This is a genomic window from Saccharothrix coeruleofusca (genome assembly GCF_017876325.1).
Taxonomy (GTDB): domain Bacteria; phylum Actinomycetota; class Actinomycetes; order Mycobacteriales; family Pseudonocardiaceae; genus Actinosynnema; species Actinosynnema coeruleofuscum.
The window spans coordinates 3,705,343-3,762,459 of record NZ_JAGINV010000001.1 but is presented as its reverse complement, the minus strand read 5'-3'; the positions used below and the strand labels follow the sequence as shown (position 1 = coordinate 3,762,459).

The window sequence follows — 57,117 nt, the reverse complement described above, 5'->3', positions numbered from 1 at the left end:
CGGCTCGGGCAAGTCCACCGTGCTGCGCTGCGTCTACCGGGCGCTGCGCCCCCGGTCGGGGGTGGTGCGGGTGGGTGGTGCCGACATCGGCGCGATGTCGCCGCGCGAGAGCGCCCGCCTGGTGGCGGCGCTGACCCAGAACAGCTCGGGCGAGCTGGACTTCACCGTGGCGGAGGTCGTCGCGCTGGGGCGTGCGCCGCACCTGAAGGGCAACGCGCCGCTGAGCGCGCGGGAGGCCGCGCTGTGCGAACGCGCCATGCGCCAGGTCGGCGTGGACCACCTGGCGCACCGCGGCGTGCTGTCGCTGTCGGGCGGCGAGCGGCAGCGCGTGCTCATCGCCCGCGCCCTGGCGCAGGAACCCGAGGTGCTGGTGCTGGACGAGCCCACCAACCACCTCGACCTGCGCCACCAGGTCGACCTGCTGCGCCTGCTGCGCGACTCGGGGCTCACGGTCCTGGTGGTCCTGCACGACCTGAACCTGGCCGCGGCGGCCTGCGACCGGCTGTGCGTGCTCTCGGAGGGCGCGCTGGTGGCCTCGGGAACACCGGCCGAGGTGTTGACCGAGCAGCTGCTGCGCGAGGTGTTCAGCGTCCGCGCCTCGGTCGTCGAGCACCCGCTGGACGGGGTGCCCCAGATCTTGTACACGCTCGCCAACCACGTCGAAGAGGGAAGCGCACCATGAGATCACCCACCTCCGGCCGACGGCTCGCGATCACCGCGGCAGCGGCAGCGCTGTTGTCCGGCTGCGGCGCCCAGGTCCAAGGCGCCGGGGAGCAGAACGCCGCCGTGGTGGTCAACCGCTGCGGCGAGCAGGTCGAGTACCGCGTGCCCCAGCGGGCCGTGGTCTACGAGGGCGGCAGCGCCGACAAGCTGTTCTCCCTGGGACTGACCGAGCACGTCCACGGCTACGTCATGCCGCCCGCCAACCCGCCGGTCACCGAGTCGCCGTGGGCGGCCGAGTACGCCGAGGTCGAGTTCCTCAGCGACGACCTGCTCAACCGCGAACTCGTCGTCGACGCCAAGGCCGACTTCGTGGTGGCGGGCTGGAACTCCGGTTTCAGCGACCAGCGCGGCATCACGCCGGAGATCCTCGACGGCTTGGGCGTGCAGAGCTTCATGCACACCGAGTCCTGCTTCAACTACCCGAACTTCCCCGAGCGCAAGCCCCCCTTCGAAGCGCTCTACACCGACCTGGAGCGGCTGGGGAAGATCTTCCGCGTGGAGGACAAGGCCCGCGAGGTGGTCGACGGCCTCAGGACCAGGGTGGAGGCGGTGAAGTCGCGGGTGCCGCAGGGGGAACCGGTGCCGGTCTTCCTCTACGACTCCGGCACCGATCAGCCCTTCACCGCGGGCAGCCAGGTGCCGCCCACCGAGATCATCGCCTTCGCGGGCGGGCGCAACATCTTCGCCGACCTCGACGCGCGCTGGACCAAGGTCGGCTGGGAGCAGGTCGTGGAGCGGGAGCCGGAGGTGATCGTGATCCTCGACTACGGCGACAAGCCGGCCCAGGAGAAGATCGACTTCCTCAAGTCCTCGCCCACCACCGCGAAACTGCCCGCCGTGGTCAACGACCGGTTCTACGTGCTGGACTACAACGAGGGCATCAGCGGTCCCCGCAACGTCGACGGCCTGGAGGGCTTCGCCGAGTACATGCGGGGCCTGCCGCGCTGAGGTGACGGGGAGATCCGCGTGCGCGAGCACGGGGAGGTGGGCGCACGCGGATCTCCCGCCCACCCCGCCGTCAGCGGTGGCCGGTGGGCGCGGGAGCGCGTTTCCAGTCCATCCGACACCACGGCAGGGCGAGCTCATCGGTGGTGGAGACCTGCGTCGGGGCCAGCGAGTCCAGCGGCGCGGCCCGCTCGTGCCGGGCGAAGACCGACTCCGCGTAGCGGTGGCCGGTGTCGGCCGCGATGAACACCACCGTCCGGGTCGGCGCGAGCCCGCGCTCCCACCGGGCGCACGCGTAGGCCGCGCCGGTGGACAGGCCCGCGAACACGGCGTGGCGGCGCAGCAGATCGACGCTGCCCGACATGGCGGTGTCGAAGGACGTCCAGTGGATCGTGTCGTACATCCGGTGGGAGACGTTGTCGAAGACGATGGAGCTGCCGATGCCCGCGATGATGATCTCCGGGTCGTGCACGTGCTCGGCGCCGAAGGTGATGCTGCCGAAGGGCTGCACCCCGACCAGCGTGGTGTCCGGCGCGTCGCGGCGCAGGTAGGTGGCCAGCGCGCCGGTGGACGCCCCGGAGCCGACGCCGCCGACGAGGGTGATCCCGTCGCCCAGCTCGGCGGCGAGGCGTTCGGCGATGGGGCGGTAGCCGAGGTAGTGGATGTCGTCGTGGTACTGCCGCATCCAGTGGTAGTCGGGGTGCTCGGCGAGGATCTCCCGGATGCGGCGCACCCGCCGGTCCTGGTCGTGCTTGAGGTTCGCGGACGGAGGCATCTGCTCCAGTTCCGCCCCCAGGATCGCGAGTTGCGTCCGCAGCGTCGCGTCCACGGTGGTGGACCCGATGATGAGGCACCTCATGCCGAAGCGGTGGCAGGCCAGCGCGAGGGCGTAGGCGTAGATGCCGCTGGAGCTGTCCACCAGGGTGTCGCCGGGGCGCACCAGACCGCGGTCGAGCAGGTGCTCGACCGCGGCCATCGCCGAGACGACCTTCATCGTCTCGAACCTCAGGCACACGACGCCTTCTTCCACCGCGATCAGGTCAGGGGTTCCGATGGCCGTTGCGACGTGGTCGTGCACGGTCCTCCTCCGCGGGGGTGGTGGGTCGGCTCCCGGAAGTGGTGAACACGCTGGTGATCGGGATTCCGGCGCGTCCAAGCAGGTCCGCGCAGGCGTTGGCGCGACGCCCGGCCCCGGCGCGGTCGGCGGGGAACAGCACGCCCGCGACGTTGCCGCTGTGGGCGATCTGCACGCCGACCGCGCCCGCCCGCTCGGCCACCTCGATCAGCAGGGGCAGCTCCGGTTTGGGCAGTCGTCGTTGGTTGAGCCGGGCGCTGCGGGTGCAGACCCGGCCCAGCAGTTCGGGATCGCCACGGCTGATCGCGCGGCGGATGTCCGCGCGCAGCCCGGCGAACACCTCGACCTCCTCGTCGTCGTAGTCGTCGCTGGGCAGGGCCGCCGTGTCGACGGGCGCGCCACCGCCGGTCAGGCAGCTCACCACCACCAGCGGCGGCAACCGGTCGCCGAGCACCTCGATGACGGTCCCCTCGCGCTGGGCGAACAGCAGGGGGCGGTCGTCGAGCATGAGCGGGTCGCTGGCGGTCTCCACCCGGACCGCGATGGCCGCGACGACCCGCGCGGGCAGGGTGGTGCCGTAGCTGTCGGCGACCGCGCGCACCGCCGCGATGAGGTCGCTGGTGGACGAGCCCATGCCGACGCCGACCGGAACGCCGCCGCGCAGCAGGACGCGGCCCCCGTCCGGCCGCTGCCCGGTCCGGCGGACGCACTCCGCGACGGCGAGCGCCGCCGCGCGAGCGGTGTTGGTGCGGTCGGGTGGGTCCACGCGGATGTCGGAGGGGGACAGCGCGCGGTCCCGCCGGAACTCCGCGTGCGTGGCGGGCTCCGCGACGGGCAGGGTGACCAGGCCGTTGCGGCGCCCTCCCCGTCGGTCGGGGAAGCAGCCCTGGAGCAGTTCGCCGTGGTGGCAGGCCGCGCGTCCCCTGCCCACGGCGGGCGGCGGGCCGCCGGTGAGCGGTGGTCGGTCCAGCACTGTCGTCGCGGCTTCCGGCCCGCTTCGCGCCGTCTTCATCGGGTCCGATCTGCGCGATACCGGTACAGGACGGTGGTTTCCGCGCTGAACTGCGAGAAGGGGAAGGGTTCGGCCGACAGCGCGGTGACCCCGCCGCCGAGGAACTGCCTGGCGATCGCGCTGCCGCTCTGGGCGTAGACCACCAGCGGAACGCCCCGCTCCCGGCAGCGGCGCAGGATTCGGTCGAAGGTGCCGTTGCCCAGCGTCATCCCGGTGGCCACGACGGCGTCGGCGACGTCGAGCACCTGGTCCATGTCGCGGGTCACGGCGTCGCCCCACTGCGTGGCGCGGAGGTTGTAGTCGCAGGGCAGGCACTGGGCTCCGCGCTCGCGGATGGCGGCCACCAGGGGGTTGACCACGCCGATCAGCGCGACCTTCGCCCCGGCGGGCACGTCGAGCAGCTCCGCGATGGCGGCGTCCCTGGCCCGCGCGCGGACCTCAGGCGTGCCCGAGGGCAGGGCGACGGCCTCCGCGGCGGTGGCTTCGCGGTGCGGCGCGGTGGAGCCGAAGTAGGCGTCCAGCGCCGCGATGCGCAGGGGCAGCGGGGAGTCGCGCAGCAGTCGGTCCAGCGGCTGGCCCGACGCCTCGGCGCACACGTCCGGGGTGATCTCGCCGTGCTCGAACGCGCAAGCGCCGAACGCGGAGCCGACCCGCACGAGCAGGTACTGGTTGCGGTAGGTGGTGTTCCCACCCGCCAGGCGGGTGCCGTGGTGGACCCAGAAGACGCTGGTGGCGGTGAGGGTGGCGGGGTCGGGACCGCGACGGGCGGCCAGGACCTGCGCGGCCAGGTCCTCGACGGTGTCGGCGTGGGCGGCGTCGAGGGTCATGCCTGGTTCCCCCCGGTGAAGCGGAAGATGTGGGTGATCACGCCGTCGTGCCAGTCGTGGCGGTGCTCGATCGCGGGCCGCAGTCCGGCGCTGATGGCGTGGCGGACGATCCGGTGCATGTCGGCGGTGTTGGACAGCGCGACGTAGACCCTGCCGCCGGGGGCGAGCAGGTCGCGGTCGACGATCTGGTCGAAGAACCGGGTGACGATCCCGGCCCCTTCGCAGACGTTGCGCACGACGTCGGGGTCGTCGCTGACCTTCTGGCTCACCGCGGGCGGGTTGAAGGTCACCACGTCCAGGCGGGTGCGGTCGGGGAGCGCTTCGAAGAGGTCGCCGACGAGGGGGACGAGCACGTCGCCGGTTCCGACGAACTGCTCGAAGTGCTCCCGCGTCGCGCGGACGCTGGGCTCGTGGACGTCCAGCGCGTAGATCCGCGCCGCGCCCGCGATCCCCGCCGCCACGGCTTCCGCGCCGAGCCCGACTCCCATCGCGGCGTAGACCAGGCCGCGCACGGCGATGGTGTTGTCGAGCAGCCGTTCGTGGATCATCCTGCTGGTGGCTCCAGGGGTGAACACGCCCGGGGGAACGCGGAACCGCCATCCGTTCCACTCGTAGGCGCGCGTGGAGCGGATGTCCTCCTTGGGCGTGTTGATGCCGATGATGTGCTCCGCGGGGAGCGGGTCGGGCAACTCCCGGAGGAGATCGGTGCTGGCCGAGGTGGTGTCCACGTGGTCTCCGCTGTGCTTCGGGCTGCGGAGGACCGCCCTCCGCGCAGTCACAGTAAGCAATGAAAATCATTTTCTTGTACCCCTGATCGGGTTACTGGGCCTCGCGCCGCCTGTTGACCGAGGGTGATCGGCGGGAGCGAAGAAGCCCTGGATGTCCTAGTGGGAACGACAACTGTTTTCACTACAGTGGCGCTCGCCCCATCGCGGGCGACCTGACACGGCCACAGCGAGGAGCAGACGTGACAGCGCCCGACACCGAGGACCCCGCCCGCGGTACTCCACCCCGGCGACCGCTGGTGCTCGACAGCCGGTTCCTGCGGCTGTGGTGCGGCGCCACCGCGTCGGGCCTGGCCACCTGGAGCCTGCCGTTCGTCCTGGGGCTGGCCGTCCTGGAACGCGAGCTCACCGCGACCGCGCTCGGCGTCGTGCTGGCGGCCCGCACGGTCGGGTTCCTGCTGGCCGTGCCCGTGGCGGGCGTGCTGGCCGACCGGTACTCCCGGCGCGCGGTCGTGCTCTGGGCCGGGCTCGCGGCGGCGGCCGCGTCACCGGTGATCGCGCTGGGACTGGGGCGCTCCACCGCGTTGATGGCCGCGGCGGCTGTCGTCGTCGGCGCGGGTCAGGGCGCGTGCCGCCCCGCGTTCCAGGCGCTCACGGCCGAAGTCGTCGCGGTCGCCGACCGGCAGCGGGCCAACGCGGCGATGACGATGGCCGTGCGCGTCACCTCCCTGGTGGCGCCGGGCGCGACCGCCCTGCTGGCCGCCGTGGCGGGGGTCTGGGCACTGCTGATCGGCACCGGCGCGCTGTGGCTGGTCACCGGGCTCCTGCCGCCCTCGGGCCGGGCCGGGCCCGCGCGCGTGGACTCCCGGTTCGACTTCGCGGGCGAGTTCCGCGAGGGCGTGCGCGAGGCGAGGAAGCACCCGTGGTTCCTCGCCGGACTGGGCGCGCTCACCGCGGTGATCGCCACCGGCTACTCCGCGACCGGGGTCGCGCTGCCCCTGGTCAGCCGGGACGACTACGGCTCGGAGTTCGTGCTCGCCGCGGCGAGCACCGGCTACACCGCGGGTGCGCTGGCGGGTGGTCTGCTGATGAGCCGCTGGAAGCCCGTCCGGCAGGGATGGGTCGCGATGGCCGGACTGGCCGCCTACGGACTCGCACCGCTGAGCCTGGTGCTGCCCACCGCGCCGATCGTGGTCGTCGCGGCCTACGTCGCGGCGGGGATCGGCATCGAGGTGTTCAACGTGCCGTGGTTCACGGCCATCCAGCACGAGGTCGCGCCGGACAAGATCGCCAGGGTGTCCTCTTTGGACTTCCTGCTGTCCTACGGCCTCGCCCCGCTCGGGCTGGTGGTGATGGCACCGGCCATCGAGTGGTGCGGCGCGCCCGCCGTGCTCCTGCTGTGCGCGCTGATCTGCTTCGCGGCACCGGCCGCGGCCGCGCTGCACCCGTCCTCCCGCACCCTGTCGGTCAACGGCGCGTGCCGCTGAGGTCGGCTGGAGCGGGGTCGTTCAGCGGTGGGCGGCGGGGCAGGGCACGACCCCGACGGAACTCCCGGCGGAGCGGCGTTTCGGCAACGTCCGCCCCGCCAGGGGTTCCCCATCCGCGCACCGAAGCCCCTCGAAGCCGCCTCAGCCCGAGGACAGGGGTTTCAGAGCACGATCTTGTACGCCCGGATGATGCTCACCTGACCCGTGTCGCCCGCGGCGTCGGTGACGGTGGCGCGCAACGAGGCGAACTCGGCGCCGTCGTCGTGCGCCACGACCGCCTCGCCGTCGACGACCGGCGTCCTCCGCCACGTGGCACCGTCGTCGAACGACACCTCCACGTCGACGCGCCGCACCTCCGGCGTGCCCGGCTGCTGCTCGACCTCCACCGGAATCTCGAGAACGCGGTCACGTGTCGCGTTGTCGTCGTCGAGCTCCGGCAGGAACCGCGGCACCGACATCGGCAACGCCTTCGGGCCGTCGGTGTGCGCCGACCGGAACGTCCACACCCCCAGGACCCTCGTGGACACGTCCGACACCGATCGCGACTGCTCCACTTCGACGCGGTAGGCGGCCTCGGCGGTGGGAACCCAGAAGTCCTCGTACTGGCGCGTCGTGGTCTCGCCGAACCGCACCCCCTCCCGGAACAGCGTGACCCGCCCCCTGGCGGACGGGCTGTCGCCCTGCCCGCCGTTGGAGTCGGTGAACAGGGGAACCGCCACGCCGATGGTGGCGCCGTGGCGCGTCAACGCCCCGTCCCCGACGGACGGGCCGAACACCGCGGTGTTGAGCTCCTGCCGGTAGGACTGGCCGATCCCGACCGACCGGGCCGGGAGCCTGAGCATGACCTCGGTGTTGCCGTCCGCGGAACGCTGCTCGAAGCCCCAGCTCCAGTCGACGTCCTCGCTGGCGGTGACGAGGTCCACGGCCTGCCCGCCTTCCGGCACCGCCGTGTCCGTGCCGATGGCGGGCCGGGGCGCCGCGTTCACCAGGTACTGCTTCCCCGGACCCGCGGACCGGATGTCGCTGGTCACCTCGGCCAGCTCGGACGCCTCCGCCGTGCGCTCGTAGCCGGTGGGCAGCCCGCCGGTTTCGGTCCAGTGCAGGCGGTAGGTCACCGGGGTCTTCCCATCACGCGGTGTTCCGGCGAACTGCGCGCCGAACGACGTGCTGAAGTCGGGGGAGTCCGGCCCGATCTGCGCGGTGAGGACGGTTCTGCCCATGGTGGACATCGTCACGGTCTCGGGCTTGCCCGCCGTCGTCGCGGTGAACAGCACGTAGCCGCCGCGCTGCCGCGCCGCCGGGTCCGGGGTGCTCATCCTCACCGGCTTGGCCGCGCGCGCGTCGAGCACGACGTGCGCTTCGCCGTCCAGCTCCAGCTTCGGCTGTGCCAGGATCGCGTACCTGCGGTCCTGGCCGGTGATCGTGGAGTACACGCGGTACTCGCCCTTCGGCAGGCGAAGGGGTTTGCCCGCTTCGGGTTCCCTGTCCACCAGGTGCTTGCGACCCGTCGCGACGTTGACGACCGTGGTCCGGAAGAAGTCGGACGGCGCGCCGTCGAAGTCGAGGTGGGTGAGCGCGAGGTCGTGGTGCTCGACCTCGCGGTTGACGCTGAGCAGCGTGCGCAGGTCGGCACCACCGGAGGCGATCAGCGCCCCGGCGTAGGTCCCGTCCGGCGCGGGAACCGCCGTGTCGGCCGTGATCGTCGCCCTCGCCTCGCCACCGGCGGGCACGGTCAGCCGCGCGGGTGACACGGTGAACATCCCGGCAGGCGCCTCGCCGCCGGGCCCGGTCACGTGCACCGCCAGGTCCAGCGCCACCGGCTCGGCACCGGAGTTGCGGTACGTCACCTCGCGGCTGACCCGCTCGTCGTCCTCGTGGGGCCACTGGCGCACCCCGAGGTCCACGTTGCCCGGCTCGGCGATCACCGTCCGGGCCATCGCCTTCGGCACGTCCACCCGGCCCGCGCCCTGCTCGAACGGCGCGAATCCCGCCCCGGCCGTCGCCGAGCCCATGATCGCCGCCTTGATCCGCTCACCCGACCAGTCCGGGTGCCGCTGCTTGAGCAGCGCGGCGACGCCTGCCACGTGCGGTGTCGCCATCGACGTCCCGGACATCGCGACGTGTCCTTCGGTGCCCGCTCGCGCGGCCACGATCTCCATGCCGGGAGCGGTCACGTCCGGCTTCACCGCACCGGTCGCGGTCGGCCCGCGACCGGAGAACCCCGCGACGTCGTCGGCGCGGTCCACCGCGCCCACCGACAACGCCGACTCCGCGCTGGAGGGTGTGCTGATCGTGCCCGGCGACGGCCCGCCGTTGCCCGCGGCGGCGACGAAGAGCACGCCCTTCTCGCGGGAGAACCGGTCGACCGCCTCCTCCAGCAGGTCGATCTCCGGTGTGTCCGTGTTGCCGAAGCTCATGTTGACGATCTGCGCTCCCTGGTCGACCGCCCACTGCATGGCCATGAGCGCCGCGGAGTCGCTGCAACCGCCGATACCGGGCACGCAGATCTGGCCGTCGAGCAGTTGCGCGTCCGGCGCGATGCCGCGGTACCGCTCGTCGGTGCCCGCGATCGTGGAGGCGATGTGGGTGCCGTGGCTCCGCTCGGCGGGCTCGACGGGCACTCCGGTGAAGTTGCGCTCCGCGATCACCTTGCCCGCCAGGTCGGGATGCGCGCCGTCGATGCCGCCGTCGAGCACGGCGACCTTCACCCCTCGGCCGGTCAGCCCGGCCTGCCACGCGACCGGAGCGCCGATCTGCTTCGCGCTCCGCTCCAGGGTGAGCTTGCGCTTGCCGTCCAGCCACACCTTCTCCACCGCGCCGTCGCGCAACGCCGCCCACGACTGGCCCGACTTCGCCACGGTGCCGGTGACCACGTTCAACGCGGGGACCGACTCCGCGACCGACATCGTGCTCAGATCCGCTCGCGCTCCCGCGGCGGGACGCACGATCACCGGCACCGTCGACCGCTCCGCGTCGTCGTACCCGAACTCCACCAGCGAGGTCACGTCGAACAGCCGCCGGTCGAGCTTGCCGCCCGCTATCAGCGGCTCCGCGTCGTCGGGGACGACGTACTGCCGCCCGTTCTCCGAGTACGTCGTGACGGGAACGTCCTCCCGTCCTGGCCCCGGCGTGTGCGAAACGATCCGGTCGCCCGCGACGACGACGCGGTCACCGGTGATCAGAGTGACGGTGCGGTGCGCCTCTCCTGACGGCGGCGCGACCCCATCCGCGGCCTGTGCCCGCACGACCGGTGCCCCACCGGTCGCCACGCCCGCCGAGATGACGAGGGCGGTGATACCCGTGCGAGCCCACCCCCATGGCCCTGTTCCCACTGAACCTCCTGCGTCGGGAGATATCCGTAGCCGCCCGTCGGCCGCTGCCCGCGTTGGCTGTCATTCACGCCCCTATTCGGCGAGTCGACGCCATCGCGGGATTCCGACTGCGGACGCTCATTCCGGCGGCCATTGCAGGTTGCCAGGCCGGGGAAGTGCGCGGTGGGTGATCTCGGAGCGGCACGCTCGCCGAACCCGTAGTCACGGACGGTGATAAGAGCTGCTACCGCCGTTGCGGCGGTGTTGTTCGTCGACGTGGGAGAGTTCGGCTCTGCCCGATCGGACACGGATATGCGGACCTTGCGGCCTCCGCCATTCGGTCGAATGGGTTGTCGTCGAGCGGTCGGCTCGCGAATTCAACAGGCGTTTTGTTGGCGGCGCTGAGCGCCGCGCGGCGGCAGGTGGTGTTCGAATGCTCGGTTCGCGCAGCTTCCCGGTAGGCGAACCGCGTTTTTCCGACCTGTCGTCGAGTACGTGGTGAACGGCGGTCGCGATAACATGCGCCCATGTTCCTGAACGACTTCGAACGGGGCTGAGCGGGTCATGGCCAGGGCGGGGGGCGGTGGCCTGTCACGCGGCACGTGGTGGCGGGGGGAAGCGGTCACGGCGACGGCGTTCGCGCTGTGCGTGCTCGGCGGCGTGGTGCGGGCCGACGGCACGCTGTCACCGCCGCCCGCCGCGGCCTACTTCATCGCCGCGCTGTCCTGCGCCGTGCTGCCCGCGCGGCACCGGGCGCCGCTGGTCGTCCTGGCCGCTACGACCGCGGGCGGCGTGCTGGTGTCACCCCTGGGGCTGTTGCCGACTCCGCTGATCGTGGCCCCCGTCCTGGTCGCCGCCTACTCCTACGCGCTCACCGCCCGCGACGAACGGCGCGCGGTGGTCGTGGTTTCGCTGACCTCCCTGGCGCTGCTCGCCTCCACCCCGCTGTTCGGGCACCTCTCGTGGCAGGACACGAGCCGGGTGGTGGCGGTGGCCGCGTTCCCGCTGATGGCCGGCCTGCTCGGTCGCTCGGTGCGCAACCGGCGGGCTTACCTGGCGGCGCTGGAGGAGCGGGCCCGGCGGGCCGAGGAGAGCCGGGAGAGCGAGGCGCGCCAGCGGGTGGCGGAGGAGCGGGTGCGCATCGCGCGGGAGCTGCACGATCTCGTGGCCCACCAGATCACCCTGGCCAACGCGCAGGCCAACGTCGCCGCCCACCTGTTCGACCGCCGCCCGGAGCAGACCCGCAAGAGCCTGGAGGAGATCGTCGGGACCACCAGCGACGCGCTCGACGAGCTGCGGGCCACGGTCGGCCTGCTGCGCCAGTCCGGGGACGCGGCCACGCCCGCCGATCCGGCGCCGGGGCTGTCCCGGCTGCCCGCGCTCATCGAGTCCTTCCACCGCGCAGGCCTGGAGGTGTCGGTGCGGCAGGAGGGCACGCCCAGACCGCTGCCGCCGGGGCTGGACCTCACCGCCTACCGCATCGTCCAGGAGGCGCTGACCAACGTGACCAAGCACGCGGGCACCGGTAGCGCCGGGGTGCGCCTCACGTGGGAGCACGACCGCGTGACCATCGCCGTCGCCGATGACGGAAGGGGCGTCCGCCCGGCGCCCACCGCGTCCGGGGTGCCGGGCCGCCCGCCCGGTTACGGCCTGATCGGCATGCGTGAACGCGCCACCGCGGTCGGCGGGCAGCTCTCCGCGGGCAAGCGCGCGGAGGGCGGGTTCCTCGTCTCCGCCCAGCTGCCCCTCCCACCCGCCAAGGACGCGACGCGGAGAACCGGCGCGGCGACGACCGGCGCGGGTCCGGTGGCGGATTCGGCAACGGGTGACGGGGAGCCGGGAGGGGCGCCGTGACGCTGCGAGTGCTGCTCGCCGACGATCAGGCCCTGCTGCGCGGCGCTTTCCGGGTGCTCCTCGACAGCGCCGACGACATCACCGTGGTCGGCGAGGCCGCCGACGGCGATGAGGCGGTGCGGCTCACCAGGCGGTTGCGCCCGGACGTGGTGGTCATGGACATCCGCATGCCCAGGGTGGACGGCATCACCGCCACGTCGCGGATCTGCGCGGACCCGGAACTGCGCGCCAGCCGCGTCCTGATCCTCACCACGTACGAGACCGACGAGCACGTCGCCCAGGCGCTGCGGGCGGGGGCGGGCGGTTTCATCGGCAAGGGCATCGGGGCCGAGGGCCTGCTGGACGCCGTGCGCACGATCGCGGGCGGGGAGACCCTGCTGTCCCCGACCGCGACCCGCTCCCTGGTCGCCCGTTTCCTGGCCATGCCCGACGACACCGCGCCGCACCACGCCGACCGGCTCGCCGTGCTCACCCCGCGCGAGCGCGAGGTGGTGACCCTGGTCGCGACCGGCCTGTCCAACCAGGAGATCGCCGAGCGGATGGTCGTGAGCCCTTTCACCGTCCGCGCCCACGCGCAGCGCGCCATGACGAAGCTGGGGGCCCGCGACCGGGCGCAACTGGTCGTCATCGCCTACCGGACGGGCCTGGCACAGGCCGACCCTCGCGGTAGCTCCGACCGCCTGCCGTAGCCGGTCGCCGGGATCGCCCCGGAAGGGCGTGGTGCTGCCGCGTCACGTCACGACGTCGAAGCGAATTCGGGCAGGGTCAAGGCCGAGTGGGCCGGTCGTGCCTGCGGGGAGGGCATGGCGACGAGACCGCGCAACCTGGTGTTGCGCTGCTCCAGCTCCCGCGCCGTGGTGGGGAAGAGCGTGGCCGCACCGTCGCCCGCCAGCGCCTGGTTCATGGTCACGAAGTCGCGGACGCCGCTTTCGTAGGCGGCGAAGGCGGTGGCGTGGTCCCGGTGCGTGGCCAGGGCGTTGGCGAGCGCGTAGGCACCGACCAGCGCGAGGCTCGAACCCTGCCCGGTGAGGAACGAGGGCGCGTACGCGGCGTCGCCGACCAGCGCGACCCGGCCGCTGGACCAGCGGGGCAGGCGGATCTGGCCGACCGCGTCGAAGAACAGGTCGTCCGCCTCGCGCATGGCCTCGACCATGCCGGGCACCTCCCAGCCCGCGTCCGCGAAGGCCGTGGCGACCAGGTCCCGCTGGGCGTCGGGGTCGCCGAAGACGTGCGGCGGCGGCTCGGGCTGGTGGAAGTTCAGGAAGGCGTGCAGTTCCTCGCTGTCACCGACGGCGTAGAGGGCCGCGGCCCTGCCGGGGCTGTTCCACATCACCACTTCGCGGGAGAGCCCGAAGGTGTTCGGCATGGTGAAGATGGCGAAGCAGTAGCCGAAGTAGCGGTGGAACCGCTCCTCGGGGCCGAACAGCGACCGCCGGGTGCGCGAGTGCGCGCCGTCCGCGCCGATCACCAGGTCGAACGTGCGTTGCCGCCCGCTGTGGAAGGTGACGTCGACCCCTCGCCCGGACTGGTCGAGGGTTTCCGCGTAGTCGTCGAACAGGAACTCCACGTCGTCGCGGACCACCGCGTGGAGCGCCTCGGCCAAGTCCCCGCGGCGCACCTCCAAGTCCCGCCCCTCGACGCCGCCCGCGACGACGTGGGGGGCGAGCGAGGCTATCTCGCCGCCGTCGGCGTCGAGGAAGGCGCAGCGGCGTGAGGTGATGTGCGCGTCCCGCAGTCGCGGCAGCAGCCCCATCCGCCGGACCACCTCCACCGCGGTGCCCCGGATGTCGATCGGGTAACCGCCGCCGCGCGGCGCGCTCGCCCGCTCCGCCACGGTGACCGCGAATCCGGCCCGGTGCAGCCAGTACGCCAGAGCGGGACCGGAGATGCCCGCACCGGAGATCAGGACCTCGCGCTCGGCGGTGGTGCCCGCCTCCATCGGCAGACCGGTGGGCGTCATGCCCTGGCTCCCTTCCTGGTGATGCGGACGACGAGCAGCGACAAGGCGGAGACGACGCCCGCGGTGGTGAAGCCCGTGATGAAGGCCGACTCGGCGGGCAGTCCCGTCGTCGGATCGGTCCCGGCGGTGAGGATCGCACCGCCGACCTGGAAGCCCACGGCGAGGCCGATCACCCGCGTCACCACGAGCAGGCTGGTGGCGATGCCGATGTTCTCGGTCTCGACGGCGGTGGTGATGCCCGCGAGCAGCGCCGTGGTGCCGATGCCCGCGACGAACGCGATCAGCACCCTCGCCAGGACCAGTTGCCACTCCTCGGTGTGCAGCGACGCCAAGGCGATCATCGTGGCCGCCATGGCGGTGGTGCCCACGACGACCACGGCACGCGGACCGAAACGCCGCGCCGCGACGCCGCCGACCGAATCGCTCACCGCGCCGGCGATGGCGCCGGGCAGCAGGAGCAGTCCGATGTCGGTGGTGTTGAGCCCGAAGCCGTAACCGTCGGCCGACACCGCGAACAGCTGCAGCATCAGGAAGGCCACCAGCCCGGAACCGGCGGTCATGACGAAGGTGAGCACGACCGAGTGCCACATGGCGGGCCGCGCCAGCATCCGCAGGTCGACCATCGGCGAGGCGGCCCGGCGCTCGACGACGACCCACCCGGCCGTCAGACCGGCCACGGCCACGGCCACGGCGCCGATCGCGGCTGGGGGCAGGCCGCCGCGGGTCACCACCACGAGCCCGAGCATGAGCGCGAGCAACGCGCCGCTGAGCAGGACCGCACCCGGCCAGTCGATCCCGCCCGCCGAGGGGGCGGGCTGGTCGTGCGGCATCACTCGGACCAGGACCAGCGTCGTCGCGATGATCGCGATCGCGGGCAGCGCGAACATCCAGTGCCAGGACAGCGCTTCCGCGAGCGGCCCGGCGATCAACGTGCCCACCATGCCGCCGCCGGTGAACAGCGCCACGACCAGACCGACCGCCACCTGCGTCTGCTCGGTCGGCAGGTACTTGCGCACCAGGATGAAGGACAGCGGCAGTGCCCCCACCATGACGCCCTGCAGCACCTGGCCGAGCAGCAGCACCGGCAGGTTCGGCGCCAGGCCCGCCAGCAGCCCACCGGCCGACACCACGGCCATCAGCCAGACCAGGACCCGCTTCCCGCCGTAGCGGTCGCCGAGCTTGCCCGCGACGGGGGCGGCGACCGCACCGGTGATGAGCACCGTGTTGGCGATGAGCGCTCCTTCGGCAGGGCTGACGTCGAGTTCACGCTGCAGCAGCGGGAGCGCGGGCTCCACCACCGACTGCAGGGTGCCGAGGGCGAGCGCCAGGACGCCCAGGGCGCCTATCGACGGCTTCCCGATGCGAATCGGGGAAGCCACAGTTTCGGACATGGACAACCTTCTTGTCGTTGGGTTCCGGTGAGTGCGCGCACCACCCAACACTTCCCCGTGACGCCGCGCGGGGCATCGTCCCCTGGCACCGTCTCCCCCCTGATGCACCCTGATCAGTTGCCCACCCGATCTAGTGCCTGCGCACTACACACCGGTTCGGGACTTCGACGGTCCACCCGCGTCAGGACGCTGCCGATGCCGGGGACCGCTCGGGAAAGCGCTTCCCACAGCGATGAACCCGATCCGGTCGCGGTTGAGCCAGGCGCTCGGCCGGGTGTCCCAGCCGAGCGCCTGCTCCTGATCGCGTGACCGCGCCGCTCGTCGACTCGCCCACGGCTGCGAACCGCGTCGCGGTCCCGGACCGTTCGCGGTGTCAGCCGACTCGGCCGTCGAGCATCCCCGGTCCGAAGACCTCGTAGTGCACGCGGTCGGCGGGTAGACCACGACGCAGCAGCCCGGCCCGGACCCGGTGCATGAACGGCACCGGCCCGCACAGGTAGGCGGTCGTGTCCTCGGTCAGCGGGATGGCGTCCACGTCGACGAGACCGCGGCGCCCGCCGTCGCCCTCCTCGTACCAGGTGAACTGGTCGACATCGGTGAGACCGGCGGCGATCCGGCGGATCTCGGCGCGCAGCGGGTGGCGCTCGGGGGAGCGGTCGGCGTGCACGACCACCACCCGGCGGGTGGGTTGGCTGCGGGCGATGTGGTCCAGCATCGCGGCCATCGGCGTGATGCCGATGCCCGCGCTGACCAGCAACACCGGACCAGTGCCGGGGTCGAGCGCGTTCTCCCCGGCGGGCGGGCCGACCAGGAGGGTGTCGTCGGTGCGCACGTGGTCGTGCAGGTGGTTGGACACCGCGCCGTCCGGTGCGCCGTCGACACCGCGCACCCGGCGCACGCTGATCCGCAACGAGCCGCGGCCCGGTCCCTGCGACAGCGAGTACTGGCGGGGCTGGCGGTGGCCGTCGGGCAGGTCGACCGCGACCGAGACGTACTGGCCGGGCGCGAAGTCCGGCACCTCGCCGCCGTCATCGGGCACGAGCGTGAAGGACACCGCGTCGACGGCTTCGTCCTGCCGCTTGGCCACCCGCCAGCGCCGCCACACCGTCGCGGAGTCGATCCCTCCGCGCTGGTAGAGCCGGGCCTCGGCGGCGATGAGGCGGCACGCCAACAACCAGTAGACCTCGTCCCAGGCGGCGGCGACCTCCGGCGTGACCGCGTCGCCGAGCACCTTGCCGACGGCGGCCATGAGGTGCCTGCCGACGATCGGGTACTGCTCGGCCCGGATGCCCAGCGACACGTGCTTGTGCGCGATGCGCTCGGCGATCGCGTCGAACGAGCCCGCGTCGGGGGCGAGCAGGTGCTCGGCGAAGGCCACGACGGCGGAGGCCAGCGCGACCCGCTGCCGCCCGCTCGCCTGGTTGCCCTGGTTGAACAGGTCCAGCAGCTCGGGGTGCGCGGCGAACATGGCGGGGTAGAACTCGCTGGTGATCTGGACGGCGTGGTCGCGCACGACGGGCAGCGTCACGCGCACCACCTCGGCCGAGGCAGCGGACAGCACGGTGTGCTCCTCCTGGTGGTCGAAGATGCGTGGGATCGGGCGGAACGGGGTCCGTTCCGCCCGATCCGATCACGAGGACCACGGTGCGCCACTCGCGCGCCCGGCAGCAGGGAGCAACGTCAGGGGGCGGATGGGACTTTGGTCCCTGCCGGTCCGGCCTCCGCTGTGGTCACCACGCGCGGACGCGCCGTGATCCCGCGACATCCGCCACCAGCGCTGTCGGCGCCTCAGGCGAAGTAGTTGACGAACGCCGCGGTGTCGGCGTAGTACTCGGTGAGCTTGGCGATCTTCCCGTCGGCGAAGTCGTAGCGCTCGATGATGGAAGTGCGCCAACCGTCCGGGTACCCCTCGCGGGGGGAGAACTGGACTTCGTAGTAGTGCAGCACCGTGTCGCCGTTCTCGAAGAACTGCGAGCCACCGGACTCGAACCGGACACCGGTGCGCATCGCCATGTCGGCCGCGGCCTTGCGCCACTGGGCCCACCCCTCGAACCCGACGAGCCTGCCGAAGATGCTGTCGGGTTCGACGAGGACCGACTCGTCGGTGATGTAGTCGGGCAGCTTGGCCAGGAACGCCTGCTCGTCGAGCATCGTGGACTCGATGAACGCGCTGTATTCCTTGATGAAATCGACGTGGTTGCTCACTACAGCAGTCAACTCTCCCGTTGTGGAATTCTCACCATGAAGGGCGTCACAACCTGGCAGCGCCTCTCACGGGCAGCAGCGCAGGAGTGCGAACGCGTCGGTCGCACCTGGGTGAGCTGGTCGGAGCAGCACGGCTGAACGTCCATGAGGGCCACCTGTCGGTCCGAGAACACCGCGTTGGGCGACTTCGAGGAAGTCGACTCCCGAGCGAGGCGGGGCAGTGGACGGCGCAGCGCGGCCGGGCGGTGTTCCGAGGGCAGCGCACCGGCCGCCCGCTCCGCTGCGTACCGGCGGTCCAAATCGGACATCCGGTAGCGGTTCGGAGCGTGCTGGTCCAGCAGGTGCGTGTTCACCGCCTCGCGCAACAGCGTCCGCGTTCGGCTCGTCGGCAGGCCTGCCAGCGTCGCAGCCGAGGTCAACTCGATATCGTCCCCCGGTTCGAGGCTCACCAGACCCAGCAGCCACGCGGCGTCAGCGCTCAGCGCCGAGTAGGTCGCCGAGAGCGCCACCCTGAGGTCCGCCACGTCGTCGCCGATGGTCAGTGCGTCCAACCGGGTCCGCTCGTCGCGCACTTCCTCCGCCAGCGCCGACAACGGCAAGTCCGGGGCCATCGCAGCGCGGACGGCCATGATCCGCAATGCCAGCGGCAGCCGCGCGCACCCCTCCAGCAGCGCCGACACCGCCCCCCTCTCGGTCGTCACCCGGTCCCCGCCGAGGTGCAGCGCCAACAGCGAGAACGCTGCCGCCTCGGACAACGGACCCAGTCGCAGCGAGGCACCGCCGTGTCCGGTGACGAGACCGCCCAGCCGGTCCCGGCTGGTGACCAGCACACAGGATGACCGACCGCCAGGCAGCAGTGGAATCACCTGCGCCGCGTCCCTGGCGTTGTCCAGCACGACCAGCACCCGCCGCTCCGCCAGCAACCCCCGGTACAGGGCGGTCGCACCGGACCCGACGGGCACATGGGCCTGCTCGACGCCGAGGGCGTGCAGCAGGTCCCGCACGGCGGTTTCCGGTGCCAGCGGCTCCTTGCCAGGGGTGAAACCGCGCAGGTCGAGGTAGAGCTGACCGTCGGGGAAGTGGTCCGCGTGCTGATGCGCCCAGCGCAGCGCCAACCAGGTCTTGCCGACTCCGCCGGGCCCGGTCACCACCGGGATGCGGGTTCCGTCCTTCTGGCCGCTCAGCGCAGTGCTCAATTCCGCCAGTTCCCGCTCGCGTCCGACGAATCCCCAGGGTGCCGCGGGCAGGTGACGTGGGACCAACCGCGTGGCGGCGGTGTCGGCAGCGGACCGCACCTCGACCGCCCTCTCGGGGGTGGAGAGCGCCGGGTCGGCGGCCAGAATCCGCCGGTGCAGCTCGCGCAGCGGTGGGGAGAGGTCAACGCCCAACTCTTCGGCCATCAGGACGGCGCTGCGACGGTACTGCTCCAGTGCCTCGTGCTGGCGCCCGCACCGGTAGAGCGCAAGCATCAGTTGACCGGTGAGTCGTTCGTCCAAGGGGTGTTCGGCGGCCAGCGTGGCCAGCCTCAGCACCAGGGCGGCGTGGCCGCCGCGGCGTAGCTCGACGTCCGCGTGGTCGAGTTCGGCGTGGTGCTTGGCCTGCTGCGCGGCGTTCCGCACTTCGTTGGCCCACGGCGTGTCCAGTCCGCTCAGCGGCTGTCCCTGCCATAGGGCGAACGCCTGGTCGAACAGCCGCTTCGCCGTGTCGTCGGCGGCATCGCCCGCCTGTTCGACCAGGCGGTGGAACCGATTCAGGTCGATTGCGCTGTCATCGACGCGGATCAGATAACCGCATCTGCGCTCCAGGCTGACCTCCTCAGCGCCGGCTAGTGCCCTGCGCAACCGGGACAGGTAGGTGTACAGCGTGTTCTGGGGGTGGTGCGGCGGGGTGTCACCCCATACTCGCGACACCAGCAGATCAACCGAAACCACATCGTTCGCGTCCACCAATAACGCCGCCAGGACGGCCCGCTGCTTGCCGGGACCGAGATCCACGAGCTTGCCATCGTGAACCGCTTCCACCGTGCCGAGCAACCGAAATTCGAAGGACACGCCTGACTCCCCCCCGGGACACCATGATGCGTTCCGACCCTGTATACAGCCTAGTGCTGCGTCCCGGAACCTCGCCCCGGTAACCGGTCAGGTGAAGTGTCCGGCCGCTGCCAGTGGGGCAGAGCCGGAAGTGGTCCCAGCACGAGCACTCGCGCTCGTCGACATGGTGTCGTGCGGTGGACTGGCGGGCGACGCGGTACCACGGGCTCCGCTGGAGCATCGGTGAGGTCGTCGTTGTCCTCAAGATTCGTGAAAGATTTTCTTACGGTCCGGACCTCATGCTGGTGGAGCGGCCGGAGGTCGTAGCAGCCGTGGGATTGGCCCGCCGCTTCGGCGAGGGGAATTCCACGTGATTCGAAATCGAGTGAGGGGGATGGAATGTCGATGCAGGGCAAGTGGGTGAAGCTCGCGCAGACGACGGCGGCGCTGGCCGTCGTGACGGGCGGGCTGCTGTCGTTCAACGCGGTCGCGAGCGCAGGTGAGGTCGACGCTCTCGGGGGTGGCTGCTCGAACCTTGAGATCATCGACGCGGACCGAGGGCACGGCTGGGGCTGCACCACGACGGGCGGGTCCGTCATGCGGCTGCACGGCTGGTGCAACGGTGGTCCGGACCAGTACTCCGACTGGGTCGCGGGTACGAACATGAACCTGTGGACGGGCGGCTGCACGTTCTGGTGGGACATGCACACGGTGACCACCGAAGCCAGCTGACGCTGCCCCGGCCTGAAACGGCGGGGCGGCAGGACAGGGCGATGTGAGCGCGTGGGCGGGCTCGTCCGACCTCGGACGGGCCCGCCGAACGTCCCCGAGCAGTCCGAGCCGGGGTGAATTCCAGGTCCATTCGCCGACGGTCGAGGCGGTATGGAGCTTCACGAACACGCTACGGTGGCGGTGAAACGACGGCGATCACGCCGTAGCCGGGAAAAAGGCGGTGTGCCGACTTGACGGATTCTGCGGCTCCACTTGTCAGGCTGCACGGGGTGCGGCGCTCGTACGGCAGTGGAATAACGAAGGTCACGGCCGTGGAGGACGTTGGTTTCGACGTGCACCGCGGTGAGTTAGTCGCGGTGATGGGGCCGAGTGGTTCCGGAAAATCCACCCTGCTGCTGGTCGTGGGCGGACTCGAACGACCGGACGCCGGTTCGGTCACCGTGGCAGGCGCGGAACTGGCCGGGTTGTCCGAGGAAGCCCTCTACCGGCACCGTCGGCAGCACATCGGATTCGTGTTCCAGAACTACAACCTGATCCGCACGCTCACCGCGGTCGAGAACGTGGCGCTACCCGCCGAGTTGAACGGGATGTCCTACCGCAAGGCCGTGTCGGAGGCCGAGGAGGCGTTGCGCGCCGTCGGGGTCGGCGACTTGGCCCGGCGCTTCCCCGACCAGATGTCGGGTGGGCAGCAGCAGCGCGTCGCCCTCGCGCGGGCGCTCGGCGGCGGCAGGCGGGTGCTGCTCGCCGACGAGCCGACCGGCGCGCTCGATTCGCACACCGCATCCGGGGTCCTGGACGTCATGGCGCGGCGAGTGGCCGATGGCGCGGCGGGCATCGTCGTCACGCACGACCCCTCGGTCGCGGCAAGAGCGCACCGCACGATCCACTTGCGGGACGGTCGGATCGAGCACATCGGCGTCGCCAGGGCGGGAACGGTCCGATGAGATTCCTGGTGCTCGCCAGCCGCCTGGCCCGTCGGGAGATGGCGGCCCAGCGCTCGTCCTCCTTGTTGGTGCTGATCCTGATCACCTTGCCGGTCCTGGGCATCACCGCCTACCTCACCGCCGACGCGTCGGCGATCGCGAGTCCCGAGAGCAGGATCGCACGTGAACTGGGCGGCGCGGATGTCCGGGTGCTGGTCGAGGCGCCGGAGCCGTTCGCCGAGGGAGTGGCCCGCTCGCGTGCCGACATCACCACTGAGTTCGGACCGGATTCACAAGTCGCAGCCCTGGTGAAGGTCAGCTCGACGACACGGGCCGGAGACCGCGAGGTCCCGACGACGATCCACCTGCACGACACCGCGAGCCCGCTGACCGAACCGCTCTACCGACTGCTGTCCGGCAAGCGTCCCGCCTCCGCGGACGAGGTGGCGTTGTCCGAGGCCACCGCCCGACGGCTGGCCGTCTCGGTGGGGGACCGGGTGACCGTCGCGGGGGTGGATCGGCCGCTCGTGGTCAGCGGCGTCCAGTTCGACCCGAGGGACATCGAGGCGGCGTTCGCCGTGCTGCCCGACTCCGGCGAACTCGTCGGACCGCTGACGGCGGAGCGGGAAGCGTCACCGACCCTGTCGTGGCTGGTGAAGATCGGACCGCAGGCACCGCCGCCGGGCACCGTCGGCACGCTCACCGTCGTCAACAAGCGCATGGTGCTGCTGGAGTCCCAACCGAGCAACCGCAGCCTGTTCTTCGGCGTCTTCCTCGGTTCGCTGCTGGAGATCACGCTGATCGTCGCCGCGGTGTTCGCCACGACGGCCAGGCGGCAGCGCCGCTTCTACGCCCTGCTCGCCCTCAGCGGCGCCGGACCGCGCCAGCGCTTCGGCATCGCCTGCGCGCACGGCCTGGTCATCGGCGTGATCGCCGCCGCCATCGGAGTCGCGGGCGGCGTACTGGCCGCGCTCCTGCTGCGCGGCACCCTGGAGCAGGCCACCAAAACCAGGTGGGAGCAGCTGACCGTCCCGACCGGACTGTTGGGGCAGGTGGTCCTGCTGGCGGTGGCCGCCACGGTGCTGAGCGCGGCGCTGGTGAGCCGGTCCTCCGCGACGCGGAACCCCGCCGAGGCCCTGCACGGCCGGGAGTCCGTCATCGGGAGGTCACGGCGCGGCCTGATCCTCGTCGGAGGAGGGCTGCTGGCGGTTGGCGTCACCTCGATGGTGTTCGGCCTGCTGGTCCGTCGGGAGACCTTCGCGCCGCTGGGCGTGCTGCTCGGCGTCTTCGGCGGCGGACTGCTGCTCACCGTGCTGCTGCCGCGCCTGCTGGTGGTGGGGCGGGGGATGCGACTGCCCGCGCGGCTCGCCATCCGCGACACCGCGCTCGCCCCCAGCCGCACCGCAGCGCTGGCGACCGCCATCGCCTCGATGATCGCCGTTGCCACGACGATGACGTTCTACCTCACCGGGATGGCCGCCAATCCGGACTACAAGCCGTACGTGCCGGACGCCCCGGAGAACGCGGCGGTGTTCACCACCCGCGCGCCGGTCGCACCGGACGTCCTCGGCCGCGCGGCGGAACAGCTCGGAGCCCCCGGCGCCATCGCGTTCCGGGAGGCCGCGCTCAGCGTGCCGGAGGGGGCGACGCCCAGTCCGGTGCAGATCTCCTCCGCCGCGCTGGGCGCGTTCAGCCCGCTCACCGCGGTCGTGGCCGAGGACGAGGCCGATGAACTGCTCGGCAGGCCGCTCAGCGATGCCGAGCGGCGCGCGTTCACCACGGGTTCGGCGCTGGCGCTGAACCCCGGCCTGGTGTCCGACGGCTCGGTCCTGCTCAAGGGCTCGCTCCCGCGCACACCGGGGAACGCGAGCACACCACCGACGTTCACCGAGGTGGACGTCCGGATGCCCGCGCTCGTGGTGGCCGATCGGAAGTTCCGCCGCGCACCCTTGCTGCTGGTGACCGAGCAGGTCGCGCGCGCTCGCAACCTGGAACCGCTGAGCCAGAGCTACTCCTACCTGTTCCGGTCCTCGGCGCTGCCCAGCGAAGCGGCCGAGGACCAGGCGCGGGCGACTCTGCTCGAAGGCGCGGAGGGGCGTGTGCTGTCGGGCAAGCTCCTGGTGGAGCGCGGCGACTCTCGACCGCGGGTGGTGAACCTGATCAACCGCTTGATCGTGCCCCTGCTGGTCGTGTTCTGCCTGGTGATCATCGCCATGGGCATCGGCCTGTCGACCAATCAGCTCAAGGACGACTTCGCGGTGCTCGCGGCGGTCGGCGCGCAGCCGGGGATCGTCCGCGCCGTGGCGTCGTGGCAGGCGGGCGCGACGGCCGCGATCGGCGTGGTCTTCGGTGTCGCCATAGGAGGGGCGGGTGCGGTCGCGATGGTCGCGGGCAGCGAAGCCCGCTGGACGGTGCTGCCGTTGGGGCTCACGGTCGCGGCGGCAGCGGCTGTCGTGCTGCTCGCCGCGGCACTGGGGCGCGCCACCGCGTCCCGCCGCCTGCCCACACCGCGTTGGACCTGAGGCGTCAACCGCGTTCGGGTCAGGGCTCTGTCCCTGATCTGCGCTGTGCTGATTCGTGGGGCAGCGGGAGGGCCCTCCTCCTCCCGCCGTCGACACGCGCAGGCAGGTCGGATCTCACCGCCCAACCCGGTTCCGGCTTCGGCGAACCGCGATCGTGGCGGCTGCGCGGACGGAGCGCCGTGGCACGTCTGCCGCTCCGGGGCGCGGGTCGTGCACGCGAGCGCGCTGCATACTGTGCCCATGTCGCACGGTGACCTCGGGCTGTTGCACGAACTGCGCGCTCTTTCCATCATGCTCGAGGAGAGGAACGTGACGCGGGCGGCGGGCCGGTTCCACCTGAGCCAGTCCTCGATGAGCCGGACGTTGCAGCGGTTGCGCGCGTTGTTCGGCGACGAGCTGCTGGTCCGGTCCGGCGGCGAGTACGAGCTGACCCCGAGGGCGCGGGAGGTGCAGCGCGAGCTGGTCCTGCTCCTGCCGCGCCTGGAGAGACTCCTCGCGGGCCGGGGCTTCGACCCCGCCACGGCGACCGGTGTCGTGCGGATCATCGGCACCGACTACACCACCTCGACGCTGGGGCCGCACCTGCTGCCCCGGCTGTTCCTGGCCGCCCCCGAGCTGGAAGTCCGCGTCCAGCACAAGGACGGGGACGCGTTCGCGGCCTTGGAGCGGGGTCGGGCCGACATCGCCCTGTCCGTGCTCCGCCCGACCTCCCCGCTGCGGTGGGAGCAGCTGTTCACCGACGACGTGGTCTGTGCGGTGGACCGCGACCACCCGGTGCGGGAGCGCTTCTCGCTGGCCGACTACACCGCGGCCCGCCACGTGGTCGTCGCCCTGATCCAGCGGGGACAACCGATGATCGACCGGTGGTTGGAGGAGCTGGGCCGCACCAGGGTGGCGGCGGTGCGGGTGGCGGACTTCGGCTCGGCGTTCGCCCCGCTGCCCGGCACCACCCTCGTGGCGACGATCCCGCGACGGCTGGCGGAGCTGCGGGTGGCCGCCCATCCGGGAGTCCGGCTGGTCGAGGCCCCGGAGGAGTTCGACGCCTTCCCGTACGGGATGGCCTGGCACGCGCGCCTGGACTCCGACCCGATGCACGCCTGGCTGCGCGAGGTGGTCCGGGCCGCGGCCGCGGAGCTGACCTCCGGGTGACCGGCGGGTCGGCTCCGCGGCCGCGCACGGCCTCACAGCAGCTTGTCGAGCGTGATCGGCAGGTCGTGGACGCGGACGCCGGTCGCGTTGTACACCGCGTTGCCGATCGCCGCCGCGGCCGAGATCATGCCTATCTCGCCCAGCCCGCGGACCCCGGACTCGCTGATGTGCGGGTCGGGGCGGTCCAGCCAGTGCACGTCGATCTCCGGTGTGTCGGCGTGCACCGGGACGAGGTAGTCCGCCATGCTCGCCGCGGCGAACCTGCCGTCCGGCTCGATCGGGTCGGCCTCCAGCAGGGCGTGCCCGATGCCCCAGATGATCGAGCCCACGAGCTGGCCGCGGGCCGCCTTGGCGTTGACCACCCGTCCCACGTCGAACACCGACGTGAACCGGTTGACGCGGGGCTCCCCGGTCAGCCGGTGGACCCGGACCTCGCAGAAGTGGGCGCCGAAGCAGTGGAACCGGTACCGGGAGGCGCTCTGGTCCGGGGCGGCGGTGCCGACCGCCTCGACGTGCGGCAGCCCCATGGCCCGCAGCAGGGTGGGGAAGTCGACCGACCGGCCGCGCGCCTCGACCCGGCCCCGCCGGTAGCGCACACTCGCGGGATCGAGACCCGCGAACGGCGAGCGCGGGTTGTCCACGGCAGACCGGACGAGCGCTTCGACGGCGGCCCGGCACGCGGCCTGCACCGCGGGCACCGTGCTCGTGGTGACACTGGAGCCGTACGCGCCGACGCCGCCGGGTGGGAGCGCGGAATCGCCGACCTCGGCCGTGATGGAGCCGACCGGCAGCTCCAGCTCGTCCGCCGCGACCACCGCCAGCACGGTGGAGGCTCCGGTGCCGGGGTCGGACGTGCCCGAGCCGACGGCGACGCGACCGTCGTCGAGGAACCGCGCCCGCGCCGAGGCGGGCTGCCGCCACGCGATGTAGACCGCGCTGGCCATGCCCATGCCGATCAGCCAGTCGCCGTCGGTCCGGGACCGGGGGCGCGCCGAGCGCCGGTCCCAGCCGAACCGCTGGGCCCCGACCCGGTAGCACTCGTCGAGGTGCTTGCTGGAGAAGCGGCGTCCCTCGACCGGGTCCTCCGTCGCGTAGTTGCGCAGCCGCAGCTCCACCGGGTCCACCCCGGTGCGCGCGGCGAGCTCGTCCATCGCGGTTTCCAGCGCGAACATGCCGGGCGCCTCGGCGGGCGCCCGCATCGACCAGGTCGGCGGGGTGTCCAGGGTGACCAGCCGCTGGTCGATCCGGATGTTCGGCGTGCGGTACATCACGGCGGAGGTCTCGCGGCCGGGCATCATCCGCCAGCCACCGGCCGCGGGCAGCTCCCCGTCGCTGTCGTGGCTGAGCGCGCGGAGCCTGCCGTCGGCATCGGCCCCGAGCCGGATCGTCTGCCGGACGGCTCCCCGGTGGCCGATGGCGGTGAACACCTGTTCGCGGCTGAGCACCAGCTTCACCGGCCTGCCGAGTTCGCGGGCGGCCGCGGCGCACAGCAGCGCCTCGTTCCACACCGGCGAGCGCTGGCCGAAGCCACCACCGGTGTACCGGCAGATCAGCCGGACCTTGCCCGGCTCGACACCGAGGCGGGCGGCGATCGTCGCGGCGGCCTGCTGCGGCGCCTGCGCTCCGGTGTAGACGGTGAGCTGGTCGTCCACCCACACCGCGGTCGTGGCGTGGGGCTCCATCGCGATGTGGTGCTGGGCGTGCTGGCTGACCGAGGTGGTGACGGTCACCGGGCTCGACGCCAGCGCGGCGTCGATGGAGGGCGTCCCCGGCGCCAGCTTCTGCACGAGGCCCTGCGGCACACCGGGGCCCGCGTCGGCCAACGAGGTCCGCGGCGGTGTGACCGCGTAGTCCGCCGTGACCAGCGCGGCCGCGTCCCTGGCCCGCTCGGCGGTGTCCGCCACGACCAGGCCGATGATCTGGCCGCGGAAGCGCACAGCGGTGTCCTGCAACGCGCTGTAGTTCTCGCCGCTGTGCTGGGGACTCGGGGGGTTGAGCGGCAGCGGGCGAAACGGCGTGAAGACGGCGATGACGCCGGGGGCGGCTTCGGCGCGGGACACGTCCATGCCGCGGACCTCGCCGCGGCCGACGGTGGCCTGGACGAGGTGGGCGTGGACCAGGCCCTCGGGGCGGTAGTCGGCGGCGTACGGCGCGCTGCCGGTGACCTTCGCGGGACCGTCGACGCGGTCGGTCCGGCGTCCGATGGGGGAGGGGGTCATCGGGGCTGCTCCAGTTCCAGCAGAGCGCGGATCAGGGTGCGCTTCATCAGCTCGGGCTTGAAGGCGTTGTGCCGCAACGGTCGAGCCCCCTCCACCGCGGCGGCAGCGGCCGTCGCGTAGGTGTCCTCCCCGGCGCGGCGGCCCGCCAGCGCCTTCTCGACCGCGGGCAGCCGCCACGGCCGGGTGCCCATGCCGCCGACCGCCACGCGTGCCTCGACGATGGTGTCGCCGACGCGCCGGACCGCCACCGCCGCCGAGGAGAGCGCGAACTCGTAGGACTGCCGGTCCCGGATCTTCAGGTAGGTCGAGCGCGTGGCCCAGTCCAGAGGCGGGACGACCACCTCGGTGACCAGTTCACCGGGCCGCAGGTCGTGTTCGAGGTGGGGGGTGTCACCGGGCAGCGGGTAGAAGTCGCGCAGGTCGACGGTGCGCGTGCCGTCCCGGCCCCGCAGCCGCACCTTGGCGTCGAGGGCGACCAGCGCCACCGCCAGGTCGCTGGGGTGGGTGGCCACGCACGAGTCGCTGGTGCCCAGCACGGCGTGCGTCCGGTTCTCGCCCTCGACCGCCGGGCAGCCGCTGCCCGGCTGCCGCTTGTTGCAGGGCGTGCTCACGTCGCGGAAGTAGCCGCACCGCGTGCGCTGCAGCAGGTTCCCGCCGATGCTGGCCATGTTGCGCAGCTGGCCGGAGGCGCTCAGCTCCAGCGCCCGGCTCAGCACCGGGTAGCCGCGGCGGACGTGGGGGTCCGCCGCCACGTCGCTCATCCGCTCCAGCGCCCCGATCCGCAGACCGCCGCCGGTCGCGTCGATCCCGCGCAGCGGCAGGCGGTTGATGTCCAGGACGTGCCGGGGGCTCATGACTTCGAGCTTCATCAGGTCCACGAGCGTGGTGCCGCCCGCGAGGAACGCGGTGTCGGAACCCGAGCGCCGCACGGCGTCGCCGACGTCGGCGGGGCGGTCGAACCGGAACTCGCGCATCAGCGCATCTCCGCCCGCGCCTGGCGGATCGCGGCCGCGATACCGGGGTAGGCGCTGCACCGGCAGATGTTGCCCGACATCTGCTCGCGGATCTCCGAGTCGGTCCGGGCGCCTCCTTCGGCGATGACCGCGGCCGCGGACATGATCTGCCCAGGGGTGCAGAACCCGCACTGGAGGCCGTCGTGGTCGATGAACGCCCGCTGGAGCGGGTGCAGCCGGTCGCCGTCGGCCAGCCCCTCGATCGTGGTCACGGTCGCACCGTCCACCGAGGCCAGCAGGGTCAGGCAGGAGACGACCCGCCGCCCGTCGACGTGCACGGTGCACGCGCCGCACTGGCCGCGGTCGCAGCCTTTCTTGGTGCCGGTCAACCGCATCCGATCCCGTAGCGCGTCCAACAGCGTCGTGCGCGGGTCGGCGGTCAGCGACGTGGCCGTCCCGTTGACCGTCATGCGCACGGCGACTTCCTCGGTCGTGGTCCGCGCCGCGGCACTCCCGCCGTCCGACGGGGCGGTGGCGGCCACGGCGGCGCTGCCCGCCAGGCCGAGCAGCCCGCGTCTGGTGATGCCCTCGTACTGCGTCATGGAATTCAGCGTCCGCCGTGGACGACGTCACCGCCAACGCGAGTTGCGGATCGCTCACATGCGTCCGGCGCATGGGTCGGGACGGGTGGCGGCTGGTCACGGCGTTCGCCGGGGGAGCGACGGCCGCAGGTGTCGAGCACGTCGTCCGCACGTCGGCCATCCCGGTCCGAAGTGGACACCAGAGCCGGGCCTGCGACGTCACGGTTCGCAGGCGGTGACGGCCGACGACCTGGCGCCTCCGCGCGCGGCGCACCCGCTGCCGCCGGTGGAGACCGGTCCGGGCACGCACGCGCTGATCGCCCGGCTCGTCACGACCGGCGGCGCGTGGGATGCGGGGTGTCGGTGAGCGGATCGCCACGATCCGCTCACCGACACCCCGAACCGGGTGGTCAGGCGGGCATCAGCCGCACGGGTTGCCGCTGGTGCTCACCCTCGCCTCGCCCATGATGAGGTCGAACAGGGGCGTGTCCCAGACCGCCGCCCTCCTCGTGATGCCGCTGGCCGTGGTGACGGTGTGGTTCAGCAGGAGCTTGCCCACGTTCAGGGGGATGGTGCGCGGGCCGGTCAGGTCCACCACCTCGGTCCCGTTGATCCTGAGGGTCGCCACGGTCGACCGGGCGGTGTAGGACGGGGTCAGCGCGCCGCCGCTGGCGACGCAGGTCGCCACCGCGTCCGCGTGGACCGCGCCGAACTCGACGAGGAGGTCGGGGCCGGTCAGGCGCATGGACGCCAGCCTCGCGGACGAGCTGGCCATGTCGCCCGCCGCGGGCGGGGTGCTGCCCAGCACGTCCGGGAGCTGGTCGGTGCGGACGTCGATGACGCTGCTGCGGAAGCGGTAGACGCCCAGGAAGCTGACGTCCTGGCGGTCCGAGGCCTCGAAGTCGTCGGCGCACGGGCTCGCCGCGGGGTTGGCCTGGGTCCAGACCTGATCCGCCAGGCGGAGGATGTTGGCCTGGCACACGAAGTTGCCCGCGCGGGGTAACCGCTCGGCGCTCGCGGCGCCGGGGGCGGTCAACGCCAGCACCGCGCACAGGGCCGGTGCGGACAGCGCGCGCCACCCTCGGCGGCGGGCTGATCGGGGTTGGTCGGTCATGGTCTGCTCCTCGACTCCGGGGCACGGGGCCCTGTCGGGTGAATCGGGTGGGTGCGCGGGCGGCCGGGCCGCGCGGTGCGCAGCAGCGGCCACACCACCGCCGCGCCGGTGATGCCGACGGCGGCGCTGATCGCGTACAGCACGGGCAGGCCGTGGCGGGCGTAGACCGCGCCGAACAGGGCGATGCCCACGGCGGTGCCCAACTGGCGGCACGCCGCGTTGACGGCCGAGGCCATGCCCGCCCGGTCGCCGGGGACCGCGCCGATGGCGGTGGCCGCCAGCACGGGGCTCACCAGGCCGGTGCCCGTGCCCGTCACCGCCGTCCCGACCAGCACCGAGGGCCACGACGTGCCCGCGACCAGCATCACCAGCGCGCCCGCGGCGATCAGCAGCAGGCCCAGCGCGATCGGCACGCGCGGCGGCGGGTGGTCGGGGGAGCGGCCCCTCAGCAGCGCCGAGATCATCGCGGTCACGCCCAGCGGGGCCAGCACCAGACCGGTCTGCAGCGCGGAGAGGCCGTCGTGGGTCTGCAACCGCAGTGAGACGTACAGCAGGTACGAGTAGGCGGACACGGTGAGCGCGACCGCCGCGACGCTCGCGCCGAGGAACGGCTTGCGGCGCAGCAGGGCGGGCTCCAGCACGGGGAACGCCCGACGCCGCTCGACGAGGGCGAACACGACCAGCGCGAGCAGGCACACCGCGAGCAGGACGAGGGCGGCGGTGGAGGTCCAGCCGACCGCGCCGCCCCGGATCAGCAGGTACACCAGCGCGCCCGCGCTCACCGCGAACGCGCCGGTGCCGAGCAGGTCCAGCCGCCGCCGGGGGTCGCGGGCCGAGCGGGGGAACAGGCGCAGGGCGAGCACCAGGGCGGCGGCGCTGACCGGCACGTTGACCAGGAAGATCCACCGCCAGCCCAGGTAGTGCGTGAGCACGCCGCCCACGACCGGTCCGGCGGCGGCCGCGGCGGCGCTCACGCCGCCCCACACGCCGAACGCGAAGCCCCGCGCCCGTCCCCGGTAGGTCTGGTCGAGCAGGGCGGGCGCGGTGGCGAACAGGCACGCCGCGGCCACGCCCTGCACGGCCCGCGCCGCGATCAGCGCCCCCGGCGCGGGCGACAGGCCGCAGGCCAGGGACGCCGCGCCGAACGCGGCCAGGCCGACCACGTAGGTCCGCCGCCTGCCGAACCGGTCGGCCGCCGAGCCCGCGCCCAGCAGGAGGGCGGCCAGCGCGAGCACGTAGACGTCGACGGTCCACTGCAGTTCGGTGAACCCGGCCCGCAGTTCGGCGGCCGCACTCGGCAGCGCGACGTTCACCACGGTCACGTCGAGCAGCAGCATCGCCGCCCCCGCGCACAGCGGGACCAGCGGTTTCCACTCCGACATCGCCACGGTCGCGCCTCCGGGGATCGGCCACTGTTTCGTCAGTATCGCTGCACATCTCGCAGTATGAGGGAAAATGGCCGGATGGAGAACGTGATCGGACCAGATCGCCGCCGCGGCGGCGCGGACGCCGAGGCGGACCTGTACGAGAGCGGCCCCCCGCTGCCCGAGGGCCTGACCCGGTGGTCGATGTACCTGATGTCCCGCCTCGCCCAGCGCGGCTGGGTGCTGCTGTCCCGCGAGCTCGCCGAGGCCGGGCTCACCCCGCGCTCGCACGCGCTGCTCGTCGTGGTCGGCGAGCGGCAACCCGTGTCGCAGCAGGTGGTCTCCGAGGTCCTGCGGGTCGACCGGACCACGTTGATGGGCATCGCCGACGCGGCCGAGGAGGCCGGGTTCATCACGCGGGAGCGGGATCGGGGCGACCGCCGCCGGTACGCGCTTCGGCTGACCGAAGCGGGCGAGCGGGTGTTGGCGCACGGTGACCGACTGGTGGCGCGGGCGCACGACCGGTTGTTCGCGGGGCTGGACGCCGCACAACGGGCCGCGCTGCACGACCTGCTGACCAGTGCCGTCCCCGCGGCGGCCAGAGCGGACGTGCCGATTGCGAATGCTAATGATGGTTGACTAGTACCAGTAATCGTGGGACGGTCCCCGCCATGACGGCGAGGGTGATGGTGACGGCGCTGGTGGCACCTGAGCACGCGGAGGACTTCGAACGCGCTTACGCGCAGGTGACCAGGCAGGTCGCGGGCGTGGACGGCCACCTGGGGGACGAACTGCTGCGCGACCACGAGCAGCCGGACCGCTACATCCTGCTGAGCTGGTGGGAGAGCGCGCAGCGGTTCCTCGACTGGGAGAACGCCCCGGTGCATCGGGAGACGACGACGCCCATGCGCCCGTACTGGCGGGTGCTGGAGCGGCGGGTCTACGAGGTGGCCAGGGATGGCGACGAGGTCAGGGCCGCCGTCGGCGGGGGCTCGTGACCGGCCGGGTCGGGCCCGCGACGACCCGGTTAGCCTGTTCGCATGACCGGCGGAGCCTTCCCCGTGGCCGACGGCGGCCGCGTCGACCCGGTGGTGGAGACCGTCGGCCTGCTGCTGGAGCTGACCGAGCACCTCAAGGACCGGTTCGTGGCGGTCAGCGCCGAGATGGGCGTGTCGATGGCCCAGGCCCGCACCCTGCTGCGGATCGAGGGCTCGGCCTCCATGCGCGAGCTGGCCGCCCGGACGCGCTACGACGCCTCGAACATGACCGGAATCGTGGAGGGCCTGCGCGCCAAGGGGTTGGTGGACCGGCGGACGCTGTCCGCGGACCGGCGGGTGCGGTTGGTCGTGCTCACCGAGGAGGGTGCCGCGCTCCAGGGGCGGCTGCGCGGCGCGCTGGCGCGCAACGTCCCCGCCGTGGGCGAGCTGTCCCCGGCCGACCGGGAGGCGCTGCGCGCCATCCTGCTCCGCGCGCTGCGCCGCAGCTGACCGCGCCGCCGCGGTCCGTGCGCGTGCAACAGGTGTTCGGAGGAATTGTTCTCCGGAACTGAGAAATGAGCTGCGCTAAGTATTCAGCCGGACTCGGTCCGGCCTTTTCGCATGCCCATCCGCGAATGTTTCGCATTTGTTTCACCAACCCTTAGGGGTTGTTTCCGGGGGGTCTCCGGGTAAGCGCCTGTTGTGTGCGCCGCGGAAGGTCGACAAGCTAACCCGCATGAGTAATTTCTCCGCCAAGCAGGCCAAATCCCTGCTGCTCTGGTTGCACGTGATCTCGTCGGTCGGGTGGATCGCGATGGCCGTGGTCCAGCTGACCCTGCTGACCAGCGTGCTGAACGGGCCGCCGGATGACCGGTTACTGCTGCTGGAGACGGCGTTGAAGTTGGAGGACGGCATCCTCGACCCGTTCGGGATCACCGCGGCCTACACCGGGGTCATGCTGTCCGCGCTCACGCCGTGGGGGTTCTTCCGGCACTGGTGGGTCACCGTGAAGTTCTGGCTCACCCTGATCGCGATCCTGCTGGGCAGCATCTTCCTCGGCCGCTGGCTGGAGGGCTCGATCGAAGCCCTGCGCGCGGGGCACGACTGGTCGCCCGCGCCGCTGTACCTGGGCACCGGGTGGACGCTGGGCACGCTGCTGCTCATGGTCTGGCTGTCCATCGCCAAGCCGTGGGGCAGGCGCGGCGCGCCCGAGACCAGGCAGGAGCGGGCCGCGGTCAAGCGGGTCGAGCAGAGCCAGGGCACCTGGCTGTTCGTGGCCGCGATGGCGATCCCGGTGGTGGAGTACCTCAGCGGGATGGACTACCCGCTGCTCACCTTCTGCACGGGCGTCGGTTTCAGCGTCTACCGGTCGCGACGGCTGCGCCGGGTCCGGCGGGAGCTGGCCGCCGAGGCGGCGGGCCGCACCGCCCCGGTCGGCTCCGGCGCCGAGTCCGCGAGCTGACCGACCGCCCACCCCGACAAAGAGCCCAGGAGTCAGCGATGACCTATGTCGTGACCAGCCCGTGCGCCGGCACGAAGGACAAGTCCTGCGTCGACGTGTGCCCGGTGGACTGCATCCACGACGGGGGCGAGCAGATGCTGATCGACCCCGTGGAGTGCATCGACTGCGGCGCGTGCGAGCCCGTGTGCCCGGTCGACGCCATCTTCGCCGAGCAGGAGGTGCCCGCGGGCGAGCGCGGTGCGATCGAGGCGGCGCGCGCGTTCTTCGACGACGGGGGCACCCCGTGACCGGTGCGGCCAGGGTCCTCGTGGTGGGCGCGGGCCCGGCCGGGCTGTACGCGGCGACCGCCTTGGCGGCGGCCGAGGTCGAGGTGGACGTCGCCGAGCGGTTGCCGACCCCGTTCGGCCTGGTCAGATACGGGGTCGCACCGGACCACCCGAAGATCAAGTCGGTCGCGGGCGTGCTGTCCCGGCCGTTCTCCTCGCCCGGTGTGCGGTTCCTCGGCAACGTCGAGGTCGGCGTCGACCTGACCCCCGCGGACCTGGCCCGGCACTACGACGCCGTGGTGTACGCGACCGGGGCGCCGGTGGGCCGCATGGCCGGGATCGAGGGCGAGGACCTGCCCGGCAGCGCGCCCGCGGGCGACTTCGTGTCCTGGTACAGCGGCCACCCCGACGCGCCGGACCTGTCGCCGCTGCTCGCGTCGCGGCGGGTGGCCGTGATCGGCGCGGGCAACGTCGCGCTCGACGTGGTCCGGCTGCTGGTCAAGGACCCCGCGTCGCTGGCCGGGACGGACCTGCCCGACCACGTGCTCGCGGCGTTGCGCGCGAGCGCGGTCACCGACGTGCACCTGGTCGCCCGGCGCGGTCCCGCGCAGGTCAGGTTCACCCCCGCCGAGCTGCGCGAACTCGGCGAGCTGCCGGGGGTCGACGTGCTGGTGGCGGCCGAGGACGTGGCGGGCGCGCTGGCCGAGGCGGCGGACGGCTCCCGCGCCGACCGCGCGAACGTGGACATCCTGTGCGAGTGGGCGCGGCGGGCGCCGGAGGGGCGGGACCGCCGGGTGTGGCTGCGCTTCCGGCGCCGCCCGGTCCGACTGCTCGGCCCCGACCGGGTGTCCGGCCTGGTGGTGCGCGGTGAGCGGGAGGAGCTGCTGCCGGTGCAGGGCGTGCTGCACGCGGTCGGCTACGGCGCCGTCCCCCTGCCGGGGCTGCCGTTCGACCGGGACGCGGGCACCGTGCCGCACGTGGCGGGCCGCGTCGTGGACCCCGAGCGCGGCGTGCTGCCCGGCGTGTACGTCGCGGGCTGGCTCAAGCGGGGCGCCACCGGTGTCATCGGCACCAACAAGGCCGACGCGGGGGAAACCGCCGCGTCGCTGCTGGCCGACCTGCCCGGTCTGCGGCGGGCGCCCGACCGCGACCCCGGTTCGGTCACGGCGCTGCTGTCCCGGCGCGGGGTTCCCGTCGTGACCTGGGAGGGCTGGCGGCGCATCGAGCGGGAGGAGGAACGGCTCGGCGCGCGGCAGGGCCGCGCGGTGGCCAAGCTCGCCGACCTGCCCGCGATGCTGGCGCTGGCCACTCGCCCCGGTGGCCCGCGCGGGTGAGCGGATCATTGTGTGAAATGCATTGACAACGCATTATCCGGGCCATCCGACCGGTGTCGCCGCTGTTGCGTCCGAACGGTCCAACCTGCTTGAAATGCGCCCCCGAATAAAACATGATGACCCGATCGCGAAGTGTTCCGCGCTGCGCCGGGGGGAGGAATGTTTCGCGGAGGATGATCTCGCGAGCCTGCGGCGCACCACGGTGATCGCGTTTCTGCTGACGCGCCCGGTGCGCCGTCCGTCGCCGAAGGCGTTTGGGGGTGTCCGGTGCACGTTCGAGTTCTCGGTACGTTCCACGTGTCCAGGGGAGGTGTGGATATCACGCCGACCGCGCCGAAGCTCCGCCAGCTGCTGGCGCTGCTCGCGCTCAACGCCGGTGTGGTGCGCACCGACCAGATAGTCGACGAGCTGTGGGAGGACCGGCCGCCGCTCACCGCGACGACCACCCTGCAGACCTACGTCTACCAGTTGCGCCGCTCGCTGCGGTTGACCGGGGCGAGCGCGGGCGAAGCGGGTCGCGAGGTCGCGCTGCACACCACCCGCGGCGGGTACCTGCTCGAACTGCCCGCCGGTTCGCTCGACGTCGACCAGTTCCGCGCGCTGGTCGAACGCGGCCGGGCGGAGGCCGAGCGGGGTTCGCTGGAGGCCGCCGCCACGACGTTGCGGGACGCGCTGCGGCTGTGGCGCGGTCCGGTGCTGGCCGACATCCGGTTCGGCCCGGTCCTGCAGGCCGAGGCGGTGGGTCTGGCCGAGTTCGCCCGCAGCGTGCGGGAGCAGCGGTTCGACATCGAACTCCAGCTGGGCAGGCACCACGAGGTGATCGGCGAGCTGCGGGCGGCACTGGCCGAGCAGGCCACCAACGAGGGGTACCAGAGCAAGCTGATGCTGGCGCTGTACCGGGCGGGCAGGCGATCCGAAGCGCTCCAGGTCTACCAGGACGCCCGCGCCGTGCTGCGGGCCGAGCTGGCCGTCGAGCCGTGCCCGGAGCTGCGCAGGCTGCACCACGCCATCATGACCGGCGACCCGGCGCTGGACCTGGCCGCGCCCGAGGCCACCGCGCCACGCGCCCGCCCGGCCGCGCACGTGGAGAAACCGCCGGAACTGCCCTGCCAGCTGCCCCCCGCCTCGCCGGTGCTGGTGGGCCGCGAGGCGCAGGTGTCCGCGCTGTGCGCGGCGCTGACCGCGCCCGGCCGCCGCGCGCCCGGCGTCGCGGTCGTGGTCGGCCCGCCGGGCGTGGGCAAGTCCGTGCTGGCCGTGCGCCTGGCGCACCAGCTCAGGGCGGAGTTCCCGGACGGCCAGCTCTACGCCCGGTTGGTCACCCCGGCGGGCAGGCCCGCCGATCCCGTCGACGTCCTCGGCGACTTCCTGTCCTCCTGCGGCCGAGCCGTGCCCGCGACCGCGTCGGTGCAGGAGCGGGTGCGGGCGTTCCGGAGCTGGACGGCCGACCAGCGGGTGCTCGTGGTGCTCGACGACGTGGTCTCCGACGACCAGCTGCGCCCGCTGCTGCCGATCGGCCTCGGCTGCGCGGCGCTGGTGGTGGCCCGGCGTCGGCTCACCGACCCGTCGATCATGCGCACGGTCCGGCTGGCCCCGCTGGACGCGATGGAGGCGCTGGAGCTGATGGTCAGCGTCCTGGGCAGGCGGCGGGTCGCCGCCGAGGCCGACGCGGCCGTCCAGCTGGTCACGATGTGCGGCGGGCTGCCGCTGGCGCTGCGCGCGGCCCTGTGGTGGCTGGAGCTGAGACCGCACTGGTCGGTGCGCAGGCTGGTGCACCGGGTGGGCGCCGCGCCGCAACTGCTGCTGGAACCCGGCCCGCCGGAGCTGGACCTGCTGGCCAGCGTCGCGCGGACCACCGAGCTGCTGCCCGCGGCGGCCAGGGTCGCGCTGCGCTGGGTGTCCCTGGTCGACGGCCGGATCGTGCCCGGCGACCTGGCGGCGGCCATCCGCCTGGGCGAGGCCGACGCCGAGGCGCTGCTGGACGAGCTGGTGGAGTTCGGCCTGCTGGAGGTGGAGCAGCCGTCGGAGGCACCGGCGCACGGCGCGTTCCGCTACCGGTGCCACCCGGTGATCCGCCGGGTCGTCGACCTGCTGGAGGCGGACGCGGAAGCCGGGCCGCCGGTCTTCGGTCCGAACCTCGCGCTGAACGTGGAGGATCGCGGCGTGCTGCGGCGCGCGGTCGCGATCTGACCGGTGACCCGGTCGGCGCCGCCCCGACCGGCAGGAACCCGGTGTCCGGCAGTCGCGGGCGGAGGGGGTGGAGCGATGCGACCGGCGCACCGCGCCCGAGGGCTGGGCGCACGGTGGCGCCCGCCCGAGCAGGGGGTGCTGCGGCTGGGGTTGGACGACCCGCGGTGCCTGGACCAGAAGCTGGTGGGGAACCAGGTGGCGGTGCTGGCCGCCGCCGCGGGACGCACACCCGTCCCGGAGACCGTGGTGCTCAGCGTCCCGGTCGGCACGTCGGGCAGACCGCCGTGGGGGCCCGGTGCCGTGCCCGCCACGCGGTGGGGTGCGCTCACCGGGTGCCCGGTGTCCATCCGCAGCTGGCTGGTCCGGCCGGACCGGCCGGACCAGGTCGTCGAGCCGGTGTGGAACAACATCGACCCGGCCGGGCTGGCCGAGGCGGTCGCCGAGATCACCGCCGCGGCCCGCCGGAGGGGCGCGGGCGACGCGGCACGCCAGCGGCTCGTGCTCGCCGTGCAGCACTTCCGACCCGCGGCGGCCACGGCGCTGGTGCTGGTGGAGGCGCGCCACCGGGTGGACGTGCGGCTGTGCTGGGGCCTGGCCGAGCCGCTGGGCACGCCCCTGCACTTCGACCGGTTCTCCTTCGCGGGCGAGCCGCTGCACCTGGAGGGGTGCGCCATCGCCGACAAGTACACCGCGACGGTGGCCGCCTCCGGGGGCACCCACAGCGTCCGGGTGCCCCCAGGGCTGGTGGCCGCGCCGGTGCTGGCGCTGGTCGAGGTCACCGAGCTGGCCGCCCGCTCCCGGCGGCTGGCCCGCGTCGGCGCCGCCCCGGTGGAGCTGGAGTTCGCGCTGGTCGGGACGCAGCGCCTGCTGCTGGCCGTGCGCGCTCCAGCCACCAGAGGGTTGCTCGAGGACGGCTCGAACGCGACTGGACGACCCTCCCACGGCCCGCTGCCACCCTCGACCGCATGACCACCACAACACCCGGCACCCCTCCCGACGAGGCCGTGCCGCGCGCGTTCACCCTGGACGACCTGCGCCGGATCATGCGCGTCAGCGTCGGTGTCGAGGAGGGCGTCGACCTGGACGGCGACATCGCCGACGTCGAGTTCGACGACCTGGGCTACGACTCGCTGGCCGTGCTGGAGCTGGCGGGCCACGTCAAGCGCGAGTACGGCGTGCCGCTGCCCGAGGAGGTCGTCGTGGAGCTGCGCACCCCCGCGCTGGCGGTGCAGCTGATCAACGCCCGGCTGGCCGAGGGCAGGGGGTGAGGGCGTGGCGGGGCACACCGAGAACTCCATCGTCATCGCCGCGCCGATGGAGCTGGTCTGGGACATGACCAACGACGTCGAGGCGTGGCCGGGGCTGTTCGACGAGTACGCCTCCGCCGAGGTGCTGGAGCGGCGCGGCGACACCGTCCGGTTCCGGCTGGTGATGCACCCCGACGAGCAGGGCCGGGTGTGGTCCTGGGTGTCCGAGCGCACCCCGGACGCCGCCACCCGCACGGTGCGGGCGCACCGCGTGGAGACCGGTCCGTTCAAGTACATGTCGATCTTCTGGGAGTACCTGCCGGACAGCGGCGGGGTGCTGCTGCGCTGGGTGCAGGACTTCGAGATGAAGCCGGGCGCGCCGCTGGACGACGCGGCCATGGCGCGGCGGCTGGACGCCAACAGCCCCGAGCAGCTGCGCCTGATCAAGGGGAAGGTGGAAGCGGCGGCGGGCGCCGCGCGCCCGCGATGAGCAGCGGGCTGCTCGCCGCGCCCGAAGGCGACTGGCTGGTCTGCCCGCGCTGCCGCGGCCTGCTCTACCGCAAGCGGCACCTGCGCTCGCTGCGGGTGTGCAGGGAGTGCGGCGCGCACGAGCGGCTGGACGCCGGGCAGCGCATCGCGCAGCTGTTCGACGAAGGCAGCACCACCGCCGTGCCGGTGCGGTCCACTCCGGACGACCCGCTGGGGTTCGTCGACCGGAAACCGTTTGCCGAGCGGTTGGCCCGAGCGCGGGAGCGGACCGGCGCGAACGCCGCCGTGCGCGTGCTGCGCGGCCGCGTCGAGGGGCACGCGGTGGTCGCCGCGGTGATGGACTTCGCCTTCCTCGGCGGCAGCCTCGGCGTCGCCGAGGGCGAGGCGGTCGTCACCGCCGCGGAGGCGGCGCTGGCCGACCGGGTACCCCTGCTGCTGGTCACCGCCTCCGGCGGGGCGCGCATGCAGGAGGGGGTGCTGTCGCTGATGCAGATGGCCAGGACCAGCGCGGCGATGGCCCGCCTCGACCGCGCCGGGCTGCTCACGATCACGCTGGCCACCGACCCGACCTACGGCGGCGTGGCCGCGTCCTTCGCCGCGCTCGCCGACGTCGTGCTGGTCGAGCCGGGCGCGCGGATGGGCTTCGCCGGCCCCAGGGTGGTCGAGCAGACCATCCGCCAGCGGTTGCCGGAGGGGTTCCAGACCGCGGAATTCCTGCTGGAGCACGGCTTGGTGGACGTCGTGTGCCCCCGCGGCGAGCTGCGCGCCACGCTGGGCGCGCTGCTCGCCGCGACCGGACCCGTCGACCCGGCGTGGGGTGCGGACGTGACCGACCCGGTGGTGCGCGACCCGGACCTGCTGGACCGGGCACCCGTCCACGACGTGGTGGCCACCGCGCGCGATCGGCGCAGGCCCACCGCGCTGGACCACATCGGGTACTGGCTCGACGGCTTCGTGGAGCTGCACGGCGACCGCGCGGGCGCCGACTGCCCGGCGGTCGTCGGCGGCGTCGGCAGGCTCGACGGCCTGCCGGTGGTGGTGATCGGGCACCAGAAGGGGCACGACACCGGGGAACTGGTGGCCCGCCGGTTCGGCATGGCCTCACCCGCGGGGTTCCGCAAGGCGGCGCGGCTGGTGCGGTTGGCGGCCAAGCTGGGGCTGCCGGTGGTGACCGTCGTGGACACCCCCGGCGCGCACCCCGGCGTCGAGGCCGAGCGGTCGGGTCAGGCGGTGGCCATCGCGGAGAACCTGCGGCTGATGGCGACCGCGCCGGTGCCGGTGGTGACCGTGCTGACCGGCGAGGGCGGCAGCGGGGGCGCGCTCGCGCTGGCCGTGGCGGACCGGCTGCTGGTGTGCGCCAACGCCTTCTACTCGGTGATCAGCCCCGAGGGGTGCGCGGCGATCCTGTGGCGCTCCGCCGAGCACGCCCACGCCGCCGCGGAGGCGCTGCGCATCGACGTGGGGTGGCTGGTGCGCAGCGGCGTCGCCGACGGGGTGGTGCCGGAGCCGAACGGCGGCGCGCACCTGGACCCGGCGGCCACCAGTGAGAACGTGCGCCGGGCGGTGGTGTGCGCGCTGCGCGACCTGCGCACCCGCACGGCCGATGAGCTGATCCGCTCGCGAATGGCGCGGCTGCGCCGGTTCGGCTTGCCGGACCAGGACCCGCGAGCCCACGACGAAGGGGAACGGGCATGATCGACGCGCTGCGCACATCGGCGAACGGGGACGCCGGGACGGTCACCGCCCCGCCGCCCGCCGCCCCGCCGCCCGCCGCGCCACCGGACGACCCGTCGGTGCTCGCCGAGCTGTCCAGGGTGGTCGCGGAGGTGGCGCGCGGGGCGCCGGTGCCGCCCAGGCGCATCAGCGTCTCGCTCGGCGAGGCCCGGATCGAGGTCGACTGGGGGCGGGTGCCCGGCGCCGCGCCGCCGTCGGCCGCGCCACCGGCGCGACCCGAGCAGGACGCCGATCAGGACGCCGGCCTGGTGCGGGTGTGCTCGCCGCTGGTCGGCACGTTCTACCGCGGCCCCCAGCCGGGAGCCGCGCCGTTCGCGGCGGTCGGGGACGAGGTGGCGGCCGGGCAGCAGGTGGGCATCGTCGAGGCGATGAAGCTGATGAACCGGGTCGAGGCGGGGGAGCCCGGCCGCGTGGTGCGGGTGCTGGCGGAGGACGGCGAGGCTGTCGAGTACGGCCAGCCGCTGTTCCTGCTCGACCCCTCGCAGCCCCGCTGACCAGCGTGCGGCCGCCCCCTCCCGGACACGAGGGGGCGGCCGCGTCGTCGTGCGCGTCAGCGGACGGGTTTGCGACCCCGCACCAGGGTGTCGGAGGCGGTCAGCGGGGTGGCGCTGACGTCGGTGAAGCCCGCCTCCCGCAACCACGACAGGTAGTCCCGCACCGGGTACTCCGCGCCACCGGCGGTCAGCAGCTGCATGTTCAGGCTCAGCAGGTGGTTGCGCGCGGTCTCCGGGCGTTCGGGGTCGATCATCGCGTCGTAGACCATCAGGCTGCCGCCCGGCGGCAGCGCCTCGAACGCCCGGCGGGCCAGCAGCCGGTTGTGCTCGGCGTCCCAGTCGTGCATGACGTGCCCGACGACGTAGGCCTCGGCGGGCGGCAGTTCGTCGGTGAAGAAGTCGCCGCCGTGGAACCGCACCCGGCCGGTCAGCTTCAGCCGCTCCATGTGCTCGACGAACAGCGGTTCGATGGGCGGCAGGTCGAAGCAGCCCGCCGCCAGGTGCGGGTGCGCCTTGGCCAGCTCGGCGGCCAGGTTGCCGCGCGCGCCGCCGAGGTCGACCACCGAGGCGTGCTCGCTCCAGTCCACCGCGTGCGCCAGGGCGGGGCCGATGGCCCGGCTCGCCCCGTCCATCGCGGCCATGAACCGGGCCAGCACCTCGGGGTTGGCGTAGAAGGAGGCGAAGTCCGCGGCGCGCTCGTTCTGCATCCGCCCGGTGCGCAGCAGATCACCGAGCTTGCCCCAGCCGTGGTACTGCCAGTTCACCATCGTCAGGAATCCGCCGACGTAGCTGGGTTTCGCCTTGTCCAGGTAGATGTCCGCGGCGGCGCTGTTGCGGTACTCGCCGTCCTGCTCGACGAGCAGCCCCTCGGCGCGCAGCGCGCCCAGGAAGTCGGGCACCGCGCGCGGGTGCAGGCCCAGCCGCTCGGCGATGCCCGCCGCGTCCAGCGGGCCTCGGGCCAGCAGCGAGAACAGGTCGATCTCGACCGCGGTGAGCAGCACCTTGGCGGCCCAGAACGAGGTGCCCAGGTCCAGCAGCGCCGCCGGGCCGGGTTTCTGGTCGGTTGTGGTCATCGTGAGGGGTTCCCGTTCGCTAGTGGAGGACGTCACCGCGGGCCGGTGACGGGTTCGACGACTCCGGCGCCGCCGTCGACGGTGACGACCTGGTCGTCGGTGAGCAGCCGCGTCGCGTCCCCGGTGGCCACCACGGCGGGCACCCGGTACTCGCGCGCGATGATCGCGGGGTGCGACAGCAGCCCGCCCTGATCCGTGACCAGCGCGCCGATGTTGGGGAACAGCACCGACCACTCGGCGGTGGTCTGCGGGCACACCAGCACGTCGCCGGGACGCAGGGCGCCGAACCCGGACTCGTCGACGATCACCCGGACCGGACCGGTGTAGCGACCCGCCGAGGCGGGGATGCCGCGCACGGCAGAACCCGACCCGCCGTCGTGCGCCTCGTGCTTGGCCAGGTTCTCGGCGGCCTCCCGCCACACCCACATCCCGGCCCGCACGACCAGGCGCGCGTCCTCGGGCAGCATCTCCAGCACGGCGGCGGGCGGTCCGCCGGGGCCCTCGGGCGGGCGGCCGTAGCTCGGTGGGCCGGGGTTGGCCTGCGCCCAGGCCAGCTCGGCGGCCCGCGCGCGGACGATCCCGTCCGGCCGCTCACCGCCCGCCAGCGCGGCCAGCGCCTCGGGCAGCTCCAGCAGGAACACCTCGTCGACGCGGTCGAGCAGACCCCGCGCGACCAGCCGGTCGCCCACCACCAGCACCGCCCGGCGGATCAGCGCGGCGGCCAGCTTGGCCAGGTTGCCGCTGTCGTCGCGCAGCGGGTACGCGGCCTGGGCGCGCCGCAGCGCCCGGTTGAACCGGGGCAGGTGCTCGGGGGTGCGGGCCAGCTCGGCCCGTGCCCGCGCGACCGCCCCGGCCCGCTGCCGCACCAGCTGCAAGGCGTCCTCGGCCGGGTCGAAGCCCTGGTCGAGCCTGCCGCGCACCAGCGCCAGCACCAGTTCGGGCGTCTCGGCCATCGTCGGGTTGGCGATGTCCAGCCCCGCCGCGCGCAGCGCGCAGTCCCGCAGGTAGCGGTCGAACGCCTCGGCGAACGCCGGGCTCGCGGCGGCCAGCGCCGACCGGCTGGGCGTGCGGTCGTCGGCCAGCAGCGCCCGCAGCGCGGGCTCGCCCTCGGCCAGCCGGACCAGCTCGGCCAGCCGGTGCGACGGCTCGGTGGTCCGCCCCGGCAACCCGGTCAGCAGGACCAGGGTGCTCGGGGTGTCCCAGCCGAGCAGCTCGGCGCAGGCCAGGCCCAGCTCGCCCAGCGCGAGCATGCCCGCGCCGCCGATCCGGAAGTGCGCCTCGGACGCCTCGTGCGCCAGCTCCAGCAGCCGGGTCAGGTGCGCCCGCAGCTGGTCGTCGTCCAGCGCGGCGGGGTCGACCTCGTCGCGTTCCCGCTCCAGCGCGCCGCCCAGCCGGGGCAGCCAGTCGGCGTGCCAGCGCCGCACGGTCCCGGCGGGCTCGTCGGCCCGCACCGCGGCCATGACCTGGTTCAGCTTGGCGGCGAACCCCGCGGGCCCGTCGGGCATGGCGAACCGCGAGTACAGCCAACCGCCGATCTCGCGCAGCTCCAGCGACTGGCCGAGGCTGTAGGCCAGCAGGTGGCGCAGGTTGTCCGCCTGGCCGCGCAGCACCGTCGACCTGGCCATCGGCGACAGCGGCCGGGCCGCGTAGTTGGACCGCCGCCAGAACCCCGGCGGCGGCTGGACCGGCCTGTCCGCTGGCCTCGGCGGCGGGTCCGGCAGCGCGGTGATCGGCCTGGCCTGCAGCAGCCACAGCCGCCCGTCGGCGAAGGCCCACTCGATGTCCTGCGGGCGGCCGAAGCGCTGCTCGACGTGCCGGGCCAGCTCGGCCACCAGCAGCGCCCGCGCGGGCGTGAGCGCGTCCCGCGCCCCGGTCACCAGGGTGGCCATGTCGTCGACTACCGACCACTCCTCGGCGTCGCTCTGCCCGGCGGCCAGCCGGTCGCCGAGGCCGCGCACCGCGCTGATCCGCACCTGGTCGCGCCGCCCGGTGACCGGATCGGCGCTGAAGGCCACCCCCGCGGCCTCGGCGCGGAGCATGCGCTGGATCAGCACGCCCATCCGGCGGCGGCCCGCGCCGTCGCCACGCGCGCCCTCGTAGACCGCGACCCGGTCGGTGAACGCCGACGCCCAGCACGCGCGCACCGCCGCGCCCAGCGCGGTCGGACCCCGCACGCCGAGCACGGACTCGTACTGGCCCGCGTAGGACGTGCCCACCAGGTCCTCGTCGGTCGCCGACGAGCGCACCGCCACCGGCCGCTCACCCAGCTCCTCGGCGATGGCGGCGAGGGCGCCCGCCACGTCGTCGGGCAGCTCCGGCCCGTCGCGCCGGTCCACCGGCCCGGCGGCCAGCGCCCGGTCCAGCGCGTCCGCCGTGAGCACCCAGCCCGGCGGCACCGGCAGCCCGGCCGCGCTCAACTCCCCCAGCACGGCCGACTTGTGGCCGACCTCGGCCACGTCGCCCAGCCCGACCTCGTCCAGCGGGCGCACGAACGCCACTGCCTCCACCGCGCACTCCTCACTGCCCGCGCCGCTCACGGCGCACCGACCACGACGGCCGCGTTGAACCCGCCGAACCCGCGGGCCAGCACCAGCGCGGTGCGCACCGGTCCCGGCCGGGCCTCGGTGACCAGGTCCAACGGGATGTCCGGGCTCGGCCGGACGTTGATCGACGGGGGGATCACGCCGTCCCGGACCGACAGCAGGGCGGTGGCGACGTCCAGCGCGGCCCCGCCCGCGTACAGGCGCCCGGTCATCGTCTTCGGCGCGGTGACCGGCACGCCGCGCGGACCGAACAGCGCCACCAGCGCGTCGGTCTCGGCCCGGTCCAGCTCCGGCACGCCCGCCGCGTCGGCGAACACCACGTCCACCTCCTTCGGCGACAGCCCGGCGTCGGCCAGCGCCAGCGCCGCGGCCCGGCGCAACCCCGGTTCCCCACCGGAACCGGGGCGCGGGTCGAACGTCGCGCCGTAGCCGGTGATCCGCCCGTAGCACCGCGCCGCGCCGCGCTCGCGCGCGCTGCGCTCGTCCTCCACCACCAGCACCGCGCCGCCCTCGCCCGGCGCGTACCCGTTCGCGCGCGGGTCGAACGGCAGGTAGGCGGTCTCGGGGTCGTCCGACCGGCTGAGCATCCCGGTGGACAGCTGGCACACCAGCGCGTACGGCGACAGCGGCGCCTCCGTGCCGCCGGTGACGACCAGCCGCGCGCCCGCCCGCACCACCCGGCGGGCCTGGGCCAGCGCGTCCAGGCCGCCCGCCTGCTCGGTGGCCACCACCCCGCACGGCCCGCGCATCCCGAACCTGATGGAGGTCTGCCCGGTGGTCGCGGCGTAGAACCAGGCGATGGACTGGAAGGCGGTGACGTGCTCCGGTCCCCGCGACCACAGCCTGCCCAGCTCGGCTTGGCCGAACTCGTTGCCCGCGCTGGAACTGGCCGTCACCACGGCCATGTCGTACTCGTCGAGCCCCGGTTCCTGCGACGGGTGCGCGCCCGCGTCCCGCAGCGCCGCTTCCGCCGCGCACAGCGCGAACTGCGTCCACCGGTCGGTCTGCCGCACCAGCTTCGTCGCCATGTGCTCGTTCGCGTCGAACCCGCGCACCTCGCCCGCCAGCCGCACCGGGTACCCGCTGGCGTCGAACCGGGTGATGGGTCCGATGCCGCCGCGCCCGGCCAGCGTGGCCGCCCAGTGCCGCGCCACCCCGGTGCCGGTCGGCGCCACGACGCCCAGCCCGGTCACCACCAGCCCGGCGCGGCCGCTCACGCCACCCGCCCCGGCCGGGCCAGCAGCATCGCCGACTGGAAGCCGCCGAACCCGCTGCCCACGCTGAGCACCACGTCCAGGTCGGCGTCGCGGGCGGTGCGCGGCACGTAGTCCAGGTCGCACTCCGGGTCGGGGGTGGTGAGGTTGGCCGTCGGCGGCACGGCCTGGTGCTCCAGGGCCAGCGCGCACGCGGCGATCTCCAGCGCGCCGATCGCGCCCAGCGAGTGACCGATCATCGACTTGATGGAGCTGACCGGCACCTCGTAGGCGCGCGGGCCGAGGCTGCGCTTGAACGCCGCCGTCTCGTGCCGGTCGTTCTGCCTGGTGCCCGAGCCGTGCGCGTTGACGTAGGAGATGCGCTGCGGGCCGATCCGCGCCGAAGCCATGGCCCTGGTGATCGCCTCGGCCATCTCGCGGCCGTCCGGTTTGAGCCCGGTCATGTGGAAGGCGTTGCTGCGGTTGGCGAACCCGACCACCTCGGCGTACACGTGGGCTCCGCGCCGCCGCGCGTGCTCCCGCTCCTCCAGCACCAGCACCGCCGCGCCCTCGCCCAGCACGAAGCCGTCCCGGTTCAGGTCGAACGGGCGGGAGGCGTGCTCGGGGCAGTCGTTGTTGGGCGAGGTCGCCTTGATCGCGTCGAAGCTGGCCACCGAGATGGGGGAGATCGGCGCGTCCGTCGCGCCCGCCACCACCACGTCGGCCGACCCCTCCTCGACCAGGGCCGCGCCGTGGCCGATGGCGTCCAACCCGGACGTGCAGCCGGTGGAGATCGTCGCGGCGGGCCCCAGCGCGCCGCAGTCCCACGCGACCTCGGCCGCGAAGGTGCTGGGCACCAGGTAGTCGTAGAGCTGGGGCACGCCGAACCGGTGGTCCACCACCCAGTCCCGGCCGCCGTCGCTGACCACCACGTACTCGCTCTCCAAGCCGATCGTGCAGCCGACGGCGCTGCCGATCGCGACACCGGCCCGCTCGGGCGGGTCGAACTCGACCCCGCTGTCGGCCACCGCCTGCCGGGCGGCGACCACGGCGAACTGCGCGGCCCGGTCCATCCGGCGGATCTCCTGCGGGGTCAGCCCCTCCTTGGCCGGGGAGAAGTCGCACTCGGCGGCGACGCGGGAGCGGAACGGGCTCGCGTCGAACGTGGAGATCGTCCTGGTCGCGGTGCGCCCGGCCATCAGCAGCTCCCAGAACGCCTTGGTGTCGCCCGCGCCCGGCGAGACCACGCCGATGCCGGTGACCACCGCGCGCCGTGCGCTCATCGGACGCCGCCGACGTCGGGTTGCGGCTGGGCGGGCGCGGGCAGCGGCTCGGTGTCCACGTGACCGAGCTCGGGCCGGGGGGCCAGCGGGCACAGGTGGAACACCGCCTCGGCGGGCTCGCCGGTGCTGTTGCGGACGCTGTGCCGGACGTCCTTGGGCACCAGCAGGCCCTCGCCCGCGGCCAGCTCGACCGGCTCGCCGTCGACCCGCACGGTCAGCGCGCCCGCGACGACGTAGAGGAACTCCTCCGAGTAGGGGTGGTAGTGCTCGCTGACGTACTCGCCGGGCGCCATCCTCAGCACGCCGAGGAAACCGGTCGTCGCGCCGGTGGTCGCGGGCCCGAGCACCACCCGCAGCTCGCCGCCGCGGCGCCGGTTGGGGGTGACGTCCTCGGCCGCCACCTTCGTGATCCTGGGTCGGGGCAACGGGACTCCTCTCACGCGGGCCAGTGGCCACCCACCGTCGCCGACCTCCGTGGAGAAACGCTGGGGAAGCCGTGGTGCCCGGATGGAGGTCCGCCGGCGGCGCGCACGACGGTGCTTCGAGCCGGGGGGACCACCATCGGCGGCCGGACACCGCCCAGGCGTGTCCGAGGAGTGTCCACGGACGCCGCGCCCGCCGGGCGTCCCTGACCGGGAGGTCGGCGCACCGCGATGTTCCAGATCCTCATCCCCCTCTGCCTGCTGGCCAACGGGCTCACCGCGGGCGGGCTGCTGGTCTCCGTGGTCGGCGTGGCGCCGGTGCGCCTCGCGCTGCCCGCCGACCGCGCGGTCCAGCTGCACCAGCTCCTGCTGCCGCGGCTGGAACCGCTGATGCCCGCCCTGCTCGCGGCGGGCGCGGTGCTCAACGGCGTGGCCGGGTTCTCCGCGCCCACCACAGCCACCCACGTGCTGTGCATCGTCGCGTCCTCGTTGCAGCTCAAGGCGGTCCTCGTGGCGGTGACCAAGAACGCGCCCATCAACCGGCGGCTGGCCGCGCTGGACGCGGACGCGCTGCCCGCCGACTTCGCCGAGACCGATCCGCGCGAGACGTGGCGCAAGTGGAACACCGTCCGCGCGGTGCTGGTGATCGCCTCGCTCGCGGTCAACGCCGTCATCGTCGGTCTGCTGCTGTGAAAGGCGTCCGCGTGTTCGACACCGTGCTGATCGCCAACCGGGGCGAGATCGCCCTGCGGGTCGCCCGCACCTGCCGGGAGCTGGGTCTGCGCACGGTCGCGGTGCACTCCACCTGCGACCGCGACTCGGCGGTGGTGCGGCTGGCCGACGAGTCCGTGCAGATCGGCCCGCCCTCGGCCAGGCACAGCTACCTCAACGTGCCCGCGGTGATCGAGGCCGCGGTGCGCACCGGCGCCGGGGCGATCCACCCCGGCTACGGGTTCCTGTCCGAGGACGCCGATTTCGCCGAGGTCTGCGAGAGCAACGGCATCACCTTCGTCGGCCCACCCGCCCGCGTGCTGCGCGCCCTGGGCGACAAGGCGGCGGCCCGCGCGTTCATGGCCGCGGCGGGCCTGCCAGTGCAGCCGGGCAGCACGCGCGCGCTGGACAGCGCGGTGGAGGCCAAGCGGGTCGCCGACGACATCGGCTACCCGGTCATCGTCAAGGCCGCCGCGGGCGGGGGTGGCCGGGGCATGGCCGTGGTGCGCGACCCGCGCGAGTTCACCGCGGTCTACCGGCGGACCCGTGCCGCGGCGCGGACCGCCTTCGACGACGGCAGCGTCTACGTCGAGCGGTTCCTGGACACCGCCAGGCACGTCGAGGTGCAGGTCCTGTGCGACGCGCACGGCAACGGCGTCGCACTGGGCGAGCGGGACTGCTCGGTGCAGCGCAGGCACCAGAAGCTGATCGAGGAGAGCCCCGCGCCGCACCTGCCCGCCGAGCTGGCGGAGCGGATGGCCGAAGCCGCGGTGCGCGGCGCGCTCGCCGCCGGGTTCGTGGGCGCGGGCACCTTCGAGTTCCTGGTCGGCCCGGACGGCGAGTTCACCTTCATGGAGGTCAACTGCCGCATCCAGGTCGAGCACCCGGTCACCGAGGTGACCACCGGCGTCGACCTGGTGCGCGAGCAGCTGCTCGTGGCGGCGGGCAGGCCGCTGGGCTTCACCGCCGCGGACGTGGTGCGCCGCGGCGTGGCCGTGGAGTGCCGGGTCAACGCCGAGGACCCGGCACGCGGCTTCGCGCCCGCGCCCGGCGTGCTGGCCGAGTTCGAACCGCCCGGCGGGCCGTTCACCAGGGTGGACACCCACGGCCGGGCAGGCATGCGGATCACCCCCGACTACGACTCCCTGCTGGCCAAGGTGATCACCTGGGCGCCCGACCGCGAGCAGGCGCTGGCCCGGATGCGGCGCGCGCTGGCCGAGTTCCGGGTGTCCGGCAAGGGGATCAGCACCACGATCCCGTTCCTCTCCGAAATCCTCGACCACCCCCTCTTCCGGGACGGCGCGCACTCCACCTCGCTGGTGGAGCAGGTGCTGGCCGCCCGACCGGCGTGAAAGGACCACCCGGCATGACCGCGACCGCGTCGCCGCACCTGACCAAGGACCGCGTCTTCGACCTGATCCAGGGGTACCGCAACACCAGCCTGCTGCGCACCGGCATCCGGCTGGGCGTGTTCGACTGCCTCGCCGAGGGGCCGCTGACCGCCGGGGACGTCTCCGCCCAGCTGGACCTCGACCCGAGAGGCGGCCTGATCCTGCTCAACGCGCTGGCCGCCATCGGGCTGCTGGAAGTGGCCGACGGCGTGTTCTCGCTCGCCCCCGGCGCGCGGGAGTGGCTGGTCAGCGGCAGCGCGGGATCGGTGGCCAACCTGGTCCACGTGCTGGCCAGCGACTGGGAGTGGGACGCGCTGAAGGTGCTGGACGAGGCGGTGCGCACGGGCGGAACGGTGGTGCGGGAGCAGGCCGAGACGCCGGACTTCCGCTACTGGCAGGACTTCGCCACCCACGCCACCGCCGCCACCGGCCCGACGGCCGACCTGGTCGCGCGCGAGCTGGCCGGGTGGATGGCCGCCCGGCCGTCCGTGGACGTGCTCGACGTGGCCTGCGGGCACGGCCTGTACGGCTACGCGCTGGCCGCGCGGGATCCGTCGGTGCGGGTGTGGGACCTGGACTGGCCGCACGTGCTGGAGATCGCCGCCGGGCACGCCGAGCGGCTGGGCGTGCGCGACCGCGTGCACCACATCCCCGGCGACATGTTCGAGGAGCCCCTGGGCGGCCCCTACGACGTGGCGCTGGTGACGAACGTGCTGCACCACTTCTCCGAGGAGCGCGCCACCGAGCTGCTGCGCAGGGTCGCGGGGGCGCTCAAGCCCGACGGCAGGCTCGTCGTCGTCGGGTTCACCCTCACCGACGAGCCGCCGGACCGGGACCCGGCGCCCTACCTGTTCTCGGTCCTCATGCTGGCCTGGACCACGGCGGGGGAGGTGCACACCGAACGCGCCTACGACCGGATGCTCACCGCGGCCGGGTTCACCGCGCCCGCGGTGCACCGCCTGCCCAACGTCCCGATGCGCGTCCTCATCGCCGACCGCGCCCACCCGTGACCCGCTGGGAGCCCCGATGTACCGAAGCCTGATCGTCGCCCGGTTCAACCCCGACCACGCGGGCGTGATCGCGGAGATCTTCGCCGAGTCCGACGCCACCGAGCTGCCGCACCGGCTCGGCGCCTCCGCCCGCACGCTGTTCCGCTTCCACGACCTGTACCTGCACCTGATCGAGTCCGAGCAGGACATCGGCGCGGGGGTGACGGCGCTGCGCGACGACCCGCTGTTCCAGCAGGTGAACACGCGCCTGAGCCCTTATGTGCGCGCCTACTCGCCGGACTGGCGCAGCCCCCGCGACGCCATGGCCGAGCCGTTCTACTCGTGGGAGGCGGTGTGATGGACCACGGGCTGACCGGGCGCACCGCGCTGCTGACCGGCGGGACCAGGGGCATCGGCCGGGCCGCCGCGCTGGCGCTGGCCGCGGCGGGCGCCAACGTGATGGCGTGCTACCGGCGGGACGAGGAAGCCGCCGCGTCGCTGGAGGTCGCGCTCAAGGAGACCGGCGGCGACCACCACGTGGTGCGCGCCGACGTGGCCGACCCGCGCGAGGTGGCGGACCTGGTGGCCGAGGCGGGCGCGCGGTACGGGCGGCTGGACGTCGTGGTGAGCAACGCCGCCACGGTCAGCCACCACCCGCTGGGCGAGCTGTCGCTGACCGAGTGGCAGCGCACCGTCACCACGAACCTCACCGGCCCGTTCACCCTGGTGCAGCACGCCCTGCCGCTGCTGCGCGAGGGGGCGTCGGTGGTGCTGGTCGGCTCCCGCGTGGCGCGGGCCGGGATGCCCGCCGCCGCCCACTACGTCGCGTCCAAGGCCGGGCTGGCCGGGTTGACCAGGGCGCTGTGCAAGGAGCTGGGGCCGCGCGGCATCCGGGTCAACCTGGTGGCGCCGGGGATCATCGAGACCGAGGCCACCGCGGCGCTGTCCGCCGAGCGCCGCTGCGCCTACGAGGCCAAGGCCGCGCTGGGCAGGCTCGGGCGGGTGGAGGAGGTGGCGGGCGCGATCCTGTTCCTGGCGGGCGACCTGTCCGGCTACGTCACCGGCGCGACCCTCGACGTCGACGGAGGGGTGTGAGCCGTGTACCGGGTCATGCTGAGGATGCGCGTGCGGCCCGGCGGCACCGGGGTGTTCGAGGAGGTCATCGCCGAGGTCGCGGCGGCGGTGGCGGCCCGGCCCGGCAACCTCGGGCAGCGGGTGTTCCGCGCCGACGCCGGGGGAGCCGACGGCCCGGCGACCTACTACGTGTTCAGCGACTGGGTCGACGAGGAGGCGTTCCGGGAGCACGAGCGCAGCGCGGAGCACCGGGAGCGCATCGCGCGGCTGGGCGCGGTGCGCGAGGAGAGCGCGATGACCACGATGACGCCGGTGGCGCAGTGGGGCGCGCCCGCGCTGTGAGCGCGGACCACCCCGGCGCACCGCGGGGTGGTCCGCCGCCCGCGGCGGGTCACGCCCCCGGCCCGCCGCGGTGGAAGTCCACGATCATGACATCTCGGGTGCCCGCGACGTCATTCGTCCGAGGGCATATCGGGGTCACGTCGTGCAGAACCCTGGCGTCGTCCACGTAAAGCGTTTCGGCGGGCCGGGTCATGGTCCGCTCGTGGAGGACTTCACCGTCCAACGAGTAGATCCTGGTGGCCCCACCGCGGCAGCGGTAGTCCACCACGTGCACCGCGAAGGCGTCGTTCCCGTCGCGGTGCACGCCTTCCGGCGTGGGAGTGGCGGGAGGACCGCCGCTGGTGATGCGGAAGAGGTGGACCTCGATCTCCCACGCGCCGGTGTGCGACAGGGCCTGCGACACCACGGTGCAGTCGAATTCGACCAGAGCGGTGAAGATCCGATGATCGCTGGTCGCCGCCTCGATGGCGGAGTAGTGCCGCTGGATGCCGCCCGCGTAGCCGTTGTGCTGCAGGCTCTGGTGGTAGGGGCCGTGCGGCCGCTCGCGCAAACCGCTGTCCGAGGAGATCCGGAACCGTCCGTACCTCCTGCTGCGGAACCTCTCGCCCTCCCTGAGGTAGCCGTCGACCGGGAGGCGCTCCCACGCGGTGCCGAAATTCCGCCACGCATCGGGGCAGCCGGTGCACTCGAGCACCTCTTCGGGCTCGACGAAAGCGAAACCCTCGCGCCGCAGGCGCGGAACGACCTCGGCGGCGATGCGCGCGCCGCGCGGCGGGGGGCGACCGGAGGGCGAGTCCTGTGGTGCGACCATCGAGCTCCCTTCGGGTCGGACCGCTCGCGGGCCGTGCTGCGGTGTATCGCGGTGTACCGAGGTGTAGCGCGGCGGCGAGCGAGCGCATGACGGCGTCGACTCGTGTCGACTGGAGAGAGCAATGCTGCTCCCCGGCGGGAGTTTTTGTCGACGGATCCCCGACCTAATCACTCGCACGAAGTAGTTGACGTCGATGTTCTCCGTCGATCGGGTGGCTTACTCACCTCTTGAAGTGTTGCTTCCGGCGTTCGCTGATCGTCGCAAAGCGACTGATCGTCCCGGTCGGGTGAGACCACGATTCGCTGATTGATATGAATATTCTTCTGTGAACACTCCGTGCCGCATTCTTGCGGTCAATGGGCGGTGGGTGGTTGGGATCGGCTTCCTGGACTGGTGCGATACAGTCGTGCCGACGGGATGGGCGGCGCGCGTCCACGAACTCCTCGTGTGCTGTCCTCACATCGTCGAACAGGTCAAAGTCGGTTTCAACCGGTTTCCACGTGACGGGGGTGTGCTCGCCGTGTCCCGATCAGACTTGCGGGCGCTATTCCACTCCAACAGCCGTGAGCTCAAGGCGGTGGACGTTTTCACCGATCGGGAGGACGAGTGGGCTGCGGTCATCCGGAGCCTGGAGAACCTGACCGCCGCCACCGGCGCGCCGGATTTCGACGTCAACGACCTGGAATCGCCGCGTCGCAACGTGCTGGTCTTCTACGGTGTCGGCGGAATCGGGAAGTCCGCCCTGTCGCGGGAGATCGCCGAGCAGTTGGCGGGCCAGCCCGACGGCCCGTCCCAGTGGTCCACGCCCGATCCGCCGCTGGCCAGGACGGTCCCGGTGCGGATCGACCTGGCCAGGCAGGCGGGCGTCGACTTCGAGTCCGTCGTCCTCGCGGTGCGCTTGGCCCTCACGGCCCTCGGCCGCCCGATGCCCGCCTTCGACCTCGCGTTGCGCCGCTATTGGGAGCACAACCACCCCGGCGAGCCTGTCGAGGAGCACCTGCGCGGGTACGCGACGTCGAACCGGGCGGCCAGGTCGCTCTCCTCCCAGATGCAGTCCGTGCTCGCCGACGTCGCTCAGGCGCTGGGCTTCCCCGCCACGATCGGCGCCCTGATGGGCAAGGGGCTGCGGACCCTGGTGCGGACCCTGCGCGACCGCAAGCGGCACGGGCTGGCGCTGGCCGAGTGCCACCGGCTCCCCGACCTGCTGGAAGCGGACCCGAACCTGGACGTGCTGAGCTACTGCGCCCACCTGCTGGCCTGGGACCTGGCGCACCTGCCCCGCGAGCACGCCGCCACCCCGGTGGTCCTGCTCGACACCTTCGAGGACGTCAGCGATCGGGGGCAGCGGGACCACGAGCGGCTGATCCAGCGCATGGTCTGGCTGATGCCCAACGCCCTGTTCGTCATCACGGGGCGCAACCGCCTCCAGTGGGACGACGAACGCCTGGAGGGGCAGTTGGACTGGGTGGGCACCCGGTGCTGGCCGCTGACCGCGGTCGGGGCCACCGAGGAACCCCGCCAGCACCTGGTCGGCCACCTCTCCCGCGACGACTGCGAGTCCTACCTGGCGAACCGGCTGAGCCGGGACGGCAAGCCGGTCATCCCGCCGGAGATCCGCGAGGTGATCGCCCACCGCTCCCGAGGGCTGCCGCTCTACCTGGACCTCGCGGTGATGCGGTTCCTCAGCCTGTACCAGCGGTCGGGCGACGTGCCGCGTCCCGAGGAGTTCAACCACGACTTCACCGCGCTGGTCGCCCGCGCCTTCCGGGACCTCACCACCGAGGAGCGCCACGTCGCCCGCGCGGTGAGCCTGCTGGACTCCTTCTCCGTCCCGCTGGCGGCCGCGGCGGCGGGGTTGTCCCAGGAGGGGCCGGTGCTCCGCCTGATCGAGCGCCCCGTCGTCGACAGCGACCAGGGCGCGGTCCGTCCCCACCGCCTGCACGACCTGGTCCGCTCCGCGATCCTGGAGGCCGACTCGACCGGCGCGGACCGCTGGAGCCCGGCGGACTGGCAGCGGGCAGCCCAGCGCGCTTTCGACGCGCTGGGGCGCGAGTGGCGGGCGAGCAGCCGGACCGCCGACCGCAGGTTGCTGGTGGACTGCCTGCTCCAGGGATTGCGGTTGGCGCGCGACTTCGACCTGGACCTGGCGTGGCTGGTCGACGCGGCCTTCGCCTACGTCCAGGACTGCGTGTGGGAGCCGGTGGTGCTCCCGCCGCCCTCCGTCCAGGTGCCCGACGACCCGGTGGCCCAGGACAACCCCGCCGCCGCGCTGGCGGTCGCGCTCACCGCCATCGCGGGCAGGCAGCGCGGACACCGGCGGAGCGCGGCCGAGCGGTTGCGCGTGGTGGTCGACTCGGGGCGGCTGCCCGTCGAGCTCGCCGAACTGCCGCGCTACTTCCTCGCCGAGTGCGATCGCGACCTGGGCAACTTCGCGGAGTCCTTGGCCGGAATGCGGTGGGTGGTGGACCACGGCAGGCGGCTCGCGCCCAGCGCCACCCGCGGGTTGCTGCACCTGTCCCGCAGGCTCGGCCACTTCCGGCAGGCTCGTGCCCTCTGCGAGGCGCTGGGGGCCGAGGGGCGCGGGCACCGGGCTTCCGGGGAGATCTGGTGGCCGCACGGGCACATGACCAGGGCTTGCGCGTCGTTCGCGCACGGTCGTGAGGAAGCGCTGCGCCGAGGCGAGCACGGCGAAGCCGCGCTCGCCCAGGCGTGCCTGGCCTTCGCCGCCGCGTTCCAGGACCGCCACCGCGCCGACGAGCAGATCGAACGGGCCGAGCGGATGCTGGCAGGCGCCGCCATCCGCTGGGCGGAACTGCAGGTCAGGATCGCGCAGCTGCTCCGCAACGCGGGGGACGGCGACGACCTGCCCGCCGAGGCGACCGCGGTGGCGGCTGAAGCCAAGGGCAGCGGCTTGACCTCGTCGGTGGCCTACGCGTGGCTGGCCCTCTGCTTCCACATGGCGGTGCTCGACTCCGGGGGAGGGGTCGAGGCCGCGCGAGCGCGTCTCCGGGAGCACGTCAACGGCGCGGAGTTCGCCTACCTGTTGGAGATCAGCCACATGATGACGGGGACGGCTCCCCCGGCCGACCTGCCGCTCGCGGACTGGGTCGACGGCGCGGCGGCGGCAGGCGCCCGGTGGCGGCAACTGGTCCTGGACCGGCGGCAGGAGATGACCGCCGTCAGAGGGAGTTGAGTTCCGTGGCCACTTACACGTCCTTGGACGACATCGACGTCCGGGCTTTCGCCCGCGACTACGGGCTGTCCGACCCGCGCCTGGAGCCGCTGGCGGGCGGCGCGGCCAACTCGAGCTTCCTGGTGCGCTCGGAACTGGGGCAACACGTCCTGACGGTTCTGGACAACCACGACATGTCCAGCGCGGTGGTCGTGGCCCGCCTCATGCGCGCTCTCGTCGAGCGCGGTGTGCCCACGACCGAAGTGGTCCCGGACGCGCGAGGCCGGTTGGTGTCGGTCGTGGGCGGCAAACCCGCGGTGCTCAAGCGCTGGATCGACGGCACCGTCCTCGATCCGCTGCCCGACCGCCTCCTGCCCGAGGCGGGCAAGGTGCTGGCCACCCTCCACGAGGTGCCCACCGGTCTGCCGGGACTGCCCAGCGGAACCCGGCGGCTCTCCGCCGACCAGCGGCACCGCATCGGCGACTTCGCCGACCGGGACTTCAGCCTGTGGCTGACCGGGCGCCTGGCGCGGGTCCGGGCCGAGGACGTCCACCGCGTTCCCGTGGTGGCGCACGGCGACCTGTTCGCCGACAACGTGATCGTCCGCCCCGACGCGAGCCTGGCCGTCATCGACTGGGAAACGGCGTCCCTGGACGACCCCCTGCTCGACCTCGGCATGGCCGTCGTCGGACTCGCCCGGACGGGGGACCGGCTCCCCGCCGGTCGGGCCGAGGCGCTGATAGCGGGCTACACCAGCGTCCGCCCGCTCACCGCCGACGAGCTGGCCGCCGTGCCCACAGCGATCGAGCACGCCGCCCTG

At 73.2% G+C, this 57,117-nt stretch carries 51 protein-coding genes (2 of these 51 cut by a window edge); 30 read left to right on the top strand and 21 right to left on the bottom strand.

All coding sequences use genetic code 11. The annotated features are described in order from the left end of the window. A protein-coding gene (locus JOF41_RS16975; RefSeq protein ID WP_209620137.1) for an ABC transporter ATP-binding protein crosses the window boundary here: on the top strand, positions 1-682 show its 3' portion. 110 nt of this gene lie to the left of the window's left edge; the window shows 682 of its 792 coding nt (coding positions 111-792); the start codon falls outside the window, past its left edge; the stop codon is at positions 680-682. Further along, on the top strand, positions 679-1,671 hold the full coding sequence (locus tag JOF41_RS16970) for an ABC transporter substrate-binding protein (RefSeq protein WP_209620134.1): 993 nt from the start codon (positions 679-681) through the stop codon (positions 1,669-1,671). The genes JOF41_RS16975 and JOF41_RS16970 overlap by 4 nt, the downstream gene beginning before the upstream one ends. A gap of 70 nt (positions 1,672-1,741) precedes the next feature. Here JOF41_RS16970 and JOF41_RS16965 read toward each other — a convergent pair whose 3' ends face one another. The 4 genes from JOF41_RS16965 to JOF41_RS16950 are packed head-to-tail and all read right to left on the bottom strand — an operon-like array spanning position 1,742 to position 5,310. Beyond that, positions 1,742-2,746, bottom strand: coding sequence for a pyridoxal-phosphate dependent enzyme (locus tag JOF41_RS16965; RefSeq protein ID WP_209620131.1), 1,005 nt, complete (start codon positions 2,744-2,746; stop codon positions 1,742-1,744). Further along, positions 2,709-3,755, bottom strand: a complete 1,047-nt coding sequence (locus tag JOF41_RS16960) for a GHMP family kinase ATP-binding protein (protein ID WP_209620127.1) — start codon at positions 3,753-3,755, stop codon at positions 2,709-2,711. Before JOF41_RS16960 ends, JOF41_RS16965 begins: the two co-directional genes overlap by 38 nt. Beyond that, positions 3,752-4,582, bottom strand: coding sequence for a Rossmann-like domain-containing protein (locus tag JOF41_RS16955; RefSeq protein WP_209620125.1), 831 nt, complete (start codon positions 4,580-4,582; stop codon positions 3,752-3,754). Before JOF41_RS16955 ends, JOF41_RS16960 begins: the two co-directional genes overlap by 4 nt. After that, positions 4,579-5,310, bottom strand: a complete 732-nt coding sequence (locus JOF41_RS16950; RefSeq protein WP_209620122.1) for a class I SAM-dependent methyltransferase — start codon at positions 5,308-5,310, stop codon at positions 4,579-4,581. Before JOF41_RS16950 ends, JOF41_RS16955 begins: the two co-directional genes overlap by 4 nt. 293 nt (positions 5,311-5,603) lie before the next feature. Between JOF41_RS16950 and JOF41_RS16945 the strand changes: the two genes are divergently transcribed. Continuing rightward, complete coding sequence (locus tag JOF41_RS16945; protein ID WP_244991222.1) at positions 5,604-6,794, top strand: MFS transporter; 1,191 nt, start codon at positions 5,604-5,606, stop codon at positions 6,792-6,794. A 161-nt stretch (positions 6,795-6,955) separates the two neighbouring features. On the opposite strand, the gene JOF41_RS16940 is transcribed toward JOF41_RS16945, so the two are convergent. Next, entirely contained in the window at positions 6,956-10,126 is a 3,171-nt protein-coding gene (locus tag JOF41_RS16940) for a S8 family peptidase (RefSeq protein ID WP_209620119.1), read from the bottom strand. A 543-nt stretch (positions 10,127-10,669) separates the two neighbouring features. Between JOF41_RS16940 and JOF41_RS16935 the strand changes: the two genes are divergently transcribed. Together JOF41_RS16935 and JOF41_RS16930 are read left to right on the top strand one after the other, a co-directional pair. After that, complete coding sequence (locus JOF41_RS16935) at positions 10,670-11,959, top strand: sensor histidine kinase (protein WP_189225147.1); 1,290 nt, start codon at positions 10,670-10,672, stop codon at positions 11,957-11,959. Further along, positions 11,956-12,648, top strand: coding sequence for a response regulator transcription factor (locus JOF41_RS16930; RefSeq protein ID WP_189225148.1), 693 nt, complete (start codon positions 11,956-11,958; stop codon positions 12,646-12,648). The genes JOF41_RS16935 and JOF41_RS16930 overlap by 4 nt, the downstream gene beginning before the upstream one ends. Positions 12,649-12,695: 47 nt before the next feature. Here the strand turns inward: JOF41_RS16930 and JOF41_RS16925 are convergent, their stop codons facing one another. The 5 genes from JOF41_RS16925 to JOF41_RS16905 all read right to left on the bottom strand — a co-directional run bounded on the left by JOF41_RS16925 (position 12,696) and on the right by JOF41_RS16905 (position 19,566). Then, positions 12,696-13,919: an FAD-dependent monooxygenase gene (locus JOF41_RS16925; protein ID WP_189225149.1), complete on the bottom strand. Its 1,224-nt coding sequence runs from the start codon at positions 13,917-13,919 to the stop codon at positions 12,696-12,698. Next, a complete protein-coding gene (locus JOF41_RS16920; protein WP_189225150.1) occupies positions 13,916-15,310 on the bottom strand; it encodes an MFS transporter in 1,395 nt (464 codons plus the stop codon). Before JOF41_RS16920 ends, JOF41_RS16925 begins: the two co-directional genes overlap by 4 nt. Before the next feature lie 373 nt (positions 15,311-15,683). Further along, on the bottom strand, positions 15,684-16,871 hold the full coding sequence (locus JOF41_RS16915) for a globin domain-containing protein (protein WP_209620116.1): 1,188 nt from the start codon (positions 16,869-16,871) through the stop codon (positions 15,684-15,686). Positions 16,872-17,098: 227 nt separating this feature from the next. Further along, a complete protein-coding gene (locus JOF41_RS16910; RefSeq protein ID WP_189225152.1) occupies positions 17,099-17,515 on the bottom strand; it encodes a hypothetical protein in 417 nt (138 codons plus the stop codon). Between the two features lie 8 nt (positions 17,516-17,523). After that, complete coding sequence (locus JOF41_RS16905; protein ID WP_209620114.1) at positions 17,524-19,566, bottom strand: AfsR/SARP family transcriptional regulator; 2,043 nt, start codon at positions 19,564-19,566, stop codon at positions 17,524-17,526. A gap of 378 nt (positions 19,567-19,944) precedes the next feature. Between JOF41_RS16905 and JOF41_RS16900 the strand changes: the two genes are divergently transcribed. The 4 genes from JOF41_RS16900 to JOF41_RS16885 all read left to right on the top strand — a co-directional run bounded on the left by JOF41_RS16900 (position 19,945) and on the right by JOF41_RS16885 (position 24,871). Next, complete coding sequence (locus JOF41_RS16900) at positions 19,945-20,277, top strand: hypothetical protein (RefSeq protein WP_189225154.1); 333 nt, start codon at positions 19,945-19,947, stop codon at positions 20,275-20,277. 311 nt (positions 20,278-20,588) lie between these two features. Beyond that, entirely contained in the window at positions 20,589-21,221 is a 633-nt protein-coding gene (locus tag JOF41_RS16895) for an ABC transporter ATP-binding protein (protein ID WP_307867439.1), read from the top strand. Then, the gene (locus JOF41_RS16890) at positions 21,218-23,722 is read left to right on the top strand and encodes an ABC transporter permease (RefSeq protein WP_209620108.1); all 2,505 of its coding nucleotides are present in this window, start codon (positions 21,218-21,220) and stop codon (positions 23,720-23,722) included. The genes JOF41_RS16895 and JOF41_RS16890 overlap by 4 nt, the downstream gene beginning before the upstream one ends. Before the next feature lie 240 nt (positions 23,723-23,962). Further along, the gene (locus JOF41_RS16885) at positions 23,963-24,871 is read left to right on the top strand and encodes a LysR family transcriptional regulator (protein ID WP_189225157.1); all 909 of its coding nucleotides are present in this window, start codon (positions 23,963-23,965) and stop codon (positions 24,869-24,871) included. Between the two features lie 32 nt (positions 24,872-24,903). On the opposite strand, the gene JOF41_RS16880 is transcribed toward JOF41_RS16885, so the two are convergent. From JOF41_RS16880 to JOF41_RS16870, 3 genes are read right to left on the bottom strand one after another with little or no spacing between them, the layout of a single operon-like run. Next, positions 24,904-27,090, bottom strand: coding sequence for a xanthine dehydrogenase family protein molybdopterin-binding subunit (locus JOF41_RS16880; protein ID WP_209620105.1), 2,187 nt, complete (start codon positions 27,088-27,090; stop codon positions 24,904-24,906). Further along, positions 27,087-28,064, bottom strand: a complete 978-nt coding sequence (locus JOF41_RS16875) for an FAD binding domain-containing protein (protein ID WP_189225159.1) — start codon at positions 28,062-28,064, stop codon at positions 27,087-27,089. The genes JOF41_RS16880 and JOF41_RS16875 overlap by 4 nt, the downstream gene beginning before the upstream one ends. Then, the gene (locus tag JOF41_RS16870; protein WP_209624259.1) at positions 28,064-28,513 is read right to left on the bottom strand and encodes a (2Fe-2S)-binding protein; all 450 of its coding nucleotides are present in this window, start codon (positions 28,511-28,513) and stop codon (positions 28,064-28,066) included. The genes JOF41_RS16875 and JOF41_RS16870 overlap by 1 nt, the downstream gene beginning before the upstream one ends. A gap of 346 nt (positions 28,514-28,859) precedes the next feature. Here JOF41_RS16870 and JOF41_RS37815 point away from each other — a divergent pair, with 346 nt between their 5' ends. After that, complete coding sequence (locus JOF41_RS37815; protein ID WP_276515693.1) at positions 28,860-28,991, top strand: hypothetical protein; 132 nt, start codon at positions 28,860-28,862, stop codon at positions 28,989-28,991. Between the two features lie 54 nt (positions 28,992-29,045). Here JOF41_RS37815 and JOF41_RS16865 read toward each other — a convergent pair whose 3' ends face one another. Together JOF41_RS16865 and JOF41_RS16860 are read right to left on the bottom strand one after the other, a co-directional pair. Then, the gene (locus JOF41_RS16865) at positions 29,046-29,738 is read right to left on the bottom strand and encodes a choice-of-anchor P family protein (protein ID WP_189225161.1); all 693 of its coding nucleotides are present in this window, start codon (positions 29,736-29,738) and stop codon (positions 29,046-29,048) included. Next, positions 29,735-31,120 carry an MFS transporter gene (locus JOF41_RS16860; protein ID WP_189225162.1) on the bottom strand — a complete coding sequence of 462 codons (1,386 nt, stop codon included), beginning with the start codon at positions 31,118-31,120 and terminating at the stop codon, positions 29,735-29,737. Before JOF41_RS16860 ends, JOF41_RS16865 begins: the two co-directional genes overlap by 4 nt. 81 nt (positions 31,121-31,201) lie before the next feature. Between JOF41_RS16860 and JOF41_RS16855 the strand changes: the two genes are divergently transcribed. From JOF41_RS16855 to accB, 12 genes are all read left to right on the top strand, one after another. Then, positions 31,202-31,741, top strand: coding sequence for a MarR family winged helix-turn-helix transcriptional regulator (locus JOF41_RS16855; RefSeq protein ID WP_189225163.1), 540 nt, complete (start codon positions 31,202-31,204; stop codon positions 31,739-31,741). Positions 31,742-31,773: 32 nt separating this feature from the next. Then, on the top strand, positions 31,774-32,100 hold the full coding sequence (locus JOF41_RS16850) for an antibiotic biosynthesis monooxygenase family protein (protein ID WP_189225164.1): 327 nt from the start codon (positions 31,774-31,776) through the stop codon (positions 32,098-32,100). A gap of 42 nt (positions 32,101-32,142) precedes the next feature. Further along, on the top strand, positions 32,143-32,589 hold the full coding sequence (locus JOF41_RS16845) for a MarR family winged helix-turn-helix transcriptional regulator (RefSeq protein ID WP_189225165.1): 447 nt from the start codon (positions 32,143-32,145) through the stop codon (positions 32,587-32,589). A 226-nt stretch (positions 32,590-32,815) separates the two neighbouring features. Beyond that, positions 32,816-33,541, top strand: coding sequence for a hypothetical protein (locus JOF41_RS16840; protein ID WP_209620098.1), 726 nt, complete (start codon positions 32,816-32,818; stop codon positions 33,539-33,541). A 38-nt stretch (positions 33,542-33,579) separates the two neighbouring features. After that, complete coding sequence (locus tag JOF41_RS16835; protein WP_209620095.1) at positions 33,580-33,828, top strand: ferredoxin family protein; 249 nt, start codon at positions 33,580-33,582, stop codon at positions 33,826-33,828. Further along, a complete protein-coding gene (locus tag JOF41_RS16830; protein ID WP_307867438.1) occupies positions 33,825-35,141 on the top strand; it encodes an FAD-dependent oxidoreductase in 1,317 nt (438 codons plus the stop codon). The genes JOF41_RS16835 and JOF41_RS16830 overlap by 4 nt, the downstream gene beginning before the upstream one ends. 312 nt (positions 35,142-35,453) lie before the next feature. Then, positions 35,454-37,328 carry an AfsR/SARP family transcriptional regulator gene (locus JOF41_RS38295; protein ID WP_209620093.1) on the top strand — a complete coding sequence of 625 codons (1,875 nt, stop codon included), beginning with the start codon at positions 35,454-35,456 and terminating at the stop codon, positions 37,326-37,328. 75 nt (positions 37,329-37,403) lie between these two features. Then, complete coding sequence (locus JOF41_RS16820) at positions 37,404-38,297, top strand: hypothetical protein (RefSeq protein ID WP_209620090.1); 894 nt, start codon at positions 37,404-37,406, stop codon at positions 38,295-38,297. Further along, positions 38,294-38,596 (top strand): acyl carrier protein, encoded by a 303-nt coding sequence (locus JOF41_RS16815; protein WP_189225170.1) that lies wholly within the window; start codon positions 38,294-38,296, stop codon positions 38,594-38,596. Before JOF41_RS16820 ends, JOF41_RS16815 begins: the two co-directional genes overlap by 4 nt. Positions 38,597-38,600: 4 nt before the next feature. After that, a complete protein-coding gene (locus JOF41_RS16810) occupies positions 38,601-39,065 on the top strand; it encodes an SRPBCC family protein (RefSeq protein ID WP_189225171.1) in 465 nt (154 codons plus the stop codon). After that, complete coding sequence (accD, locus tag JOF41_RS16805; protein WP_209620088.1) at positions 39,062-40,759, top strand: acetyl-CoA carboxylase, carboxyltransferase subunit beta; 1,698 nt, start codon at positions 39,062-39,064, stop codon at positions 40,757-40,759. Before JOF41_RS16810 ends, accD begins: the two co-directional genes overlap by 4 nt. After that, positions 40,756-41,292: an acetyl-CoA carboxylase biotin carboxyl carrier protein gene (gene accB / locus JOF41_RS16800; RefSeq protein ID WP_244989604.1), complete on the top strand. Its 537-nt coding sequence runs from the start codon at positions 40,756-40,758 to the stop codon at positions 41,290-41,292. Before accD ends, accB begins: the two co-directional genes overlap by 4 nt. A gap of 56 nt (positions 41,293-41,348) precedes the next feature. On the opposite strand, the gene JOF41_RS16795 is transcribed toward accB, so the two are convergent. From JOF41_RS16795 to JOF41_RS16775, 5 genes are read right to left on the bottom strand one after another with little or no spacing between them, the layout of a single operon-like run. Further along, a complete protein-coding gene (locus JOF41_RS16795) occupies positions 41,349-42,365 on the bottom strand; it encodes a methyltransferase (protein ID WP_189225173.1) in 1,017 nt (338 codons plus the stop codon). Positions 42,366-42,397: 32 nt separating this feature from the next. Continuing rightward, positions 42,398-44,872, bottom strand: coding sequence for a PEP/pyruvate-binding domain-containing protein (locus JOF41_RS16790; RefSeq protein WP_209620085.1), 2,475 nt, complete (start codon positions 44,870-44,872; stop codon positions 42,398-42,400). A gap of 26 nt (positions 44,873-44,898) precedes the next feature. Continuing rightward, complete coding sequence (locus JOF41_RS16785; protein WP_189225175.1) at positions 44,899-46,125, bottom strand: ketosynthase chain-length factor; 1,227 nt, start codon at positions 46,123-46,125, stop codon at positions 44,899-44,901. Beyond that, complete coding sequence (locus JOF41_RS16780) at positions 46,122-47,384, bottom strand: beta-ketoacyl-[acyl-carrier-protein] synthase family protein (RefSeq protein WP_189225176.1); 1,263 nt, start codon at positions 47,382-47,384, stop codon at positions 46,122-46,124. The genes JOF41_RS16785 and JOF41_RS16780 overlap by 4 nt, the downstream gene beginning before the upstream one ends. Continuing rightward, positions 47,381-47,809 (bottom strand): cupin domain-containing protein, encoded by a 429-nt coding sequence (locus tag JOF41_RS16775; RefSeq protein WP_189225177.1) that lies wholly within the window; start codon positions 47,807-47,809, stop codon positions 47,381-47,383. The genes JOF41_RS16780 and JOF41_RS16775 overlap by 4 nt, the downstream gene beginning before the upstream one ends. Positions 47,810-48,037: 228 nt before the next feature. On the opposite strand from JOF41_RS16775, the gene JOF41_RS16770 reads away from it, so the two are divergent. Genes JOF41_RS16770 through JOF41_RS16745 form a run of 6 tightly spaced genes read left to right on the top strand, consistent with a single transcriptional unit; the run spans position 48,038 to position 52,313 of the window. Further along, a complete protein-coding gene (locus JOF41_RS16770; RefSeq protein WP_189225178.1) occupies positions 48,038-48,499 on the top strand; it encodes an anthrone oxygenase family protein in 462 nt (153 codons plus the stop codon). 11 nt (positions 48,500-48,510) lie between these two features. Further along, positions 48,511-49,869, top strand: coding sequence for an acetyl-CoA carboxylase biotin carboxylase subunit (locus JOF41_RS16765; protein WP_189225179.1), 1,359 nt, complete (start codon positions 48,511-48,513; stop codon positions 49,867-49,869). Positions 49,870-49,883: 14 nt separating this feature from the next. Then, entirely contained in the window at positions 49,884-50,918 is a 1,035-nt protein-coding gene (locus JOF41_RS16760) for a class I SAM-dependent methyltransferase (protein ID WP_189225180.1), read from the top strand. Between the two features lie 16 nt (positions 50,919-50,934). Then, a complete protein-coding gene (locus JOF41_RS16755; protein WP_189225181.1) occupies positions 50,935-51,255 on the top strand; it encodes a TcmI family type II polyketide cyclase in 321 nt (106 codons plus the stop codon). Beyond that, on the top strand, positions 51,255-51,992 hold the full coding sequence (locus JOF41_RS16750; RefSeq protein WP_189225182.1) for an SDR family oxidoreductase: 738 nt from the start codon (positions 51,255-51,257) through the stop codon (positions 51,990-51,992). Before JOF41_RS16755 ends, JOF41_RS16750 begins: the two co-directional genes overlap by 1 nt. Positions 51,993-51,995: 3 nt before the next feature. Further along, entirely contained in the window at positions 51,996-52,313 is a 318-nt protein-coding gene (locus tag JOF41_RS16745) for an antibiotic biosynthesis monooxygenase family protein (RefSeq protein ID WP_209620082.1), read from the top strand. A 49-nt stretch (positions 52,314-52,362) separates the two neighbouring features. Here JOF41_RS16745 and JOF41_RS16740 read toward each other — a convergent pair whose 3' ends face one another. After that, entirely contained in the window at positions 52,363-53,124 is a 762-nt protein-coding gene (locus tag JOF41_RS16740) for a 2OG-Fe dioxygenase family protein (protein ID WP_189225184.1), read from the bottom strand. Between the two features lie 520 nt (positions 53,125-53,644). Here JOF41_RS16740 and JOF41_RS16735 point away from each other — a divergent pair. Continuing rightward, complete coding sequence (locus tag JOF41_RS16735) at positions 53,645-56,317, top strand: P-loop NTPase family protein (RefSeq protein WP_209620079.1); 2,673 nt, start codon at positions 53,645-53,647, stop codon at positions 56,315-56,317. Positions 56,318-56,322: 5 nt separating this feature from the next. After that, a protein-coding gene (locus tag JOF41_RS16730) for a phosphotransferase (protein WP_209620076.1) crosses the window boundary here: on the top strand, positions 56,323-57,117 show its 5' portion. The gene runs 138 nt beyond the window's last position; the window shows 795 of its 933 coding nt (coding positions 1-795); the start codon lies at positions 56,323-56,325; the stop codon falls past the right edge of the window.

Bases quoted from the DNA above. Each gene is read 5' to 3' on its own strand.
- accD (WP_209620088.1), top strand. From the start codon at position 39,062: ATGAGCAGCGGGCTGCTCGCCGCGCCCGAAGGCGACTGGCTGGTCTGC.
- JOF41_RS16880 (WP_209620105.1), bottom strand. From the start codon at position 27,090: ATGACCCCCTCCCCCATCGGACGCCGGACCGACCGCGTCGACGGTCCC.
- JOF41_RS16900 (WP_189225154.1), top strand. From the start codon at position 19,945: ATGTCGATGCAGGGCAAGTGGGTGAAGCTCGCGCAGACGACGGCGGCG.
- JOF41_RS16920 (WP_189225150.1), bottom strand. From the start codon at position 15,310: ATGTCCGAAACTGTGGCTTCCCCGATTCGCATCGGGAAGCCGTCGATA.
- JOF41_RS16755 (WP_189225181.1), top strand. From the start codon at position 50,935: ATGTACCGAAGCCTGATCGTCGCCCGGTTCAACCCCGACCACGCGGGC.
- accB (WP_244989604.1), top strand. From the start codon at position 40,756: ATGATCGACGCGCTGCGCACATCGGCGAACGGGGACGCCGGGACGGTC.
- JOF41_RS16875 (WP_189225159.1), bottom strand. From the start codon at position 28,064: ATGCGCGAGTTCCGGTTCGACCGCCCCGCCGACGTCGGCGACGCCGTG.
- JOF41_RS16820 (WP_209620090.1), top strand. From the start codon at position 37,404: ATGCGACCGGCGCACCGCGCCCGAGGGCTGGGCGCACGGTGGCGCCCG.
- JOF41_RS16855 (WP_189225163.1), top strand. From the start codon at position 31,202: ATGGAGAACGTGATCGGACCAGATCGCCGCCGCGGCGGCGCGGACGCC.
- JOF41_RS16885 (WP_189225157.1), top strand. From the start codon at position 23,963: ATGTCGCACGGTGACCTCGGGCTGTTGCACGAACTGCGCGCTCTTTCC.
- JOF41_RS16740 (WP_189225184.1), bottom strand. From the start codon at position 53,124: ATGGTCGCACCACAGGACTCGCCCTCCGGTCGCCCCCCGCCGCGCGGC.
- JOF41_RS16795 (WP_189225173.1), bottom strand. From the start codon at position 42,365: ATGACCACAACCGACCAGAAACCCGGCCCGGCGGCGCTGCTGGACCTG.
- JOF41_RS16845 (WP_189225165.1), top strand. From the start codon at position 32,143: ATGACCGGCGGAGCCTTCCCCGTGGCCGACGGCGGCCGCGTCGACCCG.
- JOF41_RS16935 (WP_189225147.1), top strand. From the start codon at position 10,670: ATGGCCAGGGCGGGGGGCGGTGGCCTGTCACGCGGCACGTGGTGGCGG.
- JOF41_RS16860 (WP_189225162.1), bottom strand. From the start codon at position 31,120: ATGTCGGAGTGGAAACCGCTGGTCCCGCTGTGCGCGGGGGCGGCGATG.
- JOF41_RS16815 (WP_189225170.1), top strand. From the start codon at position 38,294: ATGACCACCACAACACCCGGCACCCCTCCCGACGAGGCCGTGCCGCGC.
- JOF41_RS16925 (WP_189225149.1), bottom strand. From the start codon at position 13,919: ATGACGCCCACCGGTCTGCCGATGGAGGCGGGCACCACCGCCGAGCGC.
- JOF41_RS16750 (WP_189225182.1), top strand. From the start codon at position 51,255: ATGGACCACGGGCTGACCGGGCGCACCGCGCTGCTGACCGGCGGGACC.
- JOF41_RS16955 (WP_209620125.1), bottom strand. From the start codon at position 4,582: ATGACCCTCGACGCCGCCCACGCCGACACCGTCGAGGACCTGGCCGCG.
- JOF41_RS16960 (WP_209620127.1), bottom strand. From the start codon at position 3,755: ATGAAGACGGCGCGAAGCGGGCCGGAAGCCGCGACGACAGTGCTGGAC.
- JOF41_RS16890 (WP_209620108.1), top strand. From the start codon at position 21,218: ATGAGATTCCTGGTGCTCGCCAGCCGCCTGGCCCGTCGGGAGATGGCG.
- JOF41_RS16780 (WP_189225176.1), bottom strand. From the start codon at position 47,384: ATGAGCGCACGGCGCGCGGTGGTCACCGGCATCGGCGTGGTCTCGCCG.
- JOF41_RS16835 (WP_209620095.1), top strand. From the start codon at position 33,580: ATGACCTATGTCGTGACCAGCCCGTGCGCCGGCACGAAGGACAAGTCC.
- JOF41_RS16870 (WP_209624259.1), bottom strand. From the start codon at position 28,513: ATGACGGTCAACGGGACGGCCACGTCGCTGACCGCCGACCCGCGCACG.
- JOF41_RS16865 (WP_189225161.1), bottom strand. From the start codon at position 29,738: ATGACCGACCAACCCCGATCAGCCCGCCGCCGAGGGTGGCGCGCGCTG.
- JOF41_RS16840 (WP_209620098.1), top strand. From the start codon at position 32,816: ATGAGTAATTTCTCCGCCAAGCAGGCCAAATCCCTGCTGCTCTGGTTG.
- JOF41_RS16760 (WP_189225180.1), top strand. From the start codon at position 49,884: ATGACCGCGACCGCGTCGCCGCACCTGACCAAGGACCGCGTCTTCGAC.
- JOF41_RS16850 (WP_189225164.1), top strand. From the start codon at position 31,774: ATGACGGCGAGGGTGATGGTGACGGCGCTGGTGGCACCTGAGCACGCG.
- JOF41_RS16970 (WP_209620134.1), top strand. From the start codon at position 679: ATGAGATCACCCACCTCCGGCCGACGGCTCGCGATCACCGCGGCAGCG.
- JOF41_RS16770 (WP_189225178.1), top strand. From the start codon at position 48,038: ATGTTCCAGATCCTCATCCCCCTCTGCCTGCTGGCCAACGGGCTCACC.